The organism is Pseudomonas sp. TH10 (assembly GCF_016651255.1).
Taxonomy (GTDB): Bacteria; Pseudomonadota; Gammaproteobacteria; order Pseudomonadales; family Pseudomonadaceae; genus Aquipseudomonas.
Genome location: NZ_JAEKEG010000079.1, coordinates 1 through 46,989 on the forward strand (window position 1 = coordinate 1; position 46,989 = coordinate 46,989).

Sequence of the window (46,989 nt, forward strand, 5' to 3'; positions counted from 1 at the left end):
ACCTTCCATGAAACCGGCGACCTGGCTGGCGAGTTTGCGCCGCCATGGCGCGGTTGCCGGATTGGCCAGGGTCTGGTCTTCGTGGACAAAGCTTTTGATGATCGCGTTGTAGCCGAGCCATCGGCATGGCTCCGGCTCCCAGGCGCGCAACGCGTGTATTGCGCCATCGGGCAGCACCCACGGTTGCTTAACCAGTTCGGTGTCGCGCTCCAGAATCAAATCCGCCAGCGTACGCCCACCGAGATTGCTGGCGCCGACGCCCTCCCCGCCATAACCACCGGACAGCGCGATGCCGTTGGCGCGATCGCACAGCATGTGGGGCTTGAAACGTCGGGACATGCCCAGATTGCCTCCCCAGCCGTGGGTAATCCGCACGTTCTTGAGTTGGGGGAACAGCTCCCCAAACAGATACCGGCGCAACTCCACTTCATTCGTCGTCAGGTCAAAGTTGTGGCGCAGCTTGCCGGCGAACTGGTAGCCACCCGGGCGCCAAACACCAGGCGATTGTCAGCAGTGCGCTGGCCATAAGTGACCTGACGGCTGAACTCGCTGAACGCTTGGCCGCGGTTGAGGCCAATTTCATCCCAGGTCGCCGCGGACAACGGCTCGGTGGCGACGATCAGGCTTTGCACCGGTAACTGATAGCGGCCCAGTGGTGGCAAGGTCACCGAATAACCTTCCACGGCTGGCACGATCCAGCGGCTGCGCACGCTGGCCTTGGCGGTGCGCAGACTGCCGGATTGCCAATGGGTGACCGGGCTGTTTTCGTAAATCTTCACACCCATGGCCTGCACGGTTCGCGCAAGACCGCGCACCAGTTTTGCCGGATGAATGGTTGCCACATGCGGCGCGTAAATGCCGCCGTAAGGTTTGGCGATGCGAATCTGCTGCGCCAGTTGCTCAGGGCTGAGCCAACGATAATCGTCGTCGGTCAGGCCTTGGGCGTGCAGCGTGCGGAGGTATTCCCGCAGTGTGGCTTCTTGCTCCGGATAACGCGCAGCGCAGTAAAGCACGCCGCCCTTGCGGTAATCGCAGTCGATGCCTTCGCGTTCGAGGACAACTTCCACCTCATCGGGAATGCTGTGCAGCAGATCAAAAGACGCGCGGCGCTGCTCGGGCGACAGGCCTGCGAGCAGACGATCTTCGCCCAGCAGATTGCCCATCAACCACCCGCCATTGCGCCCGGACGCACCGAACCCGGCGGTTTGCGCCTCGACGATGGCGATCTCCAGCCCCGGCGCGAGCTTCTTCAGATAGTACGCGGTCCACAGCCCGGTGTAGCCGGCGCCGATGATCGCCACGTCGACGTCTAAGTCCCGCTCAAGCTCGGGCCGCGCGGTCAGCGGCTCGTCGAGTTGATCCATCCACAAACTGATAGTGCGCCACGCCGGCATGCAAGACTCCGCCACTGAAAACCTTCGATGGCGTCGATCCTAGTGGCAGTGCTCAGGACAAGTCTTGCGCGCGTGTCCGCAAAGAAATTTGTTTCGCGTAAGCCTTCGGCGATTGCCCGGTGTGCTGGCGGAAGCAACTGTAAAACGCCGACAGCGAATTGAATCCGGCGGCGAAGGCCAGTTCATCGATACGTACCGGAGGCCTGGCGTCGTCCAGTGCGCGCAGCAAATGCTGCAACCGCGCCTGATTGACGTAGCGGTAGAAGCTCTGCCCAAGCACTTGGTTCAGCAGGTAGGAAATCTGATTGCGGCTGTACCCGCACTCCTTCGCCACGCGTTGCAGGTCGAGTTCGGGATCGAGGTAAGGCTGCTGTTTGTCGAAATACTGCTGCAGATCGTCGGCCATGAAGCTCAACTGCCTGGGTGACAGGCCGAGCCGACTGACGGCTGGGCGGTTACCGGTTGGCTTGTTGCCGGATTGTTCGTGCACCAGTGAAGCGTACTCGTTGACCCGCCATATCAAGCCATCGCGCACGGTTATCGCCTCGCTGGCGCGGAATGACACCAGACCCTCGCCGCCGCGCAGGGTAATGCGGTACTGGATAAAAGCGGTATCGCCGTCGATGCGGATCCTGTCGCTGTGTTCCAACGCTTCGTCGGGGTCGCGGGGCATGCTGCTGCGCACGTATTCGCGCAATTGGGCCAGCCCCATTACCCGGTTCTGAAAGAAATCGCTGTACTGCACCTGCGGGTGGTAAAGGGCCATCACCCCGTCCAGGTCCCGGTGCTTCCAGCGCAAGTGATAACGCATGACCGTTTCGCTGGTGGCAAGTGTCTGTTGCGGTCCGTCATCGTCGGTGTGCATAAACGGCTCAATGAAAAAACCCGAGCTTGCCCAAGTTCTGCCTGCGCTTCAATGGTCAGGGAAGGTGCTATGAGTGCGAATCGCTGCCGGCTATTGCGCCCAAGCGTGATCTGCATCAAAAAATGCCAGCCAATCGCCAAACGGTTTGAAAAAGCCACAGGATTTTCACATCCGGATGCTACTTTTAATGGCAGTCACCGGTTGAGCCATTGAAGGCTCTTCCCTCCTAACATGAGCTAACGGAAGCGCTCGATGAAGAAGGCGGGCAATACATGAATAAAGGTTTTAGCAAGGTCACGTTCCCAAACGCCTGCCAGCTGATGCGCTGGCATTTTCATCCCATGGGCTTCGAGGCGAGCATGGACGCGCCTGGGAGCATGATTGCCCGCCTGTTTGATCGCGTCAGTGGCGAGACCATGATCGCCATTGCCGGTATTCCGTGCGCGACGGTGATGAACGCTGCGGATGTGGAGCGCATTATTGAAGCGGTGGAGGACGAGCTTGAAGCGTTTGTTCCGCCGGTTTCGTTCAGGAGCTATGCCTGAAATCTTTGTAGGTTAAACAGCGGGGCCGCGTCGCGGCCAGCGCAAGCGAGCTCTCTCGCCACATCAAGCGCCTCGCCACAGGCTCATGCCTTTTCAGACTGTGCCTTGCCTTCCCGGTGATCGGCGAAGAACGCCTTGCCCTTGCCGACACGATCAGACGCCTTGGGCAAGTTGGCTGCCTGGGTGTCCTGGGCATCGACATACCAGTAGCAGTGGCTTACCGCCCGGGTAATGCCGACGTAGGCCAAACGCAGGATCTCGTCCTTTTGCGCATTATCGTAGGCCTCGTTGTCACCCGCCTTACCTAGCCCCGCCATACGGTACACCTGGTTCTTGTAGGGAGAGCTGGTGAGATGCTGGCAATCACCCAACAAGAACACGGCGTCGGCCTGAAGGCCCTTGGCGCTGTGATAGGTCAGTTGTTTCAACCGGCGCGCCTCATACGGCAAGCTAGAATCAACATTAAGTACTGGCTGAATATACTGCTCAATCAATAGCTTATCGCTGCTTTTTCGATACAACATTAAGATCGAATGGCCTTGACGGTAGTGTTCCATCAGCCGGTTGGCCATGCCCTGATCGTCCCGATCGAGCACATTCACCGGTACCAGCGCCTTGGGTGCGCCGCTAGCCTTGGCTTTCTTGCCGGCAATGGCCGGCGCGGCCCGCACGATGTGTTCGGCAGCATCAATGATGTGCTGATGGCTGCGATAGTTGTCGCTGAGCATGACCTTGGTGGTGCTCGGCGACGCAAACTCCTTGTTGAAATCCATGAAAAAGCTGGGCGAACTGCCCCGCCAGCCGTAGATCGATTGCCAATCATCGCCCACGCACAACAATGATGAACGCTGTGCACCTCGGCCGACGTGCATGGCGGGACCGCGACTGCGGATTTCGGCCAGGCTGGCGCGAATCCAGGAGACTATCTGCGGGGAAACGTCCTGGAATTCATCGATCATCAAATGCGCCAGCGGGCGCAGCAGGTCGTTGCTCAGCAGCTTGAGGTTTTCCGGAGAATGTTCGCTGAACAGCGCGAACATGCGGTTATAAGTCATGATCGGTGGTTTCTGGTCCAGCAGATGATCTTCCAGTGCTCTCCAGTACAGGCTCAACGCCTCGAAGAAGAACCGGTCGGGATCGTCTTTTGCAAAGCTCATCTGACCCACGGCCGTCGGTACATCCAGGCCAAGGTTCTCGATGAACCCGGCCGCGGCGACAAAACAGTCCAGCAACGGCGCGGAAGCCAACTCACCCTTGACCTTGTAATCGAAGCCAGGACCGGCACTGGCATCACCGGCAAGCGACGCCAGCACTCGTTTGGAAGATTGATAGGTATCTAACCATATCAATGGCTTACGACAGAAAGCTTGAAACAACGTGCGCTTTACCGCCCATTCCGCCCGTACTGACAATTTTGACCCCGGACGGCTAACCTGTGGGTTTTCCTGCGGATCAAAACCCAGCACCACCCAGGCATCCAGGGTCGGGATGTAGCCGTGACAATGGAAGGTCGAGCCATTGATGTCGAACGTCTGGCGCTTGGGTTCGATGCCCTTGATCGGCCACGCCCCGGCGCGAAACCACAGGTCTTCGATGGTATCGCACAGTTCTTCATCACGATTGGCAGCCAGTTGGGTCACCGCCACGCGTTTCTGCACGTCAGGGTGATCGCGCTCCAGCTCCTTGAGTTGCAGGGCATGCCGGGACAGCGGCGTGATCAGTTCGCGAAAGCGCGCATCGCGAGTATGCAGGCTGTGGTAGCAGGCGTTGAGCTGCTGGCGCTGGGCGTCATTGATGCGCAGGTCGAACGGATTGCTGTCGGCATCATCGTCCTGGCTGGTTGCGCGCAGGCTGAGGTTCTCGAAGGCTTGCAGGCGTTCGAACCCTGGCAAGCTGCGCACCAGGGGCAGGATTCGTGAGTGAAAAGTGCGCACCAGGTCGCGCGCCTCCTTGAAACTCAGCGCCCGCCCCCACAGTGCAAACATCTCGATCAGCTTGTTGATGAAGTCCTTGCGCGACTCCCGGGTAAAAGTCACGACGGTCATGGAGTCGAGTTCGAAGCCCAGATAGTGGGTCAACAGCAGGATACGCAGCACCAGGGTCGTCGACTTCCCTGCTCCGGCACCGGCGATCACCGAGGTCGACGGCGTGTCGCTGAAGATCATCTTCCACTGCGCAGCACTTGGCTGGGCATGGGCTGGCAGTAACCGGCCGACATCGGCCTTCATGCGTTTTTTCAGTTCGGCGGTCAATGGCAGGCGCCAGTCGTCGAACAGGTAATCGTCGACGTTGGGCGGGCGATGCTCGGTGCTGCGCGAGTCGCGAATCAACAGAACCTGCCGCCCCTCTTCAAGCCCTTCGAGCTTGCCTTCCTTATACCCGTAATCCACCCCCGCACTGTGCCCGCTGCGAAACCCATCCGCCTGCCCGTGCAACCACGATGCCCGGTGCTGGGCACGCAGGCGCGTCAGGCCGTGGCCAAAGAACCGTGCAGCAAGGCGTTTGAGCAATGGCATTTCTGCCAACGGACGAAGTTCAGGAGGAAGGTCGGGGGTGTGTTGCGGCACGCGGATGGACTCCAGGCTGTGAGGCTGTTGGGCGCTATGGTGTCTTTATTTGGCCTGGAGTTCTAGCGAAATGCTTGCGAGTCATTGGGTTAGGCGATGAATTGAACCCTCGCTGGGAAGATCTTCACCCCTAAATATATCGAGTGTTTCGATTATATTGAGGCATTATTTACGCTTTTTATCGATGTTTTACTGATAGATGATCGGTGCCATAAACCACAGGTTTCAGGAGACGATCATGCTTGAACTCAGACCTTTCAGCTCGCTGGGCGGCGCCCATCACGGCTGGTTGGATGCCCATCACCACTTTTCGTTCGCCGAGTATCACGATCCGCAGCGCATGAACTGGGGCAATCTGCGGGTCTGGAATGATGACGTGATTGCCTCGGGCACCGGTTTCCCTAAACACCCGCACCGGGACATGGAGATCATCACTTATGTCCGTGAAGGCGCGATTACTCACGAAGACAACCTTGGCAACAAGGGGCGCACCGAAGCCGGAAACGTTCAGGTCATGAGCGCCGGCACCGGGATTGCCCACAGCGAGTACAACCTGGAAGCGACCGAGACGCGGATTTTCCAGATCTGGATCATTCCCAATGAAGCTGGATCGGCGCCTTCCTGGGGCGCCAAGCCGTTCCCCAAGGGGCAACGCGAAGGTTTTGTAACCCTGGCCAGCGGCAAGGCGGGAGATGATGAAAGCCTGCGGATTCGTGCGGATGCCCGCCTGGTCGCGGCCAACCTCAAGGCTGGGGAAACAGCTGAATATCGCCTCGACAGTGGCCGCCGCGCCTACCTGGTTCCGGCTACAGGCCGTATTGAAGTCAATGGCTTGCAGGCACAAGCTCGAGACGGTGTGGCGATTGCAGATGAGCAGGTGCTGCGAGTGACTGCCATTGAAGACAGTGAAGTGGTGCTGGTAGACCTGGCTTGAACGGCAAAGCCATCAAGGCAAAAAAGGGGCGAACCTCAACGGTCGCCCCTTTTGCTGTTGCGTGACCCTATCCTGATTACTTCGAGGAAATAGCGCCGTCCACCAGTGTCTGCGCTTCTGCAACCAGCAGCTTGAGGTGCTCGTCACTGACGAAACTCTCGGCGTAGATCTTGTAGATGTCCTCGGTACCCGATGGGCGTGCCGCGAACCAGCCGTTTTCGGTCATCACTTTAAGACCGCCAATCGCCTGATCGTTACCCGGTGCATGGCTGAGGATGCTCTGGATTTTCTCGCCTGCGAGTTCGGTCGAGGTGACTTGTGCCGGTGACAGTTTGCTGAGCAACGCTTTCTGCTCCGGGTTGGCCTTGGCGTCGACACGTACCGAGAACGGCTCGCCCAGTTCATCGGTCAGGGCGCGATAGGCCTGACTTGGATCGCGGCCAGTGCGGGCAGTCATTTCGGCAGCGAGCAAGGCCGGGATCAAACCGTCCTTGTCGGTGCTCCATACACCGCCGTCCTTGCGCAGGAACGAAGCCCCTGCGCTCTCTTCGCCACCAAAACCCAACGAGCCGTCGAACAGACCTTCGGCGAACCATTTGAAACCGACTGGCACTTCGTACAGGCGACGGCCCAGGCGCTTGGCAACACGATCGATAAGACCGCTGCTCACCACGGTTTTACCCACGGCCGCGTCGGCGCGCCATTGCGGACGGTTCTGGAACAGGTAATCAATGGACACGGCCAGATAGTTGTTCGGTGCCAGCAAACCACCGGACGGAGTGACGATGCCGTGACGGTCGTGATCCGGATCGCAGGCAAACGCAACGTCGAAGCGCTCTTTCAGACCGATCAAGCCTTGCATCGCGTGGCTGGACGATGGGTCCATGCGAATCTGGCCATCCCAGTCAACGGTCATGAAGCGGAAAGTCGCATCGACTTGTTTGTTCACCACATCCAGGTCCAGGCGGTAGTGCTCGGCAATGGCCGACCAGTAGCGCACCCCTGCTCCGCCCAGCGGATCAACGCCGAGACGCAGCTTGGCGTCACGGATCGCGTCGAAGTCGATCACATTGATCAGGTCGGCAACGTAGCTGTTCACGTAGTCGTGACGATGGGTGGTGCTGGCCTTGAGTGCCTGCTCGTAGCTGATGCGCTTGACGCCGGCCAGTTTGTTGGCCAGCAGTTCGTTGGCCTTGGCTTCGATCCACTTGGTGATGTGTGTGTCGGCCGGCCCACCGTTGGTTGGGTTGTATTTGTAACCCCCGCTTTGTGGCGGATTATGCGACGGCGTGATGACGATGCCGTCGGCCAGGCCCGAGGTGCGGCCACGGTTGTAGCAAAGAATGGCGTGGGAAATTGCCGGCGTCGGGGTGTACTCGTCGCCCTCGGCGATCATTACCGTCACGCCGTTGGCCGCCAGCACTTCCAGCGCGCTCGCCCCGGCCGGGGTCGACAAGGCATGGGTATCGATACCGACGAACAACGGGCCGGTAATGCCCTGAGCCTCGCGATACAGGCAGATCGCCTGGCTGATGGCCAGAACGTGCCACTCATTGAAACTCAAGTCGAAGGAACTGCCCCGGTGACCGGAGGTGCCAAACGCTACGCGCTGGGTCGAAACCGATGCATCAGGCTGGCCGGTGTAATAAGCCGTTACCAGTCGCGGGATGTCGACCAACAATTCTGCCGGTGCCGGTTTGCCCGCAAAAGGACTGAGTGTCATGCAAAACCTCTGAAATAGAGTGGTTCAGGAAATACAGCGCAGTTTACTGGCAGTTTGACCACAACGCGATCAGATCGATCCCCCACGTGCACGACACCGGCTGCTTTGTTTAATCCAGCGACTCCAGGCGCAACGCGTCACCGAGCAAGCCGATGGCGGCCGACAGGTCATGATCGCCGCCGAAGGTATGGCTCAGACGCATGTGCTGCGCATGCAGTCCCTGCAAACTGAACAACTCGCCGGGGGCAATCAATACCTGGCGTTGCAGCAGGCGCTGGAACACCCGGCGCACATCCACCTGGCGCAATGAGCGTACCCAGATCGTTGCGCCGCCCTGGGGCTCGACAAAGCTCAGGGCATCGCCCAGGCGTTCGTTCAGCAACTGGCTCATCTGTACCGAGCGATCCTTGAGCAGGCGACGCAACACTTGAAGGTGCTGATCAATCCGCCCATTGATGTACAGGCGTGCGATGGCTTTCTGGCGAATCGGCGACAATCGGAACGAGCGCAACAGAAATTGCCGTTGCAGTTGCATGCGCAGATGCCGCGAAAGCACATAGCCAAAGGGCGCCTCAGGCCCGATGATTTTTTCAAACGTCGAATAGACCAGCAGCCGATCAGGGTCCAACAGGTCGCGAAAGCGCAGGCCGTCCGGATCGAAGCCAAGTTCGCCGTGACAGTCGTTTTCCAGGACCCAGCAGGCATGCCGCTCCAGCAGTCGCGCAATGGCCCGCCGGTTGTCCTCGGACGCCAGACTGGCGCGGGGCATATTCAACCGCGAAGACAACAGCACCAGTTGCACCGGATTCAGCTGCAGCGTCCGTTCAAGCGTGTCGATATCCAGCTCGCCGTCGGCTTGTACGGCCAATTCAATAACCTTGACGTTGGCCGACTCGAACAGGCGCAGCACGGGCCAGTCGCAAGGCGATTCCACCACGACTGTGGAATGCCTGAGGCTCAGCACCTCGATCAGGATCTCCAGCACGCCACGCAGATCCGCGCCGATATACACGTCCTCGGCGTGCCAGCAGCGCAGTGGCGAGGTGGTATACCGCGCCGCCAGTGCAGCCCGCAGTTCCAGTTCGCCGCAGGGTTGCGCTGACGATTGCGGCTGCCGCGGGTACTGGCGTAGCAATTCCCTCTCCAGCAGCAGCAAAGGGCTGTCGAGGGGCTGCAACAGGGTGGGTTCGTCGGCGCTGAGCACCAGCATTGACGGGTTTCGGGCGTTGACGTAAACGGTTTCCAGCAGATCGTGACCATCGCCCAGGGTGTCGATGGACGACATCGGTACTGCGTAGTAGCCCGACTTGGCCAAGGAGTAGACCCGCCCCTCTTTCTCCAGTAGCGAGTAGGCATACTGGATGGTCGAGATCGAGACGCTCAAGCGGTCGGCCAATTGGCGCAAGGAAGGGAGGCGCACCCGGGCGTCCCTGGCCGACTCGTTGATCAGTTGGGTCAGGTAGCGGTAAACCGCCTGGTAGGCAAAGCCGGTTTCTCGCACGCCATTCAACGCCCCGTTGACCCGTCACTCGCTTGGGTGTTGTCCGTATCGCAGGTGATCGAGGACGCGCCAGGTGCACCTTCAACTGCCCGCTCCATGCGATAAAGCTTGCCAATCAACGCGAGCGGCAAGCCGCTTACATCCACCATCCATTGCAGGATCTGCTCGGGCACAGCGTGGCCTTGCATGGCTCGGTGCAAATCCGGCACGGCAATCAGCATCCCGGGATGGCACCGGCGCAGGAAACCCTCCAGCCTCGCGCCCTTGTCGACGAAAGGCGCGAACAGCAGGCACACCAGCTGCGCTTCGCTCAGGCCAAGATTCTTATGGGCATATGCAGTGCCCAGGGCTCGCTGTTCGGCATCCGTGGTGATTTGGCCAAACACTTGCGCAGCCTGCTGGCACAAGCCATCCGATAGCTGCTTGCGGCGCATCATGACCAGTGTTCGCTGGAAGAACTCGGCGACCCCGGATTCATAGCTGTCGCCGTGCACGAAACAGGCCTGCAACCCGCGTACATGAGCGCTTAGTTCAAGGCTGACGAGCTCATTATCGCTCGCGTAGGCCATCAGTCCGTCGGGCTGGAAGCCCAGGAATTCGGTCAGCAGCGGCCAGCGCTGCTCAAGATTGCTGACCAGCATGTCGTGTATGTCGATGAAGGTCGCGCGCCGGCAAGTTTCGAACAGTTCAGAGGGACGCCAGTGCGGCTGCATGAGCTCGGGCTCAAACCCCCGATAGTACTCCGGGCCGACCTCATCGAGCAGCGTGAACAGATCTTCGTAGCCGTGTTCAGTGTACCGCGACGGCAAGAGGCCGGCCTTGGCGGTCGCCCGCTTGAAGCCGTACAAAAATTGCTTCTGCTGGCGTGGTGTCTCGCTACTGACCAAGGCGTCTACCCCACCATCCCACCGCGCGATCTGGCCATAGAACTCTCCCGTGGCGAGAAATCCGTTGTCCCAGAGATCAAGCGCATCATCGCTGTCGCGGCGATGTCCGACCATCAGCAGGTTCAGGCGGCTGACCTCGCGGCCGGCATCGGATATCGGCGCTGGCTGAGTGAACGGCAGCACCTCGCGATTGTCGACCCTCAGCACGTCGACCCGCGGGTCGTCATAAAGAAACAAAGCGCTGTAACTGTTGTGGATGTTGTCCAGCGCCGTGGCGCTGACGCCGCTCTGCTGCAATGACGCGACACGCAGCTGGAAGGTGGCCGGTGCCCGGCCGGCGATGCTCAACTGTGCTGCACGCAACAGCGCCAGGGTGTAACAACTGTCCCGGGACCCGGTCTGAATCGCCAGTACCTTGTAATCGGCAAGGCGCTCCATGCCGCCTGCGGCGACTACCAGGCGCTGAATTAACAGCTGTAACGCCGTGCGTTCGGCGCGAGAGAAAAACCCAGTAACCGTTGCAATATCTGTTGGTAGACATGGTTCATGGCTTGATCATGGATGCTGGTCATATTTATATACCTGGTGCTGGAAAATCGATATCACGAACCACGCAAATAATTTTTGCGCAGCGCTTTGCCCGTTACATTCTGACGACGGAGATTTATTACCAAATGCTAGCACTTAAAGGGGCAAGACATTATTTGAAATAAATAAGCCGGGACCAAGGTTTCATCGTCGATAGTTTCAAAAAAACCGCTCAAAGCATTGAGTTAGAGGGCTTGATCTGCGTCCTAGGAAATATCCCACAATGTCTGACAGATAATTACTACGAGAATTTAGGAATAAAGCTACAAGTGCGTTTTTGATCACGGAAAGACGATCAACAGATTGTTTGGCGCACATCAACGGACTGTACTGAAAAGTAACAACTTGACACTCAGTCATGACGCATTCCTTGAGATGAAAGCAATCGTTCAATTATCAAGGCTTACTGGCTGATTAGAAGATACAGATGGTGGGGAAAACCAGTTCAGTTGCTGAACAGGCTGCCCGGAAGGGAAACAGAGATTTGTTTAAAACCCGAAAACAAAAAAGTCCGTGTGGGTCACGGACTTTTTCAGGGGGGACGTCAGGCCGGTTCGACTTGAAGCGCGACCCGTTCGCGGCATGGGCATTCGTCCATGTAGCGGTGGGCTTCGACGAACTCGGCAAACGGGAACACCCGAGTCTTGAGCGGCATCAGCACGCGGTCCGCCGTCAGCTGGTTGATATCGCGCAGGGCACGCTGCAGCGACACCTGGTCCTGGACGATGCCCAGTTCCGGCTTGCCAGTGAAGTTACCGATGCAGTGGACGAAGAACTGAATGTTCTTCTGGAACGCTGCACAGGCCGGGAATGGCGTCTGGTTGCCCCCTTGCAGACCGTACAAAACCAGGCTGCCACGGGGTGCAAGGACGTCACCCAACAACGACATCTGCGGGCCACCGAGACCATCGAATACTACGTCGACGCCACGATTGTCGGTGATCTTGTTGATCCGCATCAGCAGATCTTCTTCCTCGGTGACGATGACTTTCTCGGCGCCCAGCGACAGCAGGTACTCACGCTCCTCCGCCGTTTTGGTCGCCGCAATCACCCGCACACCCAAGGCTTTGCCCAGTTGTACAAAGGACGGCCCGGCGCAATGGCTGGCGTCAGTCACCAAGGCGAACTGCCCCGGTTTTACCCGTGCCAGATCAGCGTAGGCAAAGTAGGCAATCAGCAGCGGCGTGTAGTGCACGCTGGCTTCGATTGGGCTGAGTACGTCTGGATAACGGGTCAGCGCGGTACGTGGCAGCAAGATCTGCTCGCCGTAAACCGGGTAATCGTTCGCGCTCTCGGCCGGGAAACTGGCAACCTTGTCGCCCACCGAAAGATCATCTACACCGTCGCCGACGGCGGTGACCACACCGGCCATCTCGTGACCAAGGCCTGCAGGCAAACGTGCCTGAGACGAGGCCAGGTTCTGACGCCAGAGCGTGTCATACCAGCTGATGCCGATCGCTTCGACACGCACCTGCACTTCGCCAGGACCTGGCTGAGCGGCCGCATGCTCTTCGCATTTGAGCACCTCGGCCGGACCAAACTTGTGAAAACGGATCGTGCGGGACATCGCAAACCTCGTCAAAGTAACCTCTAATGCCCTGAACTCTATCTGGGCTTTTGACCCAAGACTATCAGTGGCTATTAATAGTCGACATGCCTGTCATTGATTCCGCACCCTCGAAAGGATCAACGGTTGGCCAGGACATGGGCGAACTGCATCGGTAAAAATGAATTATTCGGTGCAGAGTACCAGCCTTTCCCCGTAAGATTCATGCCGGCCATTGTTCTCATATGGCCGCTCCCGTCAAGCCTTGACTCTGCCAGGACTCCAGATGAATCGTAATGACCTGCGTCGTGTCGACCTGAACCTGTTGATCGTATTCGAAACACTCATGCACGAGCGCAGCGTGACCCGGGCGGCGGAAAAGCTGTTTCTCGGTCAACCGGCGATCAGTGCGGCGCTTTCGCGCTTGCGCAGCTTGTTCGATGACCCGTTATTCGTGCGCACCGGGCGCAGCATGGAGCCTTCCGCACGGGCGGTGGAGATCTTCGCCCTGCTCTCCCCGGCACTGGATTCGATTTCCACGGCCGTCAGCCGCGCAGCAGAATTCGACCCAGCCACCAGCACGGCGGTATTTCGCATAGGGCTGTCGGACGATGTCGAATTTGCCCTGCTGCCGATGCTGCTCAAGCGCCTGCGCGCCGAATCCCCGGGGATCGTGCTGGTAGTGCGCCGCGCCAACTACATCCTGATGCCGGCCTTGCTGGCTTCAGGCGAGATCTCCATCGGCGTCAGCTACACCGCCGACCTGCCGGCCAACGCCAAACGCAAGGTGCTGCGCCGCAGCATGCCCAAACTGCTGCGTGCCGATACGGTGCCGGGCCCCCTGAGCCTGGACGACTTCTGCGCCCGCCCCCATGCGCTGGTGTCGTTCGCCGGCGACCTGAGCGGGTTTATCGATGAAGAGCTGGAAAAACTCGGGCGCAAGCGCCATGTCGTGCTCGCGGTACCGCAGTTCAACGGCTTGAGCACGTTGCTGTCCGGTACGGATATTGTCGCCACCGTGCCCGATTACACCGCCGATGCTCTGACTGCCGCCGGCGGCGTGCGCGCCGAGGACCCGCCTTTGCCAGTGCGCAGTTTCGAACTGCACATGGCCTGGCGTGGCTCGCAGGACAACGATCCTGGAGAACGCTGGTTGCGCTCGCGGATCCAGATGTTTTTCGGCGATCCGGACAGTCTTGAGCTACCGGGGCATTAAAGGCCGAAAGCCGGTTTAGATTAGCGGCAAAAAGCAAGACGGCTTTCGCCCGACCCATGACGACCGACTCATTGTCGGGCAGAGACCAATCCTTACACGTCCCGCAACAAACAATTACCATCTAGCATATTGATAGCACCCTAACGAAAGGTGCATGCTAGAGGGCTCGGTTTGGTCTTATATCATTCCGAATGATAGTTACCTTTGCTTCATTCGATTCGTGCCATCACACCCCGCCGAGCATCATCCGCCCATCTTCAATACATTGGCGGATGCATCCATGGAACAGTCACTTAAACATTTGCGCTTCCCGTTGGCCCTGTTGGCCGTACTGGTGATGAGCGCTTGCGGCAAGACTCCGGAGACTGCCGCCGCCATGCCAGCTGCCAAGGTCAGCGTGGCCAAGGTGCTGGAACAGCCAGTCAACGAATGGGACGAATTCACCGGGCGCCTCGAAGCGCCGGAGACCGTGGAAATTCGTCCGCGGGTTTCCGGGCAGATCGACGACGTAGCCTTCACTGAAGGCGCCCTGGTCAAGAAAGGTGACCTGCTGTTCCAAATCGACCCGCGTCCGTTCCAGGCCGAGGTTCGCCGCCTCGAAGCCCTCGTCGCGCAATCTCGCGCCAATGCCACTCGCAGTGAAAACGAAGCCGGACGCGGTGAGCGTCTGCGCAGCAGCAATGCGATTTCCGCCGAGCTGGCCGATTCGCGCACCAGCGCCGCTCAAGAAGCCCGCGCCGCCGTCGGTGCCCTGCAAGCGCAACTGGATCTGGCCAAACTTAACCTGAGCTTCACCCGCGTCACCTCGCCAATCAGCGGTCGCGTCAGCCGTGCCGAGATCACCGCCGGCAACCTGGTGACCGCCGACACCACGGCCCTGACCAGCGTGGTTTCCACCGACAAGGTTTACGCCTACTTCGACGCCGACGAGCGTGTGTTCCTCAAATACACCCAACTCGCCCGCAACGGTCAGCGCGGGGCAACGACGCCGGTGTACATGGGCCTGTCCAATGAAGACGGCAATCCGCACCTCGGTCAAATGAACTTCGTCGACAACCAGGTCAATCCGAAAACCGGCACCATTCGTGGTCGCGCGGTGTTCGACAACAGCGACGGCACCTACACCCCGGGTCTGTACGCACGGCTGAAACTGGTCGGCAGCGGCACCTACAACGCCATGCTTATCAACGACGAAGCCGTCGGCACCGACCTCGGCAAGAAATTTGTGCTGGTAATGGATGGCGATAATAAAACCACCTACCGCGCCGTCGAACTCGGTCCGAAAATCGAAGGCCTGCGCATCGTCCGTACCGGCCTGAACAAGGACGACACGATCATCGTCAAGGGCCTGCAACGGGTACGTCCTGGCTCACCGGTCACTCCTGAAGTGATCCCGATGGCCAGCGAGCAAACCATCGCGGCACTCGCTCAACAACGTCAAGCGCTGGAAGCCAGCAACCTGCCCAAAGTCGCCCCTGCCAAAGGTGCGTCCGGTGCGGTTGTGAAGCTGGCTGCTACGACCCCACGCGGTTAAGGGACGACAACTCCGATGAATTTTTCCCAATTCTTCATTTCACGGCCGATCTTCGCAGCGGTGCTGTCGCTGTTGATCCTGATCGCCGGTGCGATCTCGCTGTTCCAGTTACCGATCAGTGAATACCCGGAAGTCGTGCCGCCAACCGTGGTGGTACGTGCCAACTTCCCGGGCGCCAACCCTAAAGTCATCGGTGAAACCGTGGCGGCTCCCCTGGAGCAAGCCATCACCGGCGTCGAGAACATGCTGTACATGTCCTCGCAGTCGACCGCTGACGGCAAGATCACCCTGACCATCACTTTCGCCCTGGGCACTGACCTGGACAATGCGCAGGTGCAGGTGCAAAACCGGGTGACGCGCACCGAGCCGAAACTTCCCGAGGAAGTGACGCGCATCGGTATCACCGTCGACAAGGCTTCGCCCGACCTGACCATGGTTGTGCACTTGACCTCCCCGGACAAGCGCTACGACATGCTCTACCTGTCCAACTACGCGATCCTCAACATCAAGGATGAGCTGGCTCGTCTGGGTGGTGTGGGTGATGTGCAGTTATTCGGTATGGGTGACTACTCGCTGCGCGTGTGGCTCGACCCGAACAAGACCGCTTCGCGCAATCTGACCGCGACCGATGTGGTCACCGCGATTCGTGAGCAGAACCGTCAGGTGGCGGCCGGTCAATTGGGCTCCCCCCCTGCCCCGAATGCCCAGAGCTTCCAGCTGTCGGTCAACACTCAGGGCCGTCTGGTGACTGAAGAAGAGTTCGAGAACATCATCATTCGCGCAGGCGACAACGGTGAAATCACTCGGCTCAAAGACATCGCTCGCGTCGAACTGGGTTCCAGCCAATACGCCCTGCGGTCGTTGTTGAACAACCAGCCCGCCGTGGCGATCCCGATCTTTCAGCGCCCAGGTTCCAACGCCATCGATATCTCGAACGAAGTTCGGGCGAAGATGGACGAGCTGAAAAAAGGCTTCCCGCAAGGCATGGACTACAGCATCGTCTATGACCCGACGATCTTCGTGCGCGGCTCGATCGAAGCGGTGGTTCATACCCTCTTCGAAGCACTGATCCTCGTGGTGCTGGTGGTGATTCTGTTCCTGCAAACCTGGCGCGCCTCGATCATTCCATTGGTGGCGGTGCCGGTATCGTTGATCGGTACGTTTGCGGTGATGCACCTGTTCGGCTTCTCGCTCAACGCACTGTCGCTGTTCGGTCTGGTACTGGCGATCGGTATCGTGGTCGACGACGCGATCGTGGTGGTGGAGAACGTCGAACGGAACATCGAACTCGGACTGACACCGGTCGAGGCGACCAAACGGGCGATGCGTGAAGTGACCGGCCCGATCATTGCCACGGCACTGGTGCTGTGTGCGGTGTTTATCCCGGCGGCCTTCATCTCCGGCCTCACGGGTCAGTTCTACAAGCAGTTCGCACTGACCATCGCGATCTCGACCGTGATCTCGGCGTTCAACTCGCTGACCCTGTCGCCAGCACTGGCCGCTGTGTTGCTGAAAAGCCACGATGCACCGAAAGATCGGTTCTCCAAAGTACTCGACAAGATCTTCGGTGGCTGGTTGTTCCGTCCGTTCAACCGCTTCTTCGACCGCGCCAGTCATGGCTACGTCGGCACGGTTGGCCGGGTTATCCGCAGCAGCGGCATCGCTCTGCTGCTGTACGCAGGCCTGATGGTGCTGACTTTCTTCGGCTTCGCCAACACCCCGACCGGTTTCGTGCCTGGCCAGGACAAGCAATACCTCGTCGCCTTTGCCCAATTACCGGACGCGTCCAGCCTGGATCGCACCGAAGACGTGATCAAGCGCATGTCCGACCTGGCCCTGAAACAGCCAGGCGTGGAAAGTGCCGTAGCGTTCCCGGGCCTGTCGATCAACGGTTTCACCAATAGCCCGAACGCCGGCATCGTGTTCGTGACCCTGAAACCCTTCGACGAACGTAAGGACCCGAGCATGTCCGCCGGTGCGATTGCCGGTGCCTTGAACGGCCAGTTCGCGAATATTCAGGAAGCGTACATGGCGATCTTCCCGCCACCGCCGGTACAAGGTCTGGGCACCATTGGTGGTTTCCGTCTGCAAATCGAAGACCGGGGCAACCTGGGCTACGACGAGCTGTACAAAGAAACCATGAACATCATCAACAAAAGCCACAACGTGCCGGAACTGGCCGGCCTGTTCACCAGCTACACAGTGAACGTGCCGCAGGTCGATGCCGCCATCGACCGTGAAAAAGCCAAGACCCACGGCGTCGCCGTCAGCGACATCTTCGACACCCTGCAGATCTACCTGGGTTCGCTGTATGCCAACGACTTCAACCGCTTTGGCCGCACCTATCAGGTTAACGTTCAGGCCGAGCAACAGTTCCGCCTCGAATCCGATCAGATCGGTCAGCTGAAAGTGCGTAACAACAAAGGCGAAATGATCCCGCTGGCGACCTTCATCAAGGTCAGCGACACCTCGGGGCCGGATCGCGTGATGCACTACAACGGCTTTATCACTGCTGAAATCAACGGTGCCGCAGCTCCGGGCTACAGCTCTGGCCAAGCGGAAAAAGCCATCGAGAAACTGCTCAAGGAAGAACTTCCGAACGGCATGACCTACGAATGGACCGACCTGACCTACCAGCAGATTCTGTCCGGCAACACCGCGCTGTTCGTGTTCCCGCTCTGCGTACTACTGGCGTTCCTGGTGCTCGCCGCTCAATACGAAAGCTGGAGCCTGCCTCTGGCGGTGATTCTGATCGTACCGATGACCCTGCTGTCGGCGATTGTCGGTGTGATTGCCTCCGGCGGCGACAACAACATCTTTACCCAGATCGGTTTGATCGTACTGGTGGGGCTTGCCTGTAAGAACGCGATCCTGATCGTCGAGTTTGCCAAGGACAAACAGGAAGAAGGTCTCAACCCGCTCGCTGCGGTACTGGAAGCCTGCCGTCTGCGTCTGCGGCCGATCCTGATGACCTCCTTCGCGTTCATCATGGGTGTGGTACCCCTGGTGTTCTCCAGTGGCGCTGGCGCCGAGATGCGTCACGCCATGGGTGTGGCGGTGTTCTCCGGGATGCTCGGGGTGACCTTCTTCGGTCTGTTGCTGACGCCAGTGTTCTATGTGCTGATCCGTAATTTCGTGGAGCGCGGCGAACAACGCAAAGCGGCCAAGGCCCTGAAATTGGAGGCGCAACAATGAGTCTGAAAGTCTTCCTGCCGAGTCTGCTGGTGCTGGCCCTCAGCGCCTGCGCCGTCGGCCCCGACTACAAGACCCCAGCCACGGAGGCGGCCACCATCACCACCGCCACCGACGGCGCCGCCGGGCAAAAGAACTTCGACCGTTCGAAATTCGAAGGCATCTGGTGGCAGCAGTTCGATGACCCGACCCTCAACCAGTTGGTCACGCAATCGCTGCAAGGCAACCGTGAACTGCGCGTAGCGTTCGCTCGCTGGAAAGCCGCCCGGGCGATTCGTGACGACGTCAGCAACGACGCGATGCCGACCATCACCAGCCGCGCCAGCAGTGATCTGGCCAAGGGGCAAATCCCTGGCCAGACCACCAAACGGGTCAACAGCGAACGCTATGACCTGGGCTTGGACATGGCCTGGGAACTGGACTTGTTCGGGCGTATCCAGCGCAATCTGGAGTCGGCCGACGCCGAGCAGCAAGCGGTCGAAGCTGATCTGTACCAACTGCAAGTCACCATGATTGCCGAACTGGTGGACGCTTACGGTCAACTGCGTGGTGCGCAACTGCGCGAAAAGATCGCCGTGGCCAACCTGAACAATCAGGTCGAGTCACGCAAGATCACCATCAGCCTGCGTGACGCCGGCGTCGGTGATCAGCTCGACGTCGAACGTGCCGATGCACGCCTGGCATCGGTTGAAGCCAGCGTGCCGCAGTTGCAAGCCGAGCAGGTGCGGCAGAAAAACCGCATTGCCACTCTCCTCGGTGAGCGCCCGGACAAATTGAGTGTCGACCTCGGCCCCAAAGATCTGCCCGCCATCGCCAAGGCGCTGCCGATCGGTGATCCGGGAGAGCTGTTGCAACGCCGTCCCGACATCCTGAGTGCCGAGCGCAGGCTGGCGTCGGCCACGGCGCGCATCGGCGTAGCCAAAGCCGATCTGTTCCCGCGAGTCAGCCTCAGCGGTTTCCTCGGCTGGACGGCTGGGCGTGGCTCGCAAATCGGTTCTTCGGCGGCCAACGCCTGGGCGCTGGGCCCGAGCATTACGTGGGCAGCGTTCGACCTGGGCAGCGTGCGCGCCCGTTTGCGCGGCGCCGATGCTGACGCCGAAGGCGCGCTGGCGACCTATGAGCAGCAAGTGCTGCTGGCCCTGGAAGAGTCGGAAAACGCTTTCAGTGATTACGGCAAACGTCAGCAGCGTCTGATCTCGCTGATCCGTCAGAGCGAATCGAGCCGCAAGGCTGCTGATCTGGCCGAGATTCGCTACCGCGAAGGCACTACCGACTTCCTCGTGCTGCTCGACGCACAGCGTGAACGTCTGAATGCCGAAGACAGCCAGGCCCAGGCCGAAGTCGATCTTTATCGCGGCATCGTCGCCATCTACAAGGCCCTCGGCGGCGGTTGGGCACCGGAGACGGTCGCCAGTCAGTAACCGCTTCAAGAGCCTCTTTGGTTGGCCGCGACCCACCCATTTTTTAACCCCACGCCTCATCCGGTCGTGGGGTTTTTTTTGCGTGTTTGGCAGGTAGCTGGGTGGCACACTCAAGGCCGCCCACCCATCAATTGCGCAAGCTTTTATCGCGCCTGTTGTCGGGTATTCTCCAGCACAGTCACGGTCGCGGTGGTCCCCGCCCGGAGGCGGTTTTTTGCCGCATAGCCAGGATCAATCCCTATGCGCACCGGCACCCGCTGTGCCAGTTTTACCCAGGTGTAACTTGGGTTGATGTTGGCCAGCAGACGCCCACCTGGCAGGTTTTCCCGGTCGGCGATGGCGAAGGCGATGCTTTGCACCGTGCCAGCGAAGGTCTCGCCGCTCATCAATTCGATCTTCACGGGGTCGCCCTCCTGGATGCGCGGTAATTTGGTTTCCTCGAAATAACCCGCGACATAAAAGGAATCACTGTCCACCAGCGCCAGTAACGCGCCGCCCGCCGGGGCATAGTCACCCTCGCGGGTCAGCAGGTTGGTCACATAGCCACTCACCGGAGCCACCACGCGGGTGCGTTGCAGGTCGAGCTCGGCCTGGGTCAGCGCCGCGATTGCCAGTTGCACATTGGCTTGGGCCAAGCCCAGGTTAGCCTGGTTGCGCAGCAGCTCGGCCTTGGCCACCGCCACCTCGGTACTGGATTTCTCCCACTCTTCACCCGAGATCGCGAACCCTTCCTTGAGCTTGCGCCGGCGTTTTTCCTCACTCTCACGCTGCTTGAGCAATGCCTCGCTGGACACGATCGCCGCTTCGGATTGCCCAAGGGTGGCCTTGGATACTTCTACCGCACGCCTGGCATGTTCAACGGCCAAGGTGTATCGCGCCGGGTCGATCTCCAGCAGCAGCTGGCCCTTGGCAACATGTTGATTGTCCTGCACGCCGAGGCTGACGATGCGCCCCGCTACGTCGGCCGACAAGGTGACCACGTCGGCACGCACCCGCGCGTCCCGGGTCCAGGGCGCACGCGTGTAGTGATTCCAGGCAAACCAGCCGAGTAAGACGGCCAGCAGCACTACGGCGAGGGTGGTTAGACGGGGCAGTAATTTTTTCAAGGTGTCAGGCTCCCATCACCAGTATCAGGGCGGCGCACACGCACACGTACAATGCGCCTTCGAACAGCGCCTCGTGCCAGACAAAGCGCAGCACCCCCATGCGCCGCAGGGCCCAGTCCAGGGCAAGGAAAACCGGCAGGGCCAGCAACAGGGCCTGGGCGATCGGCGGCAGATAGACGCCGCCCACTTCCAGATCAATGGGCAAAATCAGCTACTCCTTCCACGTCTACCGTTTGAAAATGCGCCGAGTGGCGCTCCAGGAACGACACCACAATCAACAGCGCAACGCGCATACGGAACACGCTCCACAAATGTTCATGGGCGCCCGAATGCAGAGTGTCAAGGTAATCACCGAGTTGGTGCAGGCGACCGAGCACGGCAGTCAGTTCAATACCCTGGCGCCCGGCGATCAGCCGCCCGGTCTCGCGCACGGTGGCCAGCAAGCGACTTTGCACTTCGTCGTCCAGCAAGCTGTTGCCCTGCCCCTGCTGTCGCAGCTGGTTCAATGCCACGCCTAACGCCATGCAGCCCAGGCTGAACTCGAAAAATGCCCTGGAGTCTTTGTCGCTCGCCGCGGGCAGCAGCCCCAGCATCATGGTGACCCTGTCGACCATGCGGCTCTCGAAGGCGAATTGCTGTTCGTCGCTGGCGGCGGCCTTCAACAAGGCATATACCTGCGCCCGATTCTCGAAGTACAGCCGGCGGATGCGCAAGGCTGGCCGGAATGGGAAAATCAGCGCATAGACACTCAATGCCAGCGCCGTGGCGCACATGTACGCGCCAGCAAATTCGAACCACTGGATTGCCGTATTCTGGCCGATCTCCGCGTTCTGCGGCCCCAGCAGCAGGAAGGTGGATAACCCCAGGCCGATCCCGGTCCCGGTAGTGGGCGGGCTCGCCAAACCCACTGCCACGGCATACAGCAAGGGCACCAGCAACAGCGCGAGCATTTCGAAGTCACTGATCATCGGCACCAGCATGAACTGATACAGCGCTGACACCACCAGTGCCAGTCCCAACCCTCGGGCATAACTCTGCGCGGCCAGCAGCGGCCGCGGGAATGTCGCCATCAATGAGCAGAGAATGCCCACCAGCACCATCCCTCCACGGGCGCCGTCCCAACCCGTCTCGATCCAGATCAGACCGGCCACCACCAACGCCGTAAAGGCCCGCACCGCGTTCATGGCCGCCAGGGTGAAATCCAGGTGCAACGGATTATTCTGCCCGCGGAACACCGAGCTGGCGCGGCGCTCCTCCTGAATCGCATCGCTGAGCTCCAGAATCTGCCCCAGCTGCTCAAGCAGGCGTGCCTGTTCCCAGCGCAGCGACCAGGCCAGCGAACGCAATGTCGCCGGCATGGCCTCGGTCAGTTGCTCGGCGCGATAGGCAAGCTCATCGAAGCGGTGCTGCAGCAAGATGAAATGCTGGCGAGACTCGGCCGAGAGCGACCGGCCCTGGTAAGCCAGTTCGTCGAGGAATTTCAGCTCTTCGGCGCGAATCTGCAGTATTTCTTCCGGCAGTTCGCCCTCCCAACGTTCGGTCAGCAGTAGCCGCTGGTGCCGCAAAGCAGTCAGGCGTGACGTCAGCAGCACCAGCTGGTTACCCAGCAGTTGCACCAGAGCGTTGGCACTGCGCAGCCGCGGCGCGTCGAAATACAGGTGACGCCGCACGCCTTCCAGGGCACTGATTTCGCCCAACAGCTGCATTTGCCGACGATGGAAATTGTCCTCGCTTTCCTCGGTGCGGATCACGGCGGCGGCGTGGGTGGCGAGCAGTTTGATGACCTGGTCGATCCGGGTGAAGTAGTCCCGGGCGACTGACTCCGGGCGCGCCGTGAGCAGGCTCACCACGCAGACACAGGCCACTGCCAGCAAGGTCTCAGTGACACGGGTTACCGCCAGCAGGAAGATGCCATCCGGCTCCGGGCACGGCGAGCAACGCCACCACCACCGCTGTATAACCGCTGAGCACAAAGGCCTGGGAACTGGTGTAGCGCAGCAGCGTCCCCCCTGCTGTGCACAGGGCCAGCCATAAGGCCAGGGTCAGAATGAATGGCAGCGGCGCTGGGGGAAAATCGCCATGATCAGCACCGCGACCACGGCACCGCAGGGTGGTACCGATGACCTGGCCGAAACTGCGCGCCAGGGTCATGCCGCCCAGGGGTTGGCTGACGATGACCACTGCCATGATCGACCATTTTGGCTGGTCCAGGTCGAACAGGAACGCCAGGTACAGCGTCAACAGGCCCGCGACAATGGTTCTCAAGGCGAACAACAACACCCCTGGTCCGGGGTTTAGCATTGCCTTGAAATATTGAAGCAGTGGTTGCATGGAAGCGCTCGACCAGTCTTGTCCCTGCAAGCGTAGTCACTGGGGGCAGTCTGTCGACGCATTTCATTGGCACGCGTCAGGGTTTGACTCCAGGCCCTGCCTGACCGAAGCTGACGGCTTTGCACAAGCTTGTCAGCAATGGATTCCTGCATGCCCCAGTCTCGCCGCTACCTGATCATCAGCCTCTGCGCGCTGTTCGCCGTTGTGCTGGCCTGGTTTTCCTGCGCAGCACCACCCCCGACGTCCCGCCTGCGATCAAGCGGGGTTACAGCGAAGCGCTGGAGCAGGCCCGCGCCGGAAAGCCCGGCGCTGCGCGGGTGCTCTATCAACAACTGGCGCGCCCCGACATCTCCGATAAACGACGAATCTGGCTGCACGCCGAACTGCCTAACTACCCAAGCTCGGTCGCCCTCAAACTGGCGGATGCCGACTTGCAACGCGAATCGCCCCAGGTGCGCGTGGCGGCCATCAAGAGCATCAGCGCCTTGGTGCCCAATGGCCAGCGCAGCCTGTTGATCGGGCCATTGCTCGATGACGGCGAACAGCAGGTGCGTTATGCCGCGGTAAATGCCTTGCTCGGCCTGTCCCCGGATGAGCTTGGCTTGTATTTTGGCCCGCTGGAACAGGCGATCGATGCCTGGGAACAGGACCTGAAGACGCAGCCGCCCAGCGCTGACAATTATTACCAGCTGGCTCGGCTGCATCTGCACAACGGTGACCTGAAGGAGGCGCAGCAGGCGCTGGAGAAAACCCTGCAACTGGCCCCCACCAATTTGCCGGCGCTGGTGATGCAAATCGACGTACTGGACAGGCAAGGCCAGAGCGACGCCGCCCGGCTGCTGTTGGCCAAACAGTTGAAAGCCCAGCCGGATTCGGCTTACCTGCAACATGCCCTCGGAATGTGGTTGCTGCATCACGGGCAGAGTGAATATGCCGTCCTGGGTTTGGCCAAGGCGGTAGAGCTGGAACCGGATAACAAGGACTACCGCTACGACCTGGCTACTACATTGCACGATGAGCAGGAACTGGAAGCGGCGCAGAAGCAGTTGCAGGAAATAGTCCAGCGCCATCCCGCCGATCGTCGGGCCCGGGTGTTGTTGATCAATTACTGGAAGGAAAGCGGGCAGTTGCAGAATGTGCAGATTCTGCTGGCTCAGCTTGAGCAGATGAACCCGGATGACCCGGCGTTGCAGCAGGGGCTTTGAGGCAAGTTGGATCCAGTAGAAGCAACTACTGCTTTGCTTCCACAATCCTGCATACCCAGCAACTTGCCAAAGCCCTCAATCCTGAATAACTCACAACTCGGTAAAGCCCAAAATACGCCAAAACGGCAAATAGTGTGGAACCGCCGTGATGGCACAAGGTCAAGTGATCAGGCAGTCCGAGCAGGCACTTCAGGCCTGCGGCCTCGATTCCCCTAGTCATGAGAGGGCATTTTTTGTCTACATCTAACGAGTTGATCAGTGCGAAAGCCGCTACCGGTGTTGTCGGTCTGGACGACATCCTTGCCGGTGGCTTGTCTCGCGGTCATGTTTTTCTGCTGGAGGGTGAGCCCGGAACCGGCAAAACCACGGTCGCTTTGCATTTTCTGATGGCCGGCGCGCGAGCCGGCGAACGCTCGTTGTACATCACGCTGTCGGAAACCGAACGTGAATTGCGCCAAGGCGCGCTTTCCCATGGCTGGGAGCTGGGTGACAACATCGAAATCTTCGAGTTGACCCCACCAGAGAGCCTGCTCAACGCCGAGCATCAGCAGAGTCTTTTATATTCATCCGACCTGGAACTGGGCGAAGCGACCAAACAGATCTTCGAAGTGGTCGAACGTTTCAAACCCACACGCGTGGTCCTCGATAGCCTCTCGGAGATCCGCCTGCTGGCGCAAAGCTCTCTGCGTTATCGCCGACAGATCCTGGCGATCAAGCACTACTTTGTGCGCTATGACGCCACGGTACTGCTACTCGATGACCTCACCACCGAATCCCTCGATAAAACCGTGCACAGCGTAGCGCACGGGGTCATTCGCCTTGAGGAGTTGACGCCCAACTACGGTGCCGAGCGACGTCGTGTGCGGGTGGTCAAATATCGTGGGCAGAAATACCGCGGTGGTTTCCATGACTTCACCATCATGGGCGACGGCGTGCATGTGTTTCCGAGGCTGGTGGCCGCAGAGCATCGCGGCGAGTATTCACGTCTGCAATTGACCAGTGGCATCAAAGAAATGGACGCACTGCTCGGTGGCGGCATCGAAACCGGTTCGAGCACGCTGATTCTCGGCCCGGCAGGCACCGGCAAATCGCTGATTTCGATGATTTTCGCGGCATCAGCGGTCGCCCGTGGTGAAAAAGCCGCGCTGTTCATCTTCGATGAGGAATTGGGCCTGCTGTTCGAACGCATGAAAAACATCGGTATCGACCTCAAGGCTCTGCAGGCCACCGGCAACCTGTTGATCGAGCAGGTAGACGCTGCAGAGTTGTCGCCCGGCGAGTTCTCCCACCGCGTGCGCCGCTGCGTCGATGAGGGCGACATCAAAACCGTCGTCATCGACAGCATCAACGGTTATCAGGCAGCGATGCCCGAGGAAAACGCGCTGGTACTGCACATGCACGAATTGTTGCTGTACCTCAACCGCAAAGGTGCAGCGACGTTCATGACCGTTGCCCAACATGGTCTGGTCGGCGATATGCAGGCTCCCGTGGACATCACTTATCTGGCCGACACGGTGATCCTGTTGCGCTACTTCGAAGCCCTCGGCAAAGTCCGCCGGGCGATTTCCATCATCAAGAAGCGCACGGGCAGCCACGAATCCACCATCCGCGAATACCGTATCAGCGGCAAGGGCATGACCATCGGCGAGCCGCTCGATGCCTTTCAGGGTGTGCTGCGCGGCGTACCTACCTACATGGGCGCCAGCAAGCCGTTACTCGGGGACGAAGCCCCGTGACGGCTCAAGTAGCAATGTCCGAGCGCGCGATCATCCTCGCACCGCTGGGACGTGACAGCCAGATCGCTTTGATGTTGCTTAATGAAGCCGGGTTTACCGGGATCATCACCCGCGACCTGACGTCCTTGTGCAGAGAGCTGGAGGTTGGTGCCGGGGTGTTGCTGATTTCTTCGGAAGCCTTGCTGGGCGGCGATCTCGAACCCCTGGTGGGGCTGATCGAGCAACAGCCGGCATGGTCGGATCTGCCCATCGTGCTGATGACCTATCACGGTGGCCCTGAGCAAAATCCCGCTTCGCGTTTCAGCCCGCAACTGGGCAACGTGACCTTCCTTGAGCGGCCATTTCACCCAACGACGCTGGTCAGCCTGGTCTCCGCTGCCCTGCGCGGACGACGACGACAGTACGACGCCCGCGATCGGCTGATCGACCTGAGTGAAAGTGAACGGCGCCTGCAGTCAACGCTGGAAACCCTCGAGCAACAGGTCGAGGAGCGCACCGCGCAGCTGCGACATAATGAAGAGGCCTTGCGACAGTCGCAGAAAATGGAAGCGGTCGGCCAGCTCACCGGCGGCATCGCCCATGACTTCAACAATATGCTCACCGGCATCATTGGCAGTCTTGAGCTGTTGCGCCGGCGCCTGGCGCGCGGGCGCACGGAAGATCTGGACAGCCTGATCGATCTGGGCGTGACCTCGGCCAACCGCGCCGCCGGCCTGACGCACCGTCTGCTGGCGTTCTCCCGACGCCAGTCACTCGATTCCAAAGCCGTGCAGATGAACACCCTGGTGCTGTCGATGGGCGAACTGCTGCAACGCAGTCTCAACGAAAGCATTCAGTTGGACATGCGCTTGGACGACAAGCTTTGGGTCGCCGAAGCGGATCCCAATCAGTTGGAAAGCGCCCTGCTCAACCTCGTCCTGAATGCCCGCGACGCGATGCCTGACGGCGGCAAACTGGTGGTGGAAACCAGCAACCAGGTGTTGCAGCACGATTTCACCGAGGCCTACAGCAATCTGAAACCCGGCGAATACGTGATGTTGAGCGTCACGGACAACGGCAGCGGCATGCCGGAAAGCGTGATCAACCGCGCGTTTGATCCGTTTTTCACTACCAAGCCCATCGGCCAAGGCACGGGACTGGGCCTGTCGATGATCTATGGTTTCAGCAAGCAGTCGCGGGGTCATGTGGCCATCAGTAGTGAAGTGGGTGCGGGCACTACCGTGAGCCTGTACCTGCCGCGTTTTGGCGGTGATGTGCCACAGTACCTGCCGGTGGATGCACCTCATGCGCCCTTCGCGCGAAACGGCGAGACGGTGTTGATCGTTGAAGATGATCCGGCCGTGCGAGTGCTGGTCAGCACGGTCCTGAGCGATCTCGGCTACGCCTATGTGGAAGCCGGCGACGCAGACAGCGCAGTACCGATCCTTGACTCGACGCAACGCATCGACCTGATGATCAGTGACGTCGGGCTGCCTGGCATGAACGGGCGGCAGCTGGCGGAGATCGGGCGCCAGTTCCGGCCGGATCTCAAGGTGTTGTTCATTACCGGTTACGCAGAACATGCGGCGGTGCGTGGAGGGTTTCTTGACCCTGGGATGCAGATGATCACCAAGCCCTTCACCTTCGACCTGTTGACGGCGAAGGTGCGGGAGATGATCCGTATTTGAGCCTGCAGGCTTTTTTGGCCGGGTTTGGCCGGTTGGCCGATTCGGCTGGTTTTGGCCGATTTTGGCTGGTTTTGCCGATGTTGGACCGGTAGGAGCTGCCGAAGGCTGCGATCTTTTGATTTTGATTTTGATTTTGATTTCGGGATCGGGAGATCGCGCTGGATTACTTCAGATCAAAAGATCGCAGCCTCGTTTCACTCGACAGCTCCTACGCAGGTCCTACGCAGGTCGTACGCAGGTCGTACGCAGCTCCTGCGGGTGTCTTCGCAGCTTCTACGACAGCATGTCCCGCATCAATTCCTGCAGAACGTCGAGGTCGAATGGCTTTTCCAGAATCGGTGCCCGGCGCGTGATCGGGCTACCGGTCTCGCGGATCTCCTGCGGGTAACCGCTGATGAAGATCACCTTGAGGTCTGGTCGCAGCTTCACGGCAGGCTCGGCGATCTGCACGCCGGAAATGCCGCCAGGCAGGCGAAAGTCGGTAATCAACATGTCCAGATGCGGTTTACTCGCGAGGATCTCGAACGCCTGCTCGCCGTTTTCGGCCTGCAGCACGCGATACCCCTGCCCTGACAAGTAATCGGTCAGGATCATCAAGATAACCGGTTCGTCCTCGACGACGAGTACTACATCTTGTGCATCTTCACTCATGGGAAGCCTTTGTTCGGTCAATAGCTGCTGATACGACCGTGGGGTCGACCAGAGGTTGCGTTTATCTGGCTGATTTCCTGCAGCGGCAGACAAACGCGAAACAGGGCACCTTCGCCAATCCGGCTTTCGACCGTAATGGTACCGCCGTGGGCCGTCACAATCTGTTCTGAAATAAACAGGCCCAGGCCCAGGCCGGCGACGGCGTGCTTGGCCGTGACGCGCTCGAACTGCTGGAAGATCCGTTTCTGGTTTTCTTCCCCGATGCCGATCCCTTGATCCTGCACTTCTACCCGCGCCTGACCGTTCTCACTGTACACCTTCACGGCGATCGGGCTTTTGGCGCCGTACCGTAAAGCGTTGGTCAACAAGTTTGAGATCACTTGTTCGATACGAAATTCATCCCAATTGCCCTCTATCGGTTCATCGGCATCCAGGAAACCGAGGACTCGGCCGCGTCGATTTGCGGGGCGAAGTTTTGCAGCAAACCACGCACCAGCGCCGAGAGATCGAAGCGGCTTGGGCGGATCGACAGTTTCCCGGTACGAATCCGCGAAACATCCAACATGTCTTCGATCAGGCGGATCAGGCTTTTTATCTGCCGTTCGTCGCGATCGACCATGGCGTGCATCTTGTCCAGGGTGAAAGCGGCGGCGTTTTCCCGGGCCAGGTGCATCTTGCGCAGCTGGGTTTCCAGGATCAGGCCATTGAGCGGAGTGCGCACTTCGTGGGCGACGATCGACATGAAGTCATCGCGCATGCGCACCGCCTGCTCCAGTTCCAGCTGGGTACTTTGTAATCGCTGCAGCAGCGCCTCCTGCTCGCGACGGCTTTGCTCAAGCGCTTCGACCTGCTGTTTCATCGCCTTGCTCTGGCGATACAGGTCGACGAAGACATTGACCTTGCTCTTCACCGCGTGGATATCCAGCGGTTTGTGCAGGAAGTCCACCGCCCCGCTCTCGTAGCCCTTGAACGCGTAGTTCAGTTCACGGCCGGCGGCGCTGACGAAAATGATCGGGATGTTCTTGGTTTTCTCGGTGCCGCGCATCAACTCAGCGAGTTCAAAGCCGTTCATGCCTGGCATCTGTACGTCGAGGATGGCCATGGCGAACTCATGCTGGAGCAGCAGCGACAACGCTTCGTCCGCCGACAGCGCCTTGTAGACGGTGCGGTCTTCGCGTTTGATCAGCGCTTCAAGCGCCAGCAGGTTTTCCGGCAGATCGTCGACGATCAGCAGTTTGGCTTGGATATTACTCAACATGCGATTCGTTCCAGCTCGACAAGCAGACGGCCGATGCCGTGAATGGGTAGGACATGATCCGGCTGCTGAATGTTCAATGCAGCCTGAGGCATGGTGGCGACTTGCGCCTCTTGCGGGTCCTGGACGATGGTCAGGCCGCCCCGGTCCTTGACCTGTGCCAGGCCGCCGGCACCGTCGCGGTTGGCGCCGGTCAACAGCACCGCCGCGAGGTTGACGCCATAGGCATCGGCCGCGGATTCGAACAGGTAATCGATGGCCGGGCGCGAGTGGTGCACGCGATCTTCCAGGCTCAGGGAGAAGGTCCGGTCCTGTTCCACCGAGAGGTGATAACCGGCGCGCCGCGAAATACAGCGTGCCCGGCGCGACCGGCGTCTTGTCACTGGCCTCCATCACCGGCATCGAGACCCGGCGGGCGAACACTTCGGTCAGATGACTGCGGCGCGCATCGGGCAGGTGCAGGACGACGATGATCGGCAGCTTGAAGCCGTCACGCAGCGGGCTGAGGATGTTCAGCAAGGCTTCGACCCCGCCTGCCGAGGCGCCGATCACGATGGCTTCAATCGAAGAATGGCTCATGATTTGCGGTAGATCCGTTCTTGTTTGACCAAGGGTTCGAATTGCTTGCCGAAGGCTGAAAACTCCGGTGTTTCCTTACTGCCCAGTACCAGGAAGCCGCGATGGCACAGTGACTCATGAAACAAGCCAAAGGCCCTGTCCTGAAGTTTTTTATTGAAATAAATCATGACGTTACGGCAGGAAATTAATTGCGTTTCGGAGAACACGCTGTCGGTCGCCAGGCTGTGATCGGCGAACGTCACGTTGTCGCACAGGCTCTTGTCGAAGATCGCATAGCCATACGCTGCCGTGTAGTAGTCGGCAAAGGAACACTGGCCACCCGCCTGCTGGTAATTGGCAGTGTAGGCACGGACGTTCTCCATCGAGAAAATGCCCTGCTTGGCCTTGTCCAGCGACCGCGGATTGATGTCGGTCGCGTAAATGATCGTGCGATCGAGCAGGCCCTCCTCGCGCAGCAGGATGGCCATCGAATACACCTCCTCGCCCGTGCTGCAACCGGCGATCCAGATCTTGATCGAGGGATAGGTCTTGAGCAACGGCACTACTTCCTTGCGTATCGCCAGAAAGTGCGAGGGATCGCGAAACATCTCACTGACCGGGATCGTCAGCAATTGCAGGAGCTGCATGAACGCGGTCGGGTCGTGCAGGACTTTTTCCTGCAGGGCCGAAATGGTCGCGCATTCGAACTGACTCAACGCGTGCTGCACGCGGCGCTTGATCGAAGCGCCGGAGTAGTCGCGAAAATCGTAGCTGTACTTGAGGTAAATAGCCTCGATCAACAGCCGTAATTCGATTTCGCTGTTTCGTTCCGCTGGAGTGCTGCGTTCCACTAAATACGTTCCATCTTCGGTAACCACACGCGAATCAGCGAGAACAGGCGATCCAGGTCAATGGGCTTGGCCAGGTAATCGTTGGCGCCAGCCTGCAGGCAGCGCTCCTGATCGTCCTTCATGGCCTTGGCCGTCACCGCAATGATCGGCAATTTGCGCCAGCGCGGATCCTTGCGGATTTCAATGGTGGCTTCGAAACCATCCATTTCCGGCATCATCACGTCCATCAGCACCAGATCGATGTCCTCGACTTCATTCAACTTTTCAATCGCCTCACGACCATTACGGCCGATCACCACGACTGCGCCTTTGTGTTCCAGCGCACTGGTCAGCGCGAAAATGTTGCGCACATCATCGTCGACCAGCAACACCTTACGACCCTCGAAGACTTTGTCGCGGCTGCGCGCAGTCTTGAGCATCTTCTGCCGTTCATGGGACAACTGCGATTCGACTTTGTGCAGAAAGAGTGTGACCTCGTCCAGCAAGCGCTCCGGCGAGCGTGCACCTTTGATGATGATCGAGCGCGAATATTTACGCAGATCGGCCTCCTCATCGCGGGTCAGGTTACGCCCCGTATAGACGATAACCGGCGGGAACGAGCAGATGTCTTCGGTGGACATGCGCTTGAGCAGATCGTTGCCAAGCATGTCCGGCAATTTGAGGTCGATGACCATGCAATCGTAGATTGTCGTGCGCAGCAGCTCCAAAGCGTCCTGAGCGAGGCCAACGGCGGTGATTTCAATGTCTTCGTCGCCAATCAGGCGCGCGATGCTTTCGCGTTGCAAATCGTCATCTTCAACCAGCAGGACGCGTTTGACCTTCTGCGTCAGTTTGGCTTCCAGGCGAGCGAATACGTCCTTGAGTTCTTCGCGGGTGGTCGGTTTGACGGCATAGCCAATGGCACCCATGTGCATCGCCGCTTCGACCCGGTCCTCGACCGAAATCACGTGTACCGGTATGTGGCGGGTTTCCGCGTGCTCCTTCAGACGTTGCAGCACGGTGAGGCCGGAGTGATCCGGCAGGCGCATGTCCAGCAGGATCGCGTCCGGCAGGAATTCGCGAGCGAGGTCATAACCTTCGTCGGCACCGTGGGCCACCAGGCATTGGTAACCCAGTTCGTGGGCCAGGTCATACAGGATATGGGCGAAATTCGGCTCGTCTTCCACCACCAGAATGCAGCGTGTGACGAACGGAGCCTTGTCGCGGTCATCGGCAAAGCGCGGAATGTGCACCGGCGCCATCGGCGAAACAGCAGGCACCACGGGTGCCGGAGCGCTTGGCGCTGGCGGCGTGAAGGTCAACGGTGCGCTCACGACTTCGCCATCTTCACTGTATTGCTGCGGCAGCAACAAGGTGAACACGCTGCCCTGCCCCGGCGTACTGCTGACGCTGATCGAGCCGCCGAGCAAAGTCGCCAGATCGCGGGAAATCGACAGACCGAGTCCGGTGCCGCCGTATTTGCGGTTGGTCGTACCGTCGGCCTGGCGGAAGGCTTCGAAAATGCTTTCCTGCTGATCGGCTGCGATGCCGATGCCCGAGTCACGCACGATGAATGCAATCTGCTCGTTCGGCTGACCGGCGATGGTCAGGCTGACGGTGCCTTTCTCGGTGAATTTGACGGCGTTCGACAGCAGGTTCTTGATTACCTGTTCCAGACGCTGACGGTCGGTGAACAGCGTGGCCGGCGTACCCGGCTGCAAGTCGACGTTGAAGGTCAGCTTTTTATCAGCCGCCAGTGGCTCGAACACACCGCGCAGGCCATCGGCGAGACGGGCGACGCTGGTGTTCTCCGGAATCACTTCAAGTTTGCCCGCCTCGACTTTGGAGATGTCGAGAATGTCGTTGATCAGGTTCAGCAGATCGTTGCCGGCCGAGTAGATCGACTCGGCAAATTTGACCTGTTCGGCACTGAGGTTGTCCTGCGGGTTTTCTGCGAGCAACTTGGCCAGGATCAGCGAACTGTTCAGCGGCGTGCGCAGTTCGTGGGACATGTTGGCGAGGAACTCGGACTTGTACTTGCTGGAACGCTGCAGCTCTTCGGCGCGCTCTTCCAGTTGCACTTGCGCCTGATTGAGCTCGGTGTTTTTCAGGTCCATCGCGTCGCGCTGTTCGGCCAGGGTTTGTGCCTGTTCGGCCAGTTGCTCGTTGGTCTGCTCCAGTTCGACTTGCTGGGTTTCCAGATGCGCCTGAGACTCTTTGAGAATCCGCGATTGTTCTTCCAGCTCTTCGTTGGCGGTTTTCAGTTCTTCCTGCTGCACCTGCAACTCTTCGTTGAGCTGCTGGGTTTCGGCGAGCACTTCCTGCAAGCGCTGACGATAGCGCGCCGCTTCGATGGACGTGCCGATGTTGCCGGCGATCAGCTCCAGCAACTCAATATCGCGATCATTGAGTGGACGCAGGAAGCCCAGTTCGATCACGCCGTTGACCCGCTCGTCATCACTCGTCGGCACTACCAGCACACTGTGCGGCAGCCCTTCGCCGAGGCCGGAGCTGACTTTGAAGTAATCGGAGGGCACCGAGTCCAGGCGAATCAACCGTGCCTGCTGGGCGACTTGGCCGACAATGCCTTCGCCGCTATAGATAGATTGATCCTGTTCTTCCTGTTCGCGGGAGAAGCCGTAGGTCGCCACACGTTTGAGACCGCCGTGCTCTTCACGCACATAGATCGCCGCCACGGCAGTGCCGAGATACTGTGCGCAGAACTGCAGAATATTGCGGCCCAACAGATTAAGGGTGAGTTGCCCCAGCACCTGCTCGGCGAGTTCGGTCTGGCCGTTACGTAGCCACGCCTGCTGTTCGAGACGCACAGCGCTGGCCTGTTGTGCCGCCAGCGTGGCGCCATAGCTGGCGGAAAGATTGACCAGATCGCGTCGCCCGATATACGCCAGCAGACCGCTGATGCCCGCCACGAACAGCAAATACAGGGTAATGCTCCAGATCGTGGTGCGGCGCACGTCTTCGTTGCGCGTGGTGCGCAACTGCTGCTCCATATCGATCACGTCTTCGAACTGCTTGCGAATCTCGTCGGTCAGGCGCTTGCCACGCCCGGCCTTCACCGCGCCACGGTAGTCACCGCTGCTGCGCTGCAGGTCGATCATCGACTGCGCGTATGTCGCCCACTCGGTCTGCAACGCCTGAAGACGGCGCAGGCGATCGGTCTGCACCGGGTTGTCGGCCGTCAGTTCGAGCAAGGTATTGAGCGCCACATTGATCCGCGGCTTGGCCGTTTCATACGGATCAAGGAAATGCTCGTCACCGCTGAGCAGAAAACCGCGCATGCCGGTTTCTAGGTCAACGGTCAGTTTTACCGCTTCGTTGGCGTTATTGATCACCCGATCGGTGTGCTCGACCCATTGGATAACCGATAGCAGATACGTGATCAGCGATACGAAGAAGACGGCACTGACAACGCCCACACCCAATGGCAGGCTGACGTTGCGGCTCAGGAGTTTACGGAATCGTTGCTCATCTACCGAAGACGCAGAGGTCATGTGGGAGCCTTGTCGAACTGTTAAAAAACAGGGAGTTTGCCCCATAACGGGCATATTGATCCAATTTTCTGACGGGTATTTCCGCAAAATTCTACATTCAGCTGTTCCAGAACCAAGGAGCGGTTATCCTTCCCGCGCTTGAGCAGCTATTCTTTTTTCAGCACGAGGGGAACTTGTCGGGCCCCGCCGTTTACTCAAGCAAGACTCCGGCGAATCTGATCGACCGGCCAACACCATTTCAATCTTTGGGAACCCTATTATGTCTTCCGCCGCGTCCACCATCCTGGTCGTAGAAGACGACGACATCGTGCGCATGCTGATTGTCGATGTGCTGGAGGAGTTGGAGTTCAAGGTGCTTGAAGCTGACGGCAGCGAACAGGCATTGGAAAAGCTTAAAGATCCGGTTCAGCAAATCGATCTGATGATGACCGATGTCGGCCTGCCGGGCATGGACGGTCGTGAACTGGCGAATGAAGCACGAAAACTGCGCCCCACCCTGCCAATTCTTTTTGCCAGTGGTTATGCCGAAAACATCGACGTCCCTGCTGACATGCATGTCATTGGCAAGCCGTTTTCGATTGATGCGCTGCGGGACAAGGTCAAGGGCATCCTGCAGGCCGCCAGCTAAACCCTCATAGCGCCAGGATCGCTGCGGACTGTGCTTTAATTGCGCGCTTTTTTCCGCATGACACTCCCTGCCCGCTTCAAGGAACCACCCTCAATGAGTCAGCCCCGCGCAGCCAAAGTCCTGGTGATTGGTTACGTTTGGCCCGAGCCCCGCTCCTCGGCGGCCAGCGGCCATGTGATGCAAATCCTCGAAACCTTCCTGCAACAGGGCTGGGACATTACGTTCGGCAGCCCGGCAGGTGCTGGCGAGCACCCGGCTGACCTCACCGCCCTGGGCATTCGCCAGGTGCCGATCGAGCTCAACAACAGCAGTTTCGACGCGTTTGTCAGTGAGCTTGCCCCGGATGTCGTGCTGTTCGACCAGTTCATGATGGAAGAACAATTCGGCTGGCGGGTAGAAAAGCACTGCCCCAATGCACTGCGAGTGCTGGAAACTTCAGACCTGCAGAGCCTGCGTCACGCCAGGCACCAACGCCTCAAGGAGCGCCTGAAGGCCAGCGCTGACCTCGAAGACTTCAACGAATTGTTTGCCCCCGCGTTACGGCAGGAATTCGAACTCATGGCCGATGCCGACCTGGCCAAGCGTGAGCTTGCCGCCATTTATCGTTGCGACCTGACGCTGATGATCTCCGAGGTGGAAATCGATTTGCTGGTGCAGCAATTCAAGGTGCCCCGTGAATTGTTGCACTGGTGTCCGCTGATGATCGATGTGCCCACCCGGCCAGCGACTCGCTTCGAAGACCGCGCGCATTTTCTCAGCATCGGTAACTTCCGGCATGCGCCGAACTGGGATGCAGTGCTGTGGCTCAAGACGACGATCTGGCCGTTGATTCGCCAGCAATTGCCCGCTGCCCAGCTCCACATCTATGGCGCTTACACACCGCCCAAGGCAACCGCACTGCACAACGCCGCCCAGGGTTTTCATGTGAATGAACTGGGCCGAGGATGCCTTGCAAGTCATGTCCGCGGCCAGGGTGTGCCTGGCTCCCTTGCGCTTTGGCGCGGGTATCAAGGGCAAGCTGGTGGATGCGCGATGCTGTGCGGCACGCCGAATGTCACAACGCCAGTGGGGGCAGAAGGCATGCACGGCCTGGAACCCTGGCCAGGTGCAATTACCCGCACGGCCCAGGCGTTTGCCGACAGCGCGGTACAACTGCACAACGACCGCACCTGCTGGCTGGACGCACAGGCCAAAGGCCTACAATTGCTCGGGCCGCGCTATCGCCAGGCGGAGCATGGCCCGGCGCTGATCAGACGAATTGAAGAATGCCGTCGAAACCTGGGCTCAATCCGGCGCGACAACTTTACCGGCAGCATGCTGCGCCATCACCAGCACAAGAGCACTCAGTACATGTCGCAGTGGATCGAAGCGAAAAACCGTCAGCCTCAGTAACCCTGTGAGACTGCGGGTGGCGCCTCCGGCTCGGAAAGAGGCATGATCGGCAGGCGAATATTCTGAAAGTGCCCAGACATGACCCGTACAGCTCGCGTGACCGACCCTTCCTACGAGTTGATGGATGACCACAACGGGTTATCCATCATCTATCGCCAGCACGGTTTTCCTTGCCCGCTGGTTCGCTGGCATTTTCACAAGGAGTACGAACTGCACTTGATTGTCGCCAGCTCAGGCAAGGTGTTCATTGGCGACTACATCGGCAACTTCTACCCGGAGACGCTGTTTCTCACCGGCCCGAATTTGCCGCACAACTGGATCAGCCAGGTGGCCGAAGATGAAGTCGTGGAAAAACGCGACATGCTGGTCAATTTCACCGACGACTTGTTTGAAACCGGCCATCAGGTGTTCGCCGAGCTGAAAACCCTGGTGCCCTTGCTGGAACGCGCGCAATACGGCATCGAGTTTCGCTGCAAACGCACCATACGCCAGGCCATGGGCCTGATGCAACGCATTGCCGATACCCGCGGCGTCACGCGCCTGGGGCATTTTTTCATTCTGCTGGAGTTGCTGGCAGCCTCTGACGACTTTCAGTTGCTGTCCGGCGCCACCTCGCCGCAGTTGGCCGACGAGCACAACGTCGACCGCACTAACCGAGCGGTTGATTACATCTTTGCGCACTACGCCCGGGAGCTTCCGCTGGAGGAGGTTGCCGAGCACCTGGGCATGAAGCCGACGTACTTCAGTCGAGTGTTCAAGCAATCCACGGGGCGCTGTTTCATCGAATTCGTCAACCGCCTGCGCATCAGTAAGTCCTGCGAGTTGCTGGCCGACGGCGACAAACCGGTGACCGAGGTGTGTTTCGAGTCGGGGTTCAACAACATTTCCAACTTCAATCGGCGTTTTCAGCAGTTGAAGGGCATGACGCCTTCGCATTATCGGCGGCTCGCGGTACAGCGGCTTACCGAGCAGAATTCTGGTTGAGCGCCAGTGCAAAAAAGTATCGGTTCAAGTGCTACGGATGATTTGTCAGTCCGGCAATTGAAGGCTGTAATCAGTGCACATTCTTCCTGCCTTCGGAAGACACAAAAACAATAACTGTCCTTCTGCCACCCGCCGGGTGCAGAAAAGGAGTGCACGATGCAACCCACTGCAAAAGCTCTGCTTGCCCTCACCTGCATGACCCTCAGCAGCGTCAGCCTTGGCGCCCAGACCCTGACCATCGCCACCGTCAACAACAGCGACATGATCCGCATGCAAAAGCTCTCGAAAACCTTCGAGACCGAGCATCCGGACATCAAGCTCAATTGGGTGGTACTGGAAGAAAACGTTCTGCGCCAACGCCTGACTACCGACATCGCCACCCAGGGTGGTCAGTTCGACGTGTTGACCATCGGCATGTACGAAGCGGCACTGTGGGGAGCCAAGGGCTGGCTTGAACCGATGAAGGACCTGCCGGCCAACTATGCCCTCGACGATGTATTCCCGTCAGTGCGTGAAGGGTTGTCGGTCAAGGGTTCGCTGTATGCCCTGCCGTTCTACGCGGAAAGCTCGATCACCTATTACCGCACCGATCTGTTCAAGGATGCCGGGCTGACCATGCCCGAGCGTCCAACCTGGGAACAGATCGCCGGCTTCGCTGAAAAACTCACCAACAAAGACAAAGAGCAGTACGGCATCTGCTTGCGCGGCAAGGCTGGCTGGGGCGAGAACATGGCGCTGATCACCACCGTTGCCAATGCTTACGGCGCACGCTGGTTCGATGAGAAGTGGCAGCCGGAATTCACCGGCCCCGAGTGGAAAAACGCGCTGAACTTCTACGTCGACACCATGAAGAAATCCGGCCCGCCGGGCGCCTCCAGCAACGGTTTCAATGAAAACCTCGCCCTGTTCAACAGCGGCAAATGCGCAATCTGGGTCGATGCCAGCGTTGCCGGGTCGTTTGTCACTGACAAGACCCAGAGCAAAGTCGCTGACCATGTCGGCTTCACGTTTGCCCCGCATCAGGTCACCGACAAGGGTTCGGCCTGGCTGTACTCCTGGGCACTGGCGATACCCGCCAGCTCCAAGGCCAAGGAGGCGGCGAAAACCTTCAGCGCCTGGGCCACTTCCAGGGAATACGGCGTACTGGTTGCCGAAAAAGATGGCATTGCCAACGTACCACCTGGCACCCGGGCCTCGACTTACAGCGACGCTTACATGAGCGCCGCGCCATTCGCCAAGGTCACGCTTGAATCCCTCAAGGCTGCGGACCCGAGCAAACCGACCCTCAAGCCGGTGCCCTACATCGGCATCCAGTTGGTGACCATTCCCGAGTTCCAGGGCATTGGCACCCAGGTCGGCAAATCGTTTTCGGCGGCGCTGATTGGCCAGACCTCGGTCGACCAGGCGCTGACGGCGGCGCAGCAAACCACCGAGCGAGAGATGAAGCGCGCGGGTTATCCGAAGTAACCCGCGTCCCCTTGTAGGAGCGAGCTCGCTCGCGATGGTGCGTCAGGCGACACCCATTTATCTGACTCCACCATCGCGAGCAAGCTCGCGCCTACAGATCTTTATCTGCCTGTTCCCAATCGGTTGTGATCGCCATGAATACTTCAACTGCCAAAGCCCACCTCAACCTGTCGCAACCCCAGCGCAAGGTCCGCGTACGCAATCCCGGCTGGTTTCTGGTCAGCCCTTCGGTGGCCCTGTTGCTGCTGTGGATGATCGTGCCGCTGGGCATGACCATTTACTTTTCGATGATCCGCTACAACCTGCTCAACCCCGGCGAGAACGAGTTCGTCGGGCTGGAGAACTTCAGCTACTTTCTGACCGACTCCGGGTTTCTGCCCGGTGCCACCAACACCCTGCTGCTGGTCGGTAGCGTGTTGCTGATCAGCGTGGTGTTTGGGGTACTCATCAGTGCCTTGCTGGAAGCGAGCGAATTTCTCGGTCGCGGCATCGTGCGGGTCATGCTGATTTCGCCGTTCTTCATCATGCCCACGGTCGGTGCGCTGATCTGGAAGAACCTGATTTTCCACCCGGTTTCCGGGATCCTCGCCTACGTCTGGAAGCTGTTCGGCGCGCAACCGGTGGATTGGCTGGCGCACTACCCGCTGCTGTCGATCATCATCATTGTCTCTTGGCAGTGGCTGCCCTTCGCGATCCTGATTCTGATGACCGCCATGCAGTCCCTCGACCAGGAACAGAAAGAAGCCGCGCGTCTCGACGGCGCCGGGCCTGTCGCTATTTTCTGGCACTTGACCCTGCCGCATCTGGCACGCCCCATTGCCGTCGTGGTGATGATCGAAACCATCTTCCTGCTCTCGGTGTTTGCCGAGATTTTCACCACCACCAACGGCGGCCCCGGCTACGCCTCGACCAACCTCGCCTACCTGATCTACAACCAGGCGCTGGTGCAGTTCGACGTCGGCATGGCTTCGGCGGGCGGCTTGATTGCCGTGGTCATTGCCAACATCGCGGCGATCATTCTGGTGCGGATGATCGGCAAAAACCTGACTGACAAAGCCTGAGGCCCGCCATGACTCTTCAACAATCCCGCCGGCTGCAAAGCCTGCTGCTCGGCACCCTCGCCTGGGCTATCGCAATCGTGATTTTCTTCCCGATCTTCTGGATGGTACTGACCAGTTTCAAAACCGAAATCGACGCCTTCGCCACGCCGCCGCAATTCATCTTCACGCCGACGCTGGAGAACTATCTGCACATCAACGAGCGCAGCGACTACTTCAGTTTCGCCTGGAACTCGGTGGTGATTTCGTTCAGCGCTACCGCTCTGTGCCTGCTGATCGCGGTGCCGGCGGCGTACTCGATGGCGTTCTACGAAACCCAGCGCACCAAGGGCACGCTGCTGTGGATGCTCTCGACCAAGATGCTGCCGCCGGTGGGCGTGCTGATGCCGATCTACCTGCTGGCCAAGAGCTTCGGCCTGCTCGATACGCGCATCGCGCTGATCGTGATCTACACGCTGATCAACCTGCCGATCGTGGTCTGGATGATTTACACCTACTTCAAGGACATCCCCAAAGACATCCTCGAAGCCGCACGTCTCGATGGCGCCACGCTGTGGCAGGAGATGGTCCGCGTGTTGCTGCCGATTGCCAAGGGAGGCCTCGCCTCGACCGTGCTGCTGTCGCTGATCCTGTGCTGGAACGAAGCCTTCTGGTCGTTGAACCTGACCTCGTCAAAAGCTGCGCCGCTGACCGCGCTGATCGCCTCTTACTCAAGCCCCGAGGGACTGTTCTGGGCCAAATTGTCGGCGGTCTCGACCCTGGCCTGTGCGCCGATCCTGATCTTCGGCTGGATCAGCCAGAAGCAGCTGGTGCGCGGCCTCTCCTTCGGCGCCGTGAAATGAAATTTGAAAAGCGAAAGATCGCAGCCTTCGGCAGCTTCTACATAAAGCATGCCGTCCCCCTGTAGGAGCTGCCGCAGGCTGCGATCTTTTGATCTTAAAAAAAACAACGCGGAGGCCCATCATCATGGCCAACCTGAAAATCAAGAATCTGCAAAAAGGCTTCGAAGGCTTCTCCATCATCAAAGGCATCGACCTTGAAGTGAACGACAAGGAATTCGTGGTCTTCGTCGGCCCCTCGGGCTGCGGCAAATCCACCCTGCTGCGCCTGATCGCCGGCCTCGAAGAAGTCAGCGGCGGCACCATCGAGCTGGATGGCCGCGACATCACCGAGGTCAGCCCGGCCAAGCGCGATCTGGCGATGGTGTTCCAGACCTACGCGCTGTACCCGCACATGACCGTGAAAAAGAACATGTCGTTCGCCCTCGACCTGGCCGGTGTACCGAAAGCCGAAGTCGAGAAAAAAGTCGGCGAAGCCGCGCGCATTCTCGAACTCGGGCCGATGCTCGAACGCAAACCCAAACAGCTCTCTGGCGGCCAGCGCCAACGCGTCGCCATCGGGCGCGCCATTGTGCGCAACCCGAAAATCTTCCTGTTTGATGAACCGCTGTCCAACCTCGACGCTGCGCTGCGAGTGCAGATGCGTCTGGAACTGCTGCGTCTGCACAAAGACCTGCAAGCGACGATGATCTACGTGACCCACGACCAGGTGGAAGCGATGACCATGGCCGACAAAGTCGTGGTGCTCAATGGCGGCAAGATCGAACAGGTCGGCTCGCCGCTGGATCTGTATCACCAGCCGGCCAATCTGTTTGTCGCCGGTTTTCTCGGCACGCCCAAAATGGGCTTCCTCAAGGGCAAGGTCACCGGGTCGACAGCCAACGCTGCGAAGTGCTGCTGGACGCCGGCACTCGCATCAACCTGCCGCTGAGCGGCGCCAGCCTGAGCGTCGGCGGCGCGGTGACATTGGGCATCCGCCCCGAGCACCTGAACCTGGCGCGCACCGGCGATTGCACCTTGCAGGTCACTGCCGATGTCAGCGAGCGCCTTGGCAGCGATACGTTCTGCCATGTGCTGACCACATCCGGTGAGGCCCTGACCATGCGGGTTCGCGGCGATCTGGCCAGCCGTTACGGTGAGGCCCTGAGCCTGCACCTGGATGCCGAGCACTGCCATTTATTCGATGCCGACGGCGTGGCGCTGACCCGCCCGCTGCGCGCCGCCGCCTGATTTGCGAGAGCCAGTGATGAAACTCAACAAACAGAATTTGCCTCACCTTGCTGCCGAAGTGCGCCTGCCGGCCTACGCCTTAAGCGACACCCGCCAGGGTATCGCGCACATTGGCGTCGGCGGTTTCCACCGGGCGCACCAGGCGTATTACACCGATGCGCTGATGAACCTGGGCATAGACCTGGACTGGGCCATTTGCGGCGTCGGCCTGCGCGGCGAAGACCGCCGCGCCCGCGACGACCTCAAAGAGCAGGATTACCTGTTCACCCTGTTCGAACTCGGCGACAGCGATGACACCGAAGTCCGTGTGATCGGCGCGATCCGCGACATGCTGCTGGCCGAGGACGGCGCTCAAGCACTGATCGATAAACTCGCCGACCCGCACATCCGCATCGTTTCGCTGACCATCACCGAGGGCGGCTATTGCATCGATGACAGCAACGGCGAGTTCATGGCGCACCTGCCGCAGGTGCAACATGATCTGGCGCACCCGCAAGCGCCGAAAACCGTGTTCGGATTTCTCTGTGCAGCATTGGCCAAACGCCGTGCGGCGGGCACGGCGGCGTTCACCGTGATGTCCTGCGATAACCTCCCGCACAACGGCGCGGTGACTCGTAAGGCATTGCTGGCCTTCGCGTCGCTACTCGACGCTGAACTGCGCGACTGGATCGACGCCAACGTCAGTTTTCCCAACGCCATGGTCGACCGCATCACACCAATGACCAGCACCGCGCATCGCCTGCAACTGGCCGACAAACATGCGGTGGACGATGCCTGGCCGGTGGTCTGCGAGCCGTTTGTGCAATGGGTGCTGGAAGACAAGTTCGTCAACGGGCGGCCAGCATGGGAAAAGGTTGGTGTGCAGTTCACCAACGACGTCTCGCCTTACGAAGAGATGAAGATCAAATTGCTCAACGGCAGTCACTTGGCGTTGACGTATCTGGGCTTCCTCAAAGGTTATCGCTACGTCCACGAGACGATGAACGATCCGTTGTTCGTGCGTTACATGCGCGCCTTTATGGATCTCGACGTCACCCCACAACTCGCGCCGGTGCCGGGGATCGATCTGAGCGATTACAAAGACACGCTGGTGGCGCGGTTCTCCAACCAGGCGATTGCCGATCAGCTTGAGCGCGTGTGCTCGGACGGGTCGTCGAAGTTTCCCAAGTTCACCATTCCGACGATCAATCGGCTGATTGCCGATGGGCGCGAGACGAAGCGTGCGGCGCTCGTCGTCGCGGCCTGGGCGCTGTACTTGAAGGGTGTCGACGAAAATGGCGATACCTACACGATCCCAGATCCGCGGGCGATGTTCTGCCAGGCATTGGTGGCCGATGATGCGCTGGTGACTCAGCGCTTGCTGGGGGTTGAGGAGATTTTCGGTACGGCCATCGCGCAGTCGCCCGAGTTTGTCGCGGCGTTCGAATGGTGCTGCAACAGCTTGCGCGAGGTGGGGGTGACACGCACGTTGGAGCGGGTCCTGGCGTAGCCTCAGTTCTGTGGGAGCGAGCCTGCTCGCGATCAGCCTCACCGAGGTTCAGATGAAACACCAAGGATCAACCATGGCACATCAACAGCTATACCTGGGCATCGACTGTGGCACCCAGGGCACCAAGGCCCTGATCCTCGACGCCCACAGCGGTCAGGTGCTGGGTCAGGGCGCCGCGGAGCACAGCCTGATCAGTGGGGCCAACGGCCGACGCGAGCAAGACACCCGTCAGTGGCTCGATGCATTTGCCCTGGCGACACGCCGCGCATTGCAGGCGGCTAATGTCGACGGTCAGGGCATCCGGGGTATCGCCGTCTCCGGGCAGCAACATGGCCTGGTGCTGCTGGACCACCAGGGTCAGGTACTGCGCCCGGCCAAGTTATGGTGCGACACCGAGTCCACCCCGCAGAACGATCGCCTGCTGGCGTTGCTGGGCGGGGAAAAGGGTTCTCTGGAGCGACTTGGCGTGGTGATCGCCCCAGGCTATACCCTGTCCAAACTGCTCTGGACTCGGGACCATCACCCGCAAGTGTTTGCCCGCATCGCCCATATCCTGTTGCCCCACGATTACCTCAATTATTGGCTCACAGGCCGTTGCTGCAGTGAATATGGCGATGCCTCCGGCACGGGTTACTTCGATGTTCGCACGCGCCAGTGGGATACGCAGTTACTGCGCGAGATCGATCCCTCCGGGAGGCTGGAAGCGGCGCTGCCCGAACTGGTCGGCGCCGACCAGCCAGTCGGCACCATCAGGCCGGACATCGCGGCACTCCTGGGGGTCAACCCGCAGGCACGCGTTGCCAGCGGCGGCGGTGACAACATGATGGGTGCGATTGGCACTGGCAACATTCAGCCCGGCGCCATCACCATGAGCCTGGGCTCGTCGGGAACGGTGTATGCCTATGCCGACCAGCCACGGGTCAGCTTCGATGGGTCGGTGGCCACGTTCTGCTCCTCCAGCGGCGGCTGGTTGCCGCTGATCTGCACCATGAACCTGACCAATGCCACCGGCGCGATTCGCGAACTGTTCGAGCTGGATCTCGACCGGTTCAATGAGCTGGTGGCGCAGGCACCGATTGGCGCGGAGGGTGTCAGTCTGTTGCCGTTCTTCAACGGCGAACGTGTTCCCGCCCTGCCCCACGCCACCGGCAGCCTGCACGGATTGACGCTGGATAATCTGACCCAAGCCAACCTGTGCCGTGCCGCCGTTGAAGGCACCACATTCGGTTTGCGTTATGGGCTGGATTTACTGCGCCAGAATGGTTTACAAAGCCGCAGCATTTGCCTGATCGGCGGTGGCTCGAAAAGCCCGGTGTGGCGACAGATCGTTGCCGACATCATGAACACCCCGGTCATCTGCACCGAGCAGAGCGAAGCCGCAGCCCTCGGTGCTGCGATTCAGGCAGCGTGGTGCGTGTCACTGGCAGATGGAGCAGCCGTCAGCCTCAAAGTCTTGTGCGAGCGCTGCGTGCAACTCGACCTGAGCAGCGAAACCCTGCCGGTCGCCGCCAATGTCGCCGCGTATGAGCCGCTGTACAAACGTTACCGACAGCATGTCGCAACCCTTTGAAGAGTGAATAATCATGTATCTGGTGTGTGGCGAAGCGCTGTTCGATTTTTTCAGTGAAGAAGACGTCAGTGGCCTGGCGTCCAAAGTAAATTTCAAGGCCATTGCTGGTGGTTCGCCGTTCAATGTGGCCGTGGGTTTGCGTCGGCTGGGCGTAAAGGCCGCGCTGTTTGCCGGGCTGTCCAGCGATTACCTGGGCAAGCGTTTGCAGCAGGTGTTGCAGGACGAAGGTGTGGCTACCGACTTCGTGGTGGAATTCGCGGCGCCCACTACCCTGGCGATGGTCGCCGTGGGCGCCAATGGCTCGCCGCATTACAGCTTTCGGGGCGAAGGTTGCGCTGACCGGCAGCTGCGCCTCGACCATCTTCCGCTGCTGCCGGCCTACATACGCGGCCTGCATGTCGGTTCCTACTCGCTGGTGGTACAGCCGGTTGCCGATACCCTCCTGGCATTGGTGCGCAGAGAAAGCGGTAAGCGCTTGATCAGCCTGGATCCGAATGTGCGGCTCAATCCAGAGCCGAACATCGAATTGTGGCGCTCGCGAGTGGCGATGCTGGTCGAGCATGCCGACCTGATCAAGGTCAGCGACGAGGACCTGAGCCTGTTATATCCCGAACAGGACCCGCAGCGGGTGATCGAGGGCTGGCTGGAGCATCGCTGTCAGCTGGTGTTCCTGACTCGCGGTGGCGAAGGTGCGACGGTGTTCAGTCGTCGACACGGCGCCTGGTCGGTACCGGCCTGCGCCGTGGAGATTGCCGACACCGTCGGTGCCGGCGATACCTTCCAGGCGGCATTGATCGCCTGGCTGACGGAGCAGCAACTGGATTCGGTGCAGGGTTTGCAGCAATTAGAACGCGAGCAGACTGATGCAATGCTCAGGTTTGCGGTGAGCGCAGCGGCACTGACGTGCACCAGGACCGGGCCGGACTTGCCGTATCGGCATCAGCTGCAATAAACCTGAAATAGCAGCCTCCAGCCGACAGGTGGCATGCGGCTAGGTTAACCATCGCTTAACTGTGCGGTCCAATAATTGACTGGACCGCACGCCTGCAGCTTGCCTGACAGCCCAGTGCGGACCGCTCGATCCTGATGGTCGAGCTGACCTTTGTCTGCGCTGGAGTACGCTCATGAAAATGCAAACGATATTGCTCGCCACCACCCTTGCCAGTATTTCCTGGGGCGGCATCGCCCATGCCAATGACGCAGGTACCAGCCAAGCGGTGCCCTACCATTACGGGATGCCCCTGCACGTCGCCAAGGTGGTGGCCCTGACGGAGCCTTCGACCATGGACTGCAAAGTGGTGACGGCTGAAATGAAATACATCGACAACGCCGGGCAACCTGCGCAAATCAGCTATCGCAAATTGTCGGATGCTTGCAGCTTGCAGAACTGACGACAAAGGGTCTGGCCTGTTGTCAGGCCAGACCCTTGAGTAATAGTCAGATCGCCGGCGGTTATCGTCAGAGCTTAAAGCGCCTTGCGGTCCGGGTGCAGCGTTTGCTTGTGTGCATGGAGATCGATATCGGAGCGCAGCCCCGCAATGAGCTCGTTGATCTCTCGCCGGCCGTTA

Annotated in this window: 30 protein-coding genes and 6 pseudogenes; 20 read left to right on the top strand and 16 right to left on the bottom strand. The window is 59.6% G+C overall.

The features are described from left to right. A pseudogene (locus JFT80_RS12665) lies at positions 1-1,394 on the bottom strand (NAD(P)/FAD-dependent oxidoreductase); the annotation flags it as partial. 52 nt (positions 1,395-1,446) lie between these two features. Continuing rightward, on the bottom strand, positions 1,447-2,259 hold the full coding sequence (locus tag JFT80_RS12670) for an AraC family transcriptional regulator (protein WP_201148092.1): 813 nt from the start codon (positions 2,257-2,259) through the stop codon (positions 1,447-1,449). Positions 2,260-2,531: 272 nt separating this feature from the next. On the opposite strand from JFT80_RS12670, the gene JFT80_RS12675 reads away from it, so the two are divergent. Beyond that, positions 2,532-2,804 (top strand): DUF1652 domain-containing protein, encoded by a 273-nt coding sequence (locus JFT80_RS12675; protein WP_045058376.1) that lies wholly within the window; start codon positions 2,532-2,534, stop codon positions 2,802-2,804. Positions 2,805-2,887: 83 nt separating this feature from the next. Here the strand turns inward: JFT80_RS12675 and JFT80_RS12680 are convergent, their stop codons facing one another. Continuing rightward, positions 2,888-5,371, bottom strand: a complete 2,484-nt coding sequence (locus JFT80_RS12680; protein WP_201148093.1) for a UvrD-helicase domain-containing protein — start codon at positions 5,369-5,371, stop codon at positions 2,888-2,890. A gap of 238 nt (positions 5,372-5,609) precedes the next feature. Here JFT80_RS12680 and JFT80_RS12685 point away from each other — a divergent pair, with 238 nt between their 5' ends. After that, positions 5,610-6,305 (top strand): pirin family protein, encoded by a 696-nt coding sequence (locus JFT80_RS12685; protein ID WP_201148094.1) that lies wholly within the window; start codon positions 5,610-5,612, stop codon positions 6,303-6,305. A 76-nt stretch (positions 6,306-6,381) separates the two neighbouring features. Here JFT80_RS12685 and pgm read toward each other — a convergent pair whose 3' ends face one another. The 4 genes and pseudogenes from pgm to JFT80_RS12705 all read right to left on the bottom strand — a co-directional run bounded on the left by pgm (position 6,382) and on the right by JFT80_RS12705 (position 12,571). Then, positions 6,382-8,028 (bottom strand): phosphoglucomutase (alpha-D-glucose-1,6-bisphosphate-dependent), encoded by a 1,647-nt coding sequence (gene pgm / locus JFT80_RS12690; protein WP_201148095.1) that lies wholly within the window; start codon positions 8,026-8,028, stop codon positions 6,382-6,384. Positions 8,029-8,137: 109 nt separating this feature from the next. Beyond that, positions 8,138-9,538, bottom strand: coding sequence for a PLP-dependent aminotransferase family protein (locus JFT80_RS12695; RefSeq protein ID WP_201148096.1), 1,401 nt, complete (start codon positions 9,536-9,538; stop codon positions 8,138-8,140). Beyond that, a pseudogene (locus JFT80_RS12700) lies at positions 9,535-10,988 on the bottom strand (hypothetical protein). Before JFT80_RS12700 ends, JFT80_RS12695 begins: the two are co-directional and overlap by 4 nt. Before the next feature lie 560 nt (positions 10,989-11,548). After that, positions 11,549-12,571 (bottom strand): zinc-dependent alcohol dehydrogenase family protein, encoded by a 1,023-nt coding sequence (locus tag JFT80_RS12705; RefSeq protein WP_201148097.1) that lies wholly within the window; start codon positions 12,569-12,571, stop codon positions 11,549-11,551. Between the two features lie 265 nt (positions 12,572-12,836). Here JFT80_RS12705 and JFT80_RS12710 point away from each other — a divergent pair, with 265 nt between their 5' ends. From JFT80_RS12710 to JFT80_RS12725, 4 genes are all read left to right on the top strand, one after another. Then, the gene (locus tag JFT80_RS12710) at positions 12,837-13,766 is read left to right on the top strand and encodes a LysR family transcriptional regulator (protein ID WP_242482923.1); all 930 of its coding nucleotides are present in this window, start codon (positions 12,837-12,839) and stop codon (positions 13,764-13,766) included. Between the two features lie 280 nt (positions 13,767-14,046). Then, complete coding sequence (gene mexE, locus JFT80_RS12715) at positions 14,047-15,300, top strand: multidrug efflux RND transporter periplasmic adaptor subunit MexE (protein ID WP_201148098.1); 1,254 nt, start codon at positions 14,047-14,049, stop codon at positions 15,298-15,300. A gap of 15 nt (positions 15,301-15,315) precedes the next feature. Continuing rightward, entirely contained in the window at positions 15,316-18,495 is a 3,180-nt protein-coding gene (locus JFT80_RS12720) for an efflux RND transporter permease subunit (protein WP_201148099.1), read from the top strand. Further along, positions 18,492-19,913, top strand: a complete 1,422-nt coding sequence (locus tag JFT80_RS12725) for an efflux transporter outer membrane subunit (RefSeq protein ID WP_201148100.1) — start codon at positions 18,492-18,494, stop codon at positions 19,911-19,913. Before JFT80_RS12720 ends, JFT80_RS12725 begins: the two co-directional genes overlap by 4 nt. Positions 19,914-20,056: 143 nt before the next feature. On the opposite strand, the gene JFT80_RS12730 is transcribed toward JFT80_RS12725, so the two are convergent. From JFT80_RS12730 to JFT80_RS24865, 4 genes are read right to left on the bottom strand one after another with little or no spacing between them, the layout of a single operon-like run. After that, positions 20,057-21,019 carry an HlyD family secretion protein gene (locus JFT80_RS12730; RefSeq protein ID WP_122840485.1) on the bottom strand — a complete coding sequence of 321 codons (963 nt, stop codon included), beginning with the start codon at positions 21,017-21,019 and terminating at the stop codon, positions 20,057-20,059. 4 nt (positions 21,020-21,023) lie between these two features. Beyond that, positions 21,024-21,224: a DUF1656 domain-containing protein gene (locus JFT80_RS12735; RefSeq protein WP_045058365.1), complete on the bottom strand. Its 201-nt coding sequence runs from the start codon at positions 21,222-21,224 to the stop codon at positions 21,024-21,026. After that, positions 21,214-22,884, bottom strand: coding sequence for an FUSC family protein (locus JFT80_RS12740; protein ID WP_307833085.1), 1,671 nt, complete (start codon positions 22,882-22,884; stop codon positions 21,214-21,216). Before JFT80_RS12740 ends, JFT80_RS12735 begins: the two co-directional genes overlap by 11 nt. 13 nt (positions 22,885-22,897) lie before the next feature. After that, positions 22,898-23,350 (bottom strand): FUSC family protein, encoded by a 453-nt coding sequence (locus tag JFT80_RS24865; RefSeq protein WP_274610191.1) that lies wholly within the window; start codon positions 23,348-23,350, stop codon positions 22,898-22,900. A gap of 150 nt (positions 23,351-23,500) precedes the next feature. Between JFT80_RS24865 and JFT80_RS12745 the strand changes: the two are divergent. The 3 genes and pseudogenes from JFT80_RS12745 (at position 23,501) to JFT80_RS12755 (ending at position 27,958) form a co-directional block, all read left to right on the top strand. After that, positions 23,501-24,555 (top strand): annotated as a pseudogene (locus tag JFT80_RS12745) (tetratricopeptide repeat protein). Positions 24,556-24,788: 233 nt separating this feature from the next. Then, entirely contained in the window at positions 24,789-26,291 is a 1,503-nt protein-coding gene (locus tag JFT80_RS12750) for an ATPase domain-containing protein (RefSeq protein ID WP_201148101.1), read from the top strand. Further along, positions 26,288-27,958, top strand: coding sequence for a response regulator (locus JFT80_RS12755; protein WP_201148102.1), 1,671 nt, complete (start codon positions 26,288-26,290; stop codon positions 27,956-27,958). Before JFT80_RS12750 ends, JFT80_RS12755 begins: the two co-directional genes overlap by 4 nt. Before the next feature lie 273 nt (positions 27,959-28,231). Here JFT80_RS12755 and JFT80_RS12760 read toward each other — a convergent pair whose 3' ends face one another. The 5 genes and pseudogenes from JFT80_RS12760 to JFT80_RS12780 form a co-directional block, all read right to left on the bottom strand. After that, positions 28,232-28,609, bottom strand: a complete 378-nt coding sequence (locus JFT80_RS12760) for a response regulator (RefSeq protein ID WP_201148103.1) — start codon at positions 28,607-28,609, stop codon at positions 28,232-28,234. A gap of 17 nt (positions 28,610-28,626) precedes the next feature. Continuing rightward, positions 28,627-29,867, bottom strand: a pseudogene (locus tag JFT80_RS12765) (ATP-binding protein). Then, a pseudogene (locus tag JFT80_RS12770) lies at positions 29,861-30,443 on the bottom strand (chemotaxis protein CheB). Before JFT80_RS12770 ends, JFT80_RS12765 begins: the two co-directional pseudogenes overlap by 7 nt. Continuing rightward, positions 30,440-31,273 carry a protein-glutamate O-methyltransferase CheR gene (locus tag JFT80_RS12775; RefSeq protein ID WP_201148104.1) on the bottom strand — a complete coding sequence of 278 codons (834 nt, stop codon included), beginning with the start codon at positions 31,271-31,273 and terminating at the stop codon, positions 30,440-30,442. Before JFT80_RS12775 ends, JFT80_RS12770 begins: the two are co-directional and overlap by 4 nt. Next, positions 31,273-34,764: a response regulator gene (locus tag JFT80_RS12780; RefSeq protein ID WP_201148105.1), complete on the bottom strand. Its 3,492-nt coding sequence runs from the start codon at positions 34,762-34,764 to the stop codon at positions 31,273-31,275. Before JFT80_RS12780 ends, JFT80_RS12775 begins: the two co-directional genes overlap by 1 nt. A gap of 259 nt (positions 34,765-35,023) precedes the next feature. Between JFT80_RS12780 and JFT80_RS12785 the strand changes: the two genes are divergently transcribed. The 11 genes and pseudogenes from JFT80_RS12785 (at position 35,024) to JFT80_RS12835 (ending at position 46,812) form a co-directional block, all read left to right on the top strand. Continuing rightward, positions 35,024-35,392, top strand: a complete 369-nt coding sequence (locus tag JFT80_RS12785; protein ID WP_201148106.1) for a response regulator — start codon at positions 35,024-35,026, stop codon at positions 35,390-35,392. Between the two features lie 93 nt (positions 35,393-35,485). After that, positions 35,486-36,784 (top strand): glycosyltransferase family 4 protein, encoded by a 1,299-nt coding sequence (locus tag JFT80_RS12790; RefSeq protein ID WP_201148107.1) that lies wholly within the window; start codon positions 35,486-35,488, stop codon positions 36,782-36,784. Positions 36,785-36,862: 78 nt separating this feature from the next. Continuing rightward, positions 36,863-37,768 (top strand): AraC family transcriptional regulator, encoded by a 906-nt coding sequence (locus tag JFT80_RS12795; RefSeq protein WP_201148108.1) that lies wholly within the window; start codon positions 36,863-36,865, stop codon positions 37,766-37,768. Between the two features lie 156 nt (positions 37,769-37,924). Continuing rightward, on the top strand, positions 37,925-39,235 hold the full coding sequence (locus JFT80_RS12800) for a sugar ABC transporter substrate-binding protein (RefSeq protein ID WP_201148109.1): 1,311 nt from the start codon (positions 37,925-37,927) through the stop codon (positions 39,233-39,235). 134 nt (positions 39,236-39,369) lie between these two features. Continuing rightward, positions 39,370-40,296, top strand: coding sequence for a carbohydrate ABC transporter permease (locus JFT80_RS12805; protein ID WP_201148110.1), 927 nt, complete (start codon positions 39,370-39,372; stop codon positions 40,294-40,296). An 8-nt stretch (positions 40,297-40,304) separates the two neighbouring features. Further along, a complete protein-coding gene (locus JFT80_RS12810) occupies positions 40,305-41,135 on the top strand; it encodes a carbohydrate ABC transporter permease (RefSeq protein WP_201148111.1) in 831 nt (276 codons plus the stop codon). Between the two features lie 124 nt (positions 41,136-41,259). Further along, positions 41,260-42,362 (top strand): annotated as a pseudogene (locus JFT80_RS12815) (ABC transporter ATP-binding protein). Between the two features lie 16 nt (positions 42,363-42,378). Then, positions 42,379-43,851 carry a mannitol dehydrogenase family protein gene (locus JFT80_RS12820; RefSeq protein WP_201148112.1) on the top strand — a complete coding sequence of 491 codons (1,473 nt, stop codon included), beginning with the start codon at positions 42,379-42,381 and terminating at the stop codon, positions 43,849-43,851. A 73-nt stretch (positions 43,852-43,924) separates the two neighbouring features. Continuing rightward, on the top strand, positions 43,925-45,421 hold the full coding sequence (gene xylB / locus JFT80_RS12825) for a xylulokinase (RefSeq protein WP_201148113.1): 1,497 nt from the start codon (positions 43,925-43,927) through the stop codon (positions 45,419-45,421). A 13-nt stretch (positions 45,422-45,434) separates the two neighbouring features. Then, a complete protein-coding gene (locus JFT80_RS12830; RefSeq protein ID WP_122840503.1) occupies positions 45,435-46,373 on the top strand; it encodes a carbohydrate kinase in 939 nt (312 codons plus the stop codon). Between the two features lie 172 nt (positions 46,374-46,545). Beyond that, positions 46,546-46,812, top strand: a complete 267-nt coding sequence (locus tag JFT80_RS12835; protein ID WP_122840504.1) for a DUF2790 domain-containing protein — start codon at positions 46,546-46,548, stop codon at positions 46,810-46,812. Positions 46,813-46,989: the final 177 nt, after the last annotated feature.

Coding starts and splice junctions, on each gene's coding strand:
- JFT80_RS12670 (WP_201148092.1), bottom strand. CDS start 2,259: ATGCACACCGACGATGACGGACCGCAACAGACACTTGCCACCAGCGAA.
- JFT80_RS12675 (WP_045058376.1), top strand. CDS start 2,532: ATGAATAAAGGTTTTAGCAAGGTCACGTTCCCAAACGCCTGCCAGCTG.
- JFT80_RS12685 (WP_201148094.1), top strand. CDS start 5,610: ATGCTTGAACTCAGACCTTTCAGCTCGCTGGGCGGCGCCCATCACGGC.
- pgm (WP_201148095.1), bottom strand. CDS start 8,028: ATGACACTCAGTCCTTTTGCGGGCAAACCGGCACCGGCAGAATTGTTG.
- JFT80_RS12705 (WP_201148097.1), bottom strand. CDS start 12,571: ATGTCCCGCACGATCCGTTTTCACAAGTTTGGTCCGGCCGAGGTGCTC.
- JFT80_RS12710 (WP_242482923.1), top strand. CDS start 12,837: ATGAATCGTAATGACCTGCGTCGTGTCGACCTGAACCTGTTGATCGTA.
- mexE (WP_201148098.1), top strand. CDS start 14,047: ATGGAACAGTCACTTAAACATTTGCGCTTCCCGTTGGCCCTGTTGGCC.
- JFT80_RS12720 (WP_201148099.1), top strand. CDS start 15,316: ATGAATTTTTCCCAATTCTTCATTTCACGGCCGATCTTCGCAGCGGTG.
- JFT80_RS12725 (WP_201148100.1), top strand. CDS start 18,492: ATGAGTCTGAAAGTCTTCCTGCCGAGTCTGCTGGTGCTGGCCCTCAGC.
- JFT80_RS24865 (WP_274610191.1), bottom strand. CDS start 23,350: ATGCAACCACTGCTTCAATATTTCAAGGCAATGCTAAACCCCGGACCA.
- JFT80_RS12760 (WP_201148103.1), bottom strand. CDS start 28,609: ATGAGTGAAGATGCACAAGATGTAGTACTCGTCGTCGAGGACGAACCG.
- JFT80_RS12780 (WP_201148105.1), bottom strand. CDS start 34,764: ATGACCTCTGCGTCTTCGGTAGATGAGCAACGATTCCGTAAACTCCTG.
- JFT80_RS12785 (WP_201148106.1), top strand. CDS start 35,024: ATGTCTTCCGCCGCGTCCACCATCCTGGTCGTAGAAGACGACGACATC.
- JFT80_RS12790 (WP_201148107.1), top strand. CDS start 35,486: ATGAGTCAGCCCCGCGCAGCCAAAGTCCTGGTGATTGGTTACGTTTGG.
- JFT80_RS12795 (WP_201148108.1), top strand. CDS start 36,863: ATGACCCGTACAGCTCGCGTGACCGACCCTTCCTACGAGTTGATGGAT.
- JFT80_RS12800 (WP_201148109.1), top strand. CDS start 37,925: ATGCAACCCACTGCAAAAGCTCTGCTTGCCCTCACCTGCATGACCCTC.
- JFT80_RS12805 (WP_201148110.1), top strand. CDS start 39,370: ATGAATACTTCAACTGCCAAAGCCCACCTCAACCTGTCGCAACCCCAG.
- JFT80_RS12810 (WP_201148111.1), top strand. CDS start 40,305: ATGACTCTTCAACAATCCCGCCGGCTGCAAAGCCTGCTGCTCGGCACC.
- JFT80_RS12820 (WP_201148112.1), top strand. CDS start 42,379: ATGAAACTCAACAAACAGAATTTGCCTCACCTTGCTGCCGAAGTGCGC.
- xylB (WP_201148113.1), top strand. CDS start 43,925: ATGGCACATCAACAGCTATACCTGGGCATCGACTGTGGCACCCAGGGC.
- JFT80_RS12830 (WP_122840503.1), top strand. CDS start 45,435: ATGTATCTGGTGTGTGGCGAAGCGCTGTTCGATTTTTTCAGTGAAGAA.
- JFT80_RS12835 (WP_122840504.1), top strand. CDS start 46,546: ATGAAAATGCAAACGATATTGCTCGCCACCACCCTTGCCAGTATTTCC.